Consider the following 47,161-nt stretch of genomic DNA (forward strand, 5'->3'; position numbering starts at 1 on the left):
AAATACCCTATAGAGTAGACTTTTTTAAAGTGTCTATTCTATAGGGTACATTTTATCCAATGCCTTGGCTTCTTTCACATATATAACGAGAAACGATAGGTCATTTATTCAATTCCATTTAATGAACAAATAGTCGCTGAGTAAATATTACCCTTTGACAGCGCCCGCTACCATTAATCATTTCACTTCCAAGAGCACAAACAAAATAACCTACCACACCCCAATAGGGATATGGTAGGTTATTAATTATAGCTTAATAAATTGACCTGTCGCCTGGGATTCGAATGCAGCCAGAATGACTTGTAATGATTTTAGACCTTCTTCTCCAGAGATCATAGGAGGCGTGTTCGTTACAATGGATTCTACAAATGCATCGATGACGCCGCTTGGTACTTGTTTCTCATTCGTTGACATAGCGCCAACTTTGTAAGTTTCAACTGTACCATTCGTAAGTTCCACGATCACTTCGTCACCTTCTACGGTACCAATCTTCATCACACCATGCTCACACCACAGCACAGTACTGTTGTCTCCACCTCTGTATTGTGTCCAGCTGGCAACTAATGTTCCGATTGCACCGCTTCTCATACGCAAGAGGCAAGTTGCATTATCATCTACTTCTGTACCTTCTTTGTGCAAAGTACCGATAAAGCCAGCTACTTCAGCTACTTCGTCATTCAACAAATAACGGATAAAGTCTGATTTGTGTACGCCAAGGTCGCCCATAGCACCCATGATTGCTTCTTCTTTGCGGAAGAACCAGCTACCTGCACCGTCTACACTCCAGCCTTCCGGACCTGGATGACCAAACGATGTACGGAAATTAAGTACTCTCCCCAACTTACCGGAGTCTAGAATTTCTTTGGCCTTCACGTGAGGAGGCATCAAACGCTGATTGTGTCCTACCATTAGGTACACGCCGTTCTTACGAGCAGCTTCAATCATTTGCTCCCCTTCTTCAGTTGTACAAGCCATTGGTTTCTCAACCAAGACATGTTTACCTGCATTCGCAGCCGCAATAGTCATTGAAGCATGGAGGTAGTTCGGTGTACATACACTAACTGCGTCTACTTCTTCATTAGCTAGTAATTCCTCGAAACTTGCATATCCTTTACCACCATAAGTTTCAGCCATTTTGTTCGCACGCTCGATAATAGGATCCGCAAAAGCAACTAATTCTACTTGTTCGTTCGCTGCGTACTCTGGAATATGTCTACGTTCGGCAATGGCGCCACAGCCGAATACGGCAACTTTAATCTTTGTCATGTTAGTAATCTCCTCTAAGTGAATATATTATAGTTTAAGCTAGTTTAAATAATTTTGTTTAAGCCAGTTGTAGCTATTGGTTATACTTTCAAGGGGCGGATTTTGGCATACGTCCTGCTCCACGATCAACCATTTCACTCCCGCTTTCGAAGAAGCCTCAATAACCGCAGGCAGATTCACTGAACCTTGTCCTAATTCCATCGTCTTCATCTGGCCCAGCTCGTCTGTGCTGAAATCTTTTAGATGAAGGAGTGGTAGACGGCCTGCATATTTGTTCATATACTCAATCGGATTTCTACCTGCGAATTGTACCCAACACACGTCCATCTCCACTTGAACCGCTGTCGATGTGGTTTGATTGAACATGGCATCAAATACGGTATGATCTCCAACTTGACTTTGAAATTCAAATTCATGATTGTGATAACCAAACGTCAATCCCTGTTTACTTACTTCAGTACCTATTTCCTGCAACTCGGAGAATAACTTGCACCATTCTGCACTGCTCCCAGGACGATCTTCGGGCATTAGATAAGGACATATCATAAACTCAGCACCGATAGTTTTCAGGTAATTGATCTCTTTCTGCAAATCCTCACGCATAGCTTGAAGTGAAACATGACTACTGAATCCTTTTAGACCCAACTCATCAAGAAGTGATTTCATCTCTTCAGCGGGAATATCTCCATAACCAGCAAATTCAACACCTTGATAACCAAGCGCCGCCACTTTACGAAGCGTCCCTTCAAAATCTACTGCTGTTTCATCACGGAGAGTGTACAGTTGCAACCCTATATTAATCTTGCTCATAATAACAAGCACCTCAATTCGATTAAATTTATCTTAATTTACTCTTATATCATTCTAAGGCAATTCAGGCTAAAATGAACATATACAATATCGGCAAAACATGAACTATTTGCTCAATATCAATTAGGAGGTTTAATCCTGTGGACACGTCTGTGCTTCTCTGTGATTACTCATATCACTATAAATCATTTAACCACAATCTGAAGAGTGGATTACAGAGCTACCTTTTTCGCCTGCAAACAGAAGGCTCTTGTGAAGTGATTTCAGGTGGTAAAGTATATACCCTAATTGGCGGTGATTTGCTACTACTTCAACCAGGTGATGATTACCAACTAACCGTGAAGGATCCGCCTACAAAAGCGCGCTTATCTAGCGGAGACTATTATTTGTTCTGCCAAGGTTCCTGGATTGATGCTTGGTGGAATAGGCAAGACCGTCCAGTGACTAACCGAATTGGCACCGATGCCCAGCTGATTAGCTTATGGCGCAACCTTCTGTTAGAGAAACGACGCGGTTCGCTAGAGGCAGATGAAGAACTAAAGGATGTACTGTTACGCAGCCTTTGCCTATATATTGATAGAGCCATTAACGAGAATATTCAGACGGACCGGAAAGGTTCAGCGACACTTAAGCTCAAGCGATTCATCGAAGAGCATGCCACAGTGACTTTCAAGCTCGAAGAAGCTGCCAGCTATGCAGGTCTTAGCCTGTCCCGTGCAGTAAGGCTGTTCAAGGAACATTACGGAAAAACAATGATTCAATATGCGATTGAAATCCGTCTCAAAGCTGCTGTAGAGCAAATAAGATACAGTGAATTGACTTTGGAGCATATTGCCGAGACTTGCGGCTTCGCCAGCTACTCTTATTTTCACCGGGTATTCCGACTACACTTCGGCATATCACCTTTAGAGTATCGCTCATTACATCCGCTGACCAAATTAGAATATTCCTGATTAGCTCAAAACCTTAACCAACCCTTTTACATCCAACCCATCGATGGCAAAAGCTCTGCGCACCAGTTCAGGCGGAATGAACTCATCATATTTCCCTAAGTATGGTGCCTCATCTGGGGCTAAGAGGGATATTGGATCCTCACACTGGGTTGTTTCCGCCATGATATGGTCTAGCAGAGATTGTGCGTTCGTTGTTCCCGCTACAACCATATAATAAGGTTCCATCGGAACAATGGATCGAAGACCTAGTTGATCTTTCAGATTATTTTTAAGCAACCGCTCCAAGGTCCGGAATGACTTACTGCCGATCCAAGGCATAATGAAGAAGGAATCTCCACCTGCAGGAATAACAGAACTTCGTAACATACCACTTTCTCGAACAAGACGTCTAGCACGTTCTAATCGATTCACGGCATTAGGAGCAAGATAGGCATATATAACATCCCCATCCAATATCTCACGCATCTTCTGCATGACACGGGTATGAATATCTCCTCCAGCTCCCAACCAAAGTGTATCCACTTTACCCCGTGAAGATTTTACATAGACCGCTTGGTGCTTCGTATCTACCTCTTCTACCTTCCACAGTCTCCCTGCCAGGGAGAAGCAATATCCAGGTGGGGGCACAGTTGTGATCGAGCCAATCTCTTCCGTACCGTGATATACGACATGTTCCTCATCATCTTTGAACACCGCATAGAACCGGAAGTTATTCACGATCCGCTCACCCATAAGACCAATAATAAGAGTACCCTCTTCGGTGCGCTGAATATGGTCTGTCTGCAATAAATAATTCAGTAGAATCTTATAATCCTCAGGTTGAATCTGTTTAAAAGACGGTAATGTAAGCACGGCTCTTGCTAGCTCGCCAGGTTCTGCTTCGCCAAGACTCTTCAGGGTACTCATCGTTTGATGATACAGCAGGCCCATAGGCATCTGACGAACATCTAATGGTTCCACCCATTTCTCCCGAACATACAACTCAATTACAGCAATCGCACGCAGTAACATCCATGGCATACGCGCAGGTAATTGCGCCTCTTCATCTTCCTCTTCTGGGCATACGAATAGCATTTCTGATGCGGCATTGCCACGACGTCCTGATCTTCCCAACCTTTGCACAAAGCTTGAAGCGCTATATGGTGCGCCTAGTTGAACAACTCGCTCTAATTGCCCGAGGTCAATCCCAAGCTCCAACGTTAACGTTGCCGCGGCAACCGCAGGGCCGTACCCTGTACGAAGTGCAGCTTCTGCTTCTTCACGTAACATAGCCGATATACTACCATGATGCACATAGAACACATCTTGTTCATGTCGCTTTGCTGCGATACGTCGAAGCTCGAGCGTCATTAATTCCGCATCAGAACGGCTATTGGTGAACACCAACGCTTTCTTATGATGCGTATGATCGTATATATAATCATGATAAGCTTGCTTCGCATTTTCTAACAATTTTGCCTCTTCTTGGTTCTTGGTATCTGGGAAGGAGAAGTGCTCGACGCTCAACTTCAGCCTACGCCCACCTTCTGGCGATACGATCTCGGTCACCTTATCTGTCCCTGCGCTGATCCACTGCATAGCCGTATCGTAATCGCTTAGCGTTGCCGACAGTCCAATTCTTCGAGGCGTACAATAAGCCATTCGTTGTATTCTAGCAAGCTGGCACAGCACTTGAATACCACGGTCTGAACCCATAAAGGCATGTACTTCATCAATGATGATATACCGCAGATCATGGAATAATGCGGGGATGGCATTCGGTCTGTTCATGAGTAGCCCTTCAAGCGATTCGGGTGTAATCTGTAATACGCCAGATGGATTCTTCATGAGCTTCGTCTTCTCGGATTGCGATACATCCCCATGCCAATGCCATACGGGTATGCTAGCTTCTTGAAGCAATTCATGTAATCGCTCGAACTGATCATTAATTAATGCCTTCAGTGGACTAATATAGAGAATACCAACCGACTTAGAAGGTCTTTCATGTAGTTCTGTTAATGCTGGGAAAAATACAGCTTCAGTCTTGCCAGAAGCCGTACCCGAAGCGATAAGCAGATGGTTCTGCGTGTCGAATAGAACTCGACAAGCTTCTACTTGTGCTTCACGTAGCTCATCCCATCTTTTCCGATATATAAATTCCTGAATAAACGGAGCCAATCGATAGAACGGATTATCGGTCATAACTCGAACTCCGCTAGGAAGTCATCCACTTCGTCCGGTTCATCCACAGCAGCCGCAATATGTCGATCGCCGATAAGTTCAGTAAAGGTCTGCTCCGGATTCTGATGAAGTGTATTCAATAAATCCATGAAGTCTCTTACAATTTCACGTGTTGTCAGTAATTCATCTGCACCTAATCGACCTACGGCAAGCTCCATGAACTGGACCAGTTGCGCATCACTCAAAGTAGATTCATAACTATAGTGCATCGCATGAATACTGCTTAACTTCTGTAATAGAATCAAGATCTCCTCATGTGACAACATGTTTAGGCGAAGCATAGGCCCTGTGTAATTCTTCAGTCCTTCGGCCCCATACCTTCCTTCAACTAAGCGTGATCTTAATGCTTCATAACTAAATAATCCTCGACGTGGGTCCTCGACGAATTGTGGTGTTCCGCCTAAGAATATACCTAAATGTTCTGCCTTACCCTGCATCGTATCATTGAACATCATCAGTAACTTCTCGTAGTTGCTTTGGCGAGAGATACTATTTGTTATTTTGTATAGATTAACGCCCTCATCAATGAACAGTAGCAAGCCTTTGTAGCCGATTCGAGCCACGAACTCTGACCATAACTTCATATAGTCATACCAGTTACTATCATCGATAATAACACCGACATCAATTGATCTTCGCGCTTCTGTCTTCGTCGCATATTCGCCACGTAACCAACGAAGCGCCGCTTGTTTACCTTCATCATCAGCTAGCTTATAACTATTCCAATAAGAGGCCAATACTTTGGCGAAATCGAAACCGTGTACCATGTTCTGCATTTCTTGCGTGATACCGAAGATTCGTAACTCTACTTCTTGATTGAATGCAAGATCATTCGGTCGAAGACCGAGCTCCTGCATGACCGATTGCTGAATGGAAGCTATCCATTTCTGTAAAATCACTTCAAGTGCACCGCCATCTGGACGGGTGCGTGTGGATAAGTTCGTCATCAGTTCACGATACGTCGCTAATCCCTGTCCTTTGGTGCCAACCAATCTTCGTTCGGGCGATAGATCAGCGTCTGCCACAACAAATTCTCGATCCATCGCATAATTACGTATCATCTGTAACAGAAAGCTCTTTCCGCTTCCGTATCGTCCAGTAATTAGCTTGAACATCGCTCCGCCCTCGGAGACATTATCCATATCTCGAAGTATCGCTTCAATCTCGTATTTACGTCCTACAGCAATATGCTCTAAGCCGATTCTAGGTACGACACCGGCTGTTAATGAATTAACTAGAGCTGTGGTCATTCTTTTGGGTATTCTTATTTCACTCATATTGCTCACCTCTTCAAGTTGCTTTCATTAGATTAGCCAGCATGGGTTCGTAGTCTTCTATCAACCCATCACCTTCTATGATAAGGTCACCAATGGTATCCATCGCGATCTCATTAATATCATCTAGTAGCAATTCTGGCATGGTTCCTGCTTGATCTGCAATATGTCCTAGTTCAATAAGGCCTAGCCCCTGCTTCAGAACATAGATAGCTTCTAATTGAGTTTGGCTTAATCCCTTCACAAATTGCATCCATTCTTCTGGTAATTCTGTGGTATCCCATGTTATGGGGGATTGTGCCACGACAGGTTCTTCTATAAAAGGGGCTACGAATACTACGATATCTTCCGTCGCATCCGCTTCATCTATATTTACAGTCAACATATCTCGAACGGACTCCGAATCTTCTTGAATTCGGGCAAGCTTCACTTCATCAATAACGACGCTTGGACGTTGTGCTTCGGGAGATGGTGACTTTAGCATGCGTTCTAGATAGCGGGACACTAACATTTCAATCTCTGGTTCGAGTTCGATCCCGCGCAGCTTTCCTTTCACATTCATATGCTCACGCAACTTATTCTCCGTCAGTCGAATCAAGTGTGTGATGTACTCTCTTAAAGGGACGTGCTCACTAATCTTTGACACAAAAATCGTTGTAAATCTACCGTACAGCGATTCATCATACGTTGCACTTTGGAACAGCTCTCTTTCCTTGCTTACGGGTGAACCTGGAGAGAATATCTCAATGAAACGTAAGCCTTGTTGTTTGCTGAAGTAAGCATCCACAAGAGCCAGTACCTTGGGCGCATATTCATGCAGAAGTGCATCTCCACCTTCGAGATAGAACTTACTCTTACGAACGTCAACATCTAACAACCGTACCAACAAGGTGAACGGGATATCTAATGTTTCCGCATGGAATCTATACATTAATTCTAATTCTAAGAGATCACCAGACAGCCCATGAGGTGCATAACCCAACACATCCTCATGAGGTACTGACAGCTGATGGACTAGAACGAAGTCCGTGATCCACTCTATCATATATGATGTAAGCTTCGGATGTCGTTCACGATAGGCCACCCATACATCAAGCATCAGATGATACCCTTCCATGCCATTCTTCCAACCTATGCCGTTAATTAACTCATATACATATAGAAAAACATAAGAAAGACTAGTATCGGGATAGCGTTGCCCCCGAACTTCACCCCTCCAATAGAAATACCACCTAGATTGTGAACTTGTCATACTGTCGTAAGTAGGCCAGTAATGAAAATAAGGTATATGTGTAGCGGATGAATCGATCTTGTCCTCTAATAATCTAGCTCTTGTCGTGAAAAAGTGTTCCATCCGATGGAGAACCGGAACTTGTCGAGGTACTTCATTCCTTATAACTTCCGCCATTTCTCTTCGTGGAATCGGCGTTCCCTTTTCCAAATGATCGCTCTCTAGTTGCATCTCCGTCATATGAAGGGGTGTAGACTCCTGTTGTTGAACAACCATTGGATGGCTCACCATCCTTCTGTAGGCACGTGGCAGTTCTTTTCTTACTTGATTAGGGTTATAGATGACGTATTTAGCTAAGGTGTAATCATTGATTTTCAATAAATTCATATGGGCGGTGGACACATACGATTGTGCTATGTAGTCCGCTTCAGAATACACAGCAAGCTTTAGTCGTGATTTCATCTTCTTCAATTGCTTAAAGATCTGAGTCGTGCTGCTCTTGGTCAGGTCATCCGGTTCAAGCATGATGATGATATCGAAGGATATCTTCTCTAACTGGTGTTGCTTAGCTACACTTGGTGTCGAAATGATCACGCCGTTGGTCCCTATTTGTTGCTTGATCTGATCTTTACCACTAACAGTAAGCCACATCGTATCCAGTTCTGCCCAACTCTCCCTTAGCTTGTCCAGCAAAGCCTTCTTACCGACCACTAGAATCTGTGTTTCTGGATATTCATACATGATGTCATTCATGAAAGATTGTAGCTCCTGCGCATGAGGTAAAGCTCCACCTCGAATACCACCGTTCAATCCCCATGTCCTAAGGAAATTCAAATGATCATAAATAGGAGAATCTCCCATGTATGGCCATTGTAAATCTGGAAATACGATAGCACTCCATGCCCCTTGCAACCTATCACTTCCACGAGCAATGATCTCCGAGGGCGTAAGTTGATAAGGTCTATCTAACAGGGCTCCTTGAATCGTTCTTCCCATAGGTCCTAGTCCCGCTTCTCTAAGCGTATTCACAGACACATAACCATCCAGAACGGGGACGAGGGGTTGATCGGGCTTGATGCATCGTGATACTTCAGCCGCAGACAATCTCGTCGCATTTATTGTGAGTACAGGTATGGCAAATGCTTGACCCACACCACGACTCACTTTCGTATAACCTTCCAGTACTAGTTCAGCTTCATGATACGTTGTAGGCATATCATCCACCTCCCCTCTTTATTTACATGCCGTTGTTCCATTTCTTTAGATTATATCATTATTTGGGTTCATATCCGATGGAAGACTTCGGATTGAAGTCACAAAACAGCGATTCCCCTAGTAGCTGAGAATCGCCGTTACATGATTATTTCGTTATCTTCCCTCTCCAAGCTCCGATACCACCCTGTAAATGAGCTAACTGTGTATATCCGTTCTTGCCCAGGATTCCGGCAGCTTTGCCACTGCGCATACCACTTCTACAGTACAATAGTAGTTCCCGGTTCTTAGGAATGTCCGATAGCCGTTGATTTAATTGTGATAAGGGTATGTTCTTGGCACTTCGAATATACCCTCCTGCGAATTCATTGGGCTCCCGCACATCAATTAACATGGGCGAGGGTGTCTTGCTCATTTCATTACGGAATTCTTCTTCTCTTAAACTTCTTACATTCTTTGTTGATGCCAATCTTGTATACATCAACCAGATGACCATCACAACCAGTAGAATATAAACTATGTTCAACTCATTTACCTCCCCTATTTACTTAGACTAATTCACCACGCCAGGCACTCAATCCACCTGAAATATTGATAGCGTTAAATCCTCTTTCATTTAATAACTCGCATGCTAGTCCACTACGACCTCCACTTGCGCACATTACGAACATTTCCTTTGTTGTATCGAATTCATCTAATCTCTCTAATAGTTGTCCGAGCGGAATATGTGTAGCACCTTCGACATGTGCTTGTAACCATTCTTGTGGTTCTCGAACATCAATAATCATAAGTGACTCTCCATTAGTTAGTCGTGTGGCGAGTTCCTCTGTTGTTATTTCCTTGCTAACGTTAAATGCCATTTCGTATTCTCCTTTATTGTTCTTGATATATGACAAGCTGAATTAACGACTTTTCACTAACAACTCAACCGCTTCTTGAACGATTCTTTGGGTATCCTTCCCCTCATGGTGTTCTTCCAATAAACAATGTTGAAGGTTCTCTGCTACGATATGAGCGATCGCTTTATCCGATCCATTACGAACGGCTGATAATTGGCTTACCACTTCTTTGCACGATTTCCCTTCTTCCATTAACCTCAGGACACCGCGTACTTGCCCTTCCATTCTTCTAAGGCGTTTCTTCAAATCTTCATTGTAGGTATAATCCATTGGTTACACACCCTTTATTAAAAGAACTCACTTATACACATACCCCTATGGGTATAACAATACTATAATACTATTTGTTTCTTTCGTCAACACTACTCTACACTCCGTAAATGACCTGCAACTTATTCATGCTATAAATCTTTCACCATGTTGATTGTTAATATACCTGTAAATTCAGCTATATGATTCATAATAACTACGTCTATTAGCCTATTAATAAAGGGTTCTCATTATCCGATATCAATGGAATACATGATACCCAACGTCACTTATGCATTATGTATTATTAACTATATATCAGGGGGTATATTATGCGGTCTGTTAGAAGTAAGCTAATCGGTTCATTCTCAGTAGTACTAATATTTGTAATTGTGTTATCCATCGTTGGATTGGGTGGAATCGGAAATATGAATAGATTAACAAATGAGGTTACTGGTCGATGGATGTACGGCATTCAAACGATTGATCAGGTTAACTTAAATATTGAACAATACGTAGGTGCATTTAATAAACAAGCAATGACCAAAGACCCACAAGAATTGGAGAAGGTGAACGCTTCAATCAATACCCTTTTTGGTCAAATTAATGAGGGTATACAGAAATACGAGAACATCGTTCAGACCGAAGAAGATAAGCAGATATATGCTGATCTCAAATCCGCTTGGTCTAACTTTACTACTGGAATGGAGAAGATCAGCTCCGGTTCACTTAACGCAACTGAGATGTCTACTACCTCACAAGAGATCACACAGGCCTTCGATAAGATAAGAGCAACGATTGCTTCGATTATCGAGAGCAACCAAGCTGGAGCCATACAGAGTGAACAGGCAAGCAAAGACTTGTTCATGAGCACTAGAACGACCTTCTTCTTCATTGGTATGGCCGTATTAGTTATTATCTTCCTTCTTGCATGGCTACTAACTCGCAATTTAACAACACCGTTGTTCGCTACAACAGCCACGATGAATCGTATTGCAACAGGTGACCTGACTGTACAACCTATGGTTATTAATCGTAAAGATGAATTCGGTACGATGATGGAAGCTGTCAATCGAACCGTTGCTAACCTTCAGTTATCGGTTAAACAGATGCAAGATGCCTCGAATTCCGTAGCAACTTCATCTTTGCAATTGTTCTCCAGTTCTGAGCAGAACTCAGAAGCGGCTCGTCATGTTGCAGAGTCCATTCAGCAAGTAGCTATCGGTTCTGAAGAGCAAGCGAGCATATCTTCGGAATGTGGTCGTGTTATACACGAAATGGCACAAGGCGTTGGTCGTATTGCTGAATCTGCGGGGGAAGTATCTGAATTATCACAGCATGCTGCTTCACAGGCAACGATGGGATCTGACAAAATGATTGATGTTTCGGATCGGATGAAGACTCTAAGTGAATCTGTAGCGCTTGCTAGTCAGACGATTCACAATTTGGAGCAACAAACGGAAGAAATCAGCAAGATGTCCACATTAATCAGAGAAATTGCAGCACAGACCAATCTTCTTGCACTGAATGCCAATATTGAAGCAGCTCGTGCGGGTGAGCATGGACGAGGATTCGCAATTGTGGCAGCTGAAGTACGTAAGCTAGCTACTCAGAGCGATCAATCCTCTCATGGTATAACGGACTTAATCGAAATGATCAAACGAGATACATTAGTAGCTGTTAACACAATGGAACGAAGTCTAGTAGATGTGCAAGAAGGTGTTCTATCCGTTTCCCATGCTGAAGAAGCATTTAAGGAAATTGTAACATCCACAACCGATGTATCGTTAAGAGTGCAGGAGACGGCTGCGGCTACACAAGAGCTTGCTGCAAGTTCAGAAGAAGTGGCGGCTTCGATTGCCAACATGGGACACATCGCACAACAGACGGCAGACATGTCTCAACAAGTTGCTGCATCGACTGAAGAACAATTGGCTTCAAGTGAGGAAATTACTTATTCATCCCAATCCTTATCTGATATTTCTAAAGCTTTGAAGGCATTAGTTAGTAAGTTCACGTTGTAAATAAATACAAGAGGGATATAGGAACTTTTCTACTATTAGAAACGTTCCTATATCCCTCTTTGTTCTATTTAGCCTGCCTAGCGATTCCCCGTGAAGAGTCTAAAATGAAATGTTTGACTTGATCGACTTCTGGTGAAGGCGGATAGGATTCCAATTCTCTTAGTGCGGAACTAACACTCAGACCCGAGCGAAACAATATGCGATGAATATTCTTGATTTGTTTAATTTTCTCGTTGGTAAATCCATTCCGACGAAGCCCAACTGCATTGATATTATAGATGACTAATGGATTTCCACTGCCCAGCATATATGGGATAATATCTTGCGTGACGCCTGACATTCCACCCACCATTGCATATTTACCAATACGGCAATTCTGATGAACGCCCGTCATTCCACCAATCACTACATAATCTTCTACTTGCACATGCCCCGCAAGCTGGACGGCATTCGCAATAACAATATAATTGGCAAGTGTCACATCATGTGCTATTTGCACATAAGGCATGATCAGATTATGATTGCCAACGGTAGTTATGCCTGTACCTGCCTGTGTGCCACGACTGATGATGGCATATTCTCTAATCGTATTATAATCACCGATATTCGTATAAGCTAGTTCTCCTTTATACTTCAGATCTGGTGGTATTTGCCCAAGAATCGCACCTTGGGAGACGATATTGTGTTGACCAAGATAGGTATGTTCTTCAATATTCACATGTGAACCTATCGTGCAGTGATCACCAATACGAACATCCTTTCCAATAAGTGTGTACGGACCAATAGTTACATCGTGACCAATGTGGGCGTCTTCATGAATAATTGCAGTAGGATGAATATACGAATGCAGAATTGCAGACATTAAGTTCCACTCCTTCATGAGTAAGTATTCAAATGACCATATGATGAGAATCAACTGTAAGCAATACATTATTACCCATTATTATCCTCAAATATTATATTCACCCTTATATTCCACTTTCCTCTTTTAGGTTTAAATATAATATACTTTATTATTCTTCATCGCCATCATCTATCCATAGCAAAGCTACCATGGAACATTTATACTTAAGTTAATTCAGAATTCTACGATAGTTTTCCATTTGAATGAGCTATCTAGAGCAGGAGGAAATACAAATGGAATTAAGGCTGATTAGAGAAAACGAACTAAAAGAAGCTGTACTTTTAGCAGATCGTATATTTTGTGCAGAGGGCGAGCATAATATGGGAATTTCCTTCCCGACCCTATTCCAACCTGGTATTAGTCATTCTTATGCTGCATTTAACGATGAAGGCAAGCTCATCGCTTTCATTGGAATGGTACCACTCCTGATACAGTCTGCGAAGGCACGTCTACAGGCCTATTCCATCGGTGCAGTCTGCACAGACCCTGCATATCAAGGTCAAAGAATAGCGGGACAATTGTTAACCTTGTGTCAACAACATGCCAAAGACGCTGGTGCATCCTTATTGTTCATTTCGGGTGATCGTTCTTTATATACGAGAGCTGGTAGCGTCAGCTTCGGACGATCAATCCATTATGTGATCGACGATAATACAATGCTAACATCTGATGTCCAATCATGTCAGTTGACTGTATCTGATATGAAGCCACAGGATATGTTTTATATTCATGACTTAATGATGCAGAAATCCGCTGCGATTCAATGGAGCATGGCCGAGCTTGCTCAATTTATTGGTGCAAGTCCCATGGCTAGCATTCATCATATGAATCAACATGTGCGAATAGCAAGAACAGCCGATCAAAGAATCGTTGCTGTTGCTATATTCGCAATACCAAAAGCTGATTCGATAGACAATGCTGGAACACTTGTTGAATATGCGGGAGAGCCGACAGCTGTCGCTGCAATGATCTCAGACGCCATGACTCATTATAGTCTACATAGCTTAAGCGTCACCTTGCCGTGGCAGGACGTAGAACTTGCGAATCAACTTCAAGGATCCGATGCCACTATGGAAAGACAAGAGAATGCAGGCTTGGTTCTTGTTGTTGATGCTGAGTCTTTAATTAACCAAGCTGGTTATGGTGAAGGTACCCATGATAGTACAACGATCACCACTTCGCCTGATGGAACTTATCAATTAAATACGCCTGATGGTTCGTCCAACATTGGCGGAAATCGCGAGCTATGTTCGCTCTTATTCGATCCTGATTCTACTGTAGAGCAACATTCGGATCATAGACTTGATACGATTGCTTTACCCTATATGTATGGATTATATTTCATTTAATGGTTCTTAATCATGAGGACACCACTTTTTCTTACATCAAAAGCCGAGATGGACTTTCCATCTCGGCTTTGTTTACTTCTTGAATTAAATAATTAATCACATTATAAATCTCATACTCGATCGATGGATGCAGACACATCCTTTACTCGTTCATCTGCCTGAACCTTGACTCGGTACTCATGAGGCGTAATTCCCTCTAATTCTTTAAATACACGTGAGAATTGCTTACTACTCTCGAAACCAACTGCTTCTCCTATCGCGGACAACTTCAATGAACTTTCCAGCAACAATTCCTTCGATTTCCGAATACGGACTTTTTTCAAATATAGAACAAAGCTTTCCCCTGTATATGCTTTAAAAGCCTCACTGAAATAGGAATAACTCAGAGACACATGATTGCTTACGCTCGCCATATTCAACGGACGCGAATAATACTCTTCTATAAAAGCGACAGCTTCTTTCATATCCCCATTCTCCGTATAGGCCAATCGAACTTGCGTCACATAATCATTCACACTAATGAGTAGATGTTCCAATTTACGATAATAGTCATGAAAACTTTGAAAGTTGAACATATTACCGACCTTTTTGTATAACTTGAGGACTTCTACAGAAGATTCGCCGTATACGAGGAACACTTCGTCTAATACCTTCTCATTGATCAATTTACTTATACGTTCCAAATAGGAAATGTCTATCCGTTGTAAATGTTCCGTTTGAAAAATAGAACCTAGTAGAACCAGCATCTCTTTCTCTCGTCCTGTACCTAGCATGTTAGCTAATTTATGAATATTCTCAAAAGGTAGTGGGAAACTACATCTGTCCCCTTTAACCATTTCATATTCAATGAAATTAGCCTGAGGATACACGAATGTGTACTGTAGTGCCCGAAGAGCTTCTACATATTGACGTCTAATATCCAATATTTGATATGCATCCGTACTACTGATACCCATACGCATTCCATGCCAACCTTTAATCTCAGCCTGTTGTGACAATTCATGAAAGAGACTCTTTGGACTCCCCATCAAGATTATCTTTCCTTCGTGGTCTGATGTCAGAACTTCTAGTTTGCCATCCAACGTTCCAGATAATCGTTCAATTACGTTCTGTGTCTCATTTGGGCTCATCCTAGATCCATCCCCATATTGAAAACTAACAACTGCTAATGTAAGTGGCTTCCCGTATTTCTGAAATTCAATATCACAACTATACTTCTCCAGTTCCTCTTGCGATATATTGCCCGCATGAATCAACAATTGCTGCATTCGACTTGAACGAAGACCCTTTTGGAACAACTCATTTTCCTTGGCACGTTGCTGATTAATCATTTCATGCTCGGTTAATTCCTTCTCAATACGCTTCAGTAGATCAAATAATTCTTCCCGACGAATCGGCTTTAGAAGATAATCCTTCACCTGATGTTTAATCGCAGTCTTCGCATATACGAAATCGTCATAACCACTCAATATGATAATAATCGGTCCGTCACCGACCTTTGATATAGCTAATTCCTCTAGAAGACGGACTCCATCCATTACAGGCATACGTATATCCGTAATTATAATTTCAACAGGTGTACTATTATAAGTATCCAATGCACTCTGTCCGTTAACCGCCAAAAGAATGTCATACATGTCGGGATACTCCCGTTCGATCATAGTCTTCAAGCCATATCGAATATTCTTCTCATCATCCACGATCATCAGAGTACGCTTCATTGGTGCTTCCCCCCGTCAACAATACTCTTGGTAATGTTATGACTACCTTCGTATATATACCTTCTACACTTGATATCTTCAAGCCATATTTCATACCATAGTAAAGTTTAATTCTTTGGTGGACGTTACACAATCCAATCCCAGCGATAGATCTTATTTCACTTCCCTTGTTTCTTTCTGAGCCATTCTGAATATCGAACTGTACGTCGCATATTTTTTCGTTTAGTTCTAAGAGTTGATCACTTCCCATACCTTGTCCATTGTCTGTAATGGAAATACAAATATCATCTTTAACGATCTCAACTACGATATCCAATCTCTTATCCTTTACCTCAGAATCTAATCCCGACCAACCATGTTTGACACTATTCTCTACAATGGGTTGAAGTGACATTTTTAATACTTCGAACTCCATATTGTGGGGTGTAATATCCATAATTAACGAAATTGGTTCCTCGTAACGTATATTCATGACATCAATGTAGTTCTCAATATGTCTAATCTCATCTTTTAATTTGACGTACTCCTCTGACCATTTGAAATTATAACGCATCATCCCACCTAGTGACGTTAACGCATCGGATATCTTAATATGATTGTCTATTTCTGCAAGCATTTTGATATTCTCTAACGTATTGTAGAGGAAGTGGGAATCAATCTGATTATGTAGCGATCTCAACTCCGCCTCTTTGGTTAGCGCCTGCTTACGAACAGCTACAGCAACAAGTTCATTGATTTTGTGCATTAATTTATTGAAATGGTGGGCAAGTTCCCCGATCTCTCCACCACCCCGAATCGTCACACCTGTGTAAAGTTCACCCCGACGGGCTTTTTTCATTGCTTCTGTAAGTTTTACTAAATCCTTTAGAATAATCGTGTTTAATACATAGGCTATTACCGTAAATAACACTACAAATATAATGTTGGTTCCTATCGTTTGGTTCCGGATCACAGATATATCCTTCAAGACATCCTCCATCGAGACAACGCTCAGCAAATAAGCACCTATACGTTCAATGGGAACTTGAATGAACAAGAATGATTTACCGTTCTCATGATACTGAGTATCCCACTCTACACCTAAGAGAAGAGACTCGAAACGATCTTGAATAGCCTGATTCATCTTCTTATTATCCTCGAGGAGAGACTGTTCCTGTCTTGTAAACATTTGCATATCGCCATCAATTAGGAACAGTTGTGATTGATCTTCCTGTATTTCCGAGAACGTCCTAGGTGAGAATTTAGATAGGAACATGTCCACTTGAATAATACCTGAATGTACACCTTTAGGCATATTAATCTCTCGAAGCAAAGAAACTTTCGGCTTCTTCTCTGCTAATACATCAATATCCCTCTTCGTAAAGTCTATATCATCATCTTGAAAATACCATATTTGTTGATCTCCTAGTCCAAGCGTCTGAGTATACCATGGCTCTTCTCGAATCCTGTCCTCTCGGAAAATAATAGGCCAAAACTCATGTATATTCTTACTGGCGGAGAACAATCTCAAATGTTCAATATTGGGATTGTTAAACTGAATTCGTACTAAATTACGAAATGTAGTCGTGTTAAAATCAATAAGTTCCTCGAGCGAAGCTTCATTCTCGCTCGATAAATAGTTCTCAACTTGATCTGATACCGCCAGTTGACCCGATAACTCCATTGACTCAATCTGATTCAGAATATGTAACTTCTCCATTTCAAGCAAATTAACATTCTTACTAATGGTATCTTTAATGTATGTTTCATTGATCGCATTGAAAGAAGAGATAGAAACAATCAGACTGGGCACCAAAATGATAAGGATATAGGCTGATATCAGACGATTCTGTAACGATCTACGATCCCACCAATATTTGATTGATTGTAAGTAATCAGGTGTCCACTTCATGATCTACAGCACTCTCCATTCTCTTTGAAACAGCCCCGATCCCACGGTTTCGCGGGTATCGGGGCTCTATTATCTATACGGTTATTTAAGGAATTCTGCAAGCTTCTTCACGTTATCTTCATATTTCTTTTGTTGGAATGCAGCTACTTGATCCAAACCATCTTTCTTACGTTTCTCTTGATACTCATTCCAAATTTTATCGAACTCAGCATCCGATGGTGCCATAAGAAGCTTAGGTAGCGTCTTACCAAATAACTGTCCAAGCTTCAAATTAATGATACCCTCTGGAGAATTCCCAGTCGGATTCAGTAGTTCGAATTCAGATGCACTCACCGTCTTACCTCTAGTCCAATCTTTGATAGATTTGAACGGTTCAGCTGATTCTGGTTCCCATTGATCTGTGATGTTCGTATTCATTAACATCCAGAATGTGAAGGCTCCACCATTCTCTTTGTCAAATGCAGACCGATCTTTCTTTAGTAAAGCTAATTGGTCAGGTAAGAACTGATCAACTCCATCAATTGTATCATAACTGAATCCTTTTTCTCCTAAGAATAAATCTTTATTTCCTTCTTCACTGTTCAAATAACTTAGGAAACGAATAGCACGTGCTTTGTCTTTAACATTCTTAGAAATCAAAGTTAATGTCCAGCCGGAAATACCAGGACCGTCTAGTGTAGGTGGGTCTAAATTAAGGTTAGCTGGTCCATCAACAGCGATATACACTGAATTCGGATCTGTATTATAGAGCGAATTCAATTGAGCTTCCATGTCCTTCCACTGATAGATCAAGGCGAAGTAACGACCTTGTGCAAGTTTCTCTTCCATTTGTGGACGTTTGTCTATGAAGATATCCTTCGCCAACAATCCATCTTGGTTGGCCTGACGCATTGTTTTCAACCAACTCACATATTCAGGGTCTGTAGAGCGATCATAGAGTTGACCATCCTTCGCTTTCGGGATAGCTAACAAGTTCTGAATATAGTGTTCTAGAGAAGCATTACCGGTATCTCCGAACTCATGTAAACCTAGTGGAATCAACGGTTGTCCGTTCACGGAAGGAAATTTTTCCTTAGCCATTTGTAGCGCTTTCAGGAATCCCTCTTGAGTACGCATATCCGGACTACCAATCGCTTCGTACATATCTTTACGCACTAGAAACGATTGGTTAGAGATATAGCTATCTCCATATTTCTCATAATCTTTCGGAGAAGACGATGCGTTTGGATAACCATACACATTACCATCAGGTTTTGTATACCATGATAACTTAGCTGCATCAGAAGCTGTGAAGAAGTACGGATCGTATTCATCAGCTAGTTCATTAAGTGGAAGTACCAATTCACCGTCAATCATCTTTTGAATGGCATCTTCTCCATTGCCTAACGTAATGAAATCAGGAAGATTGCCAGACGCGATGAGCGTATTCAACTTCTCATTCTCATTACCTGCTGGAATGATAAAGTTAATATCTACACCTGTCTTTTTCGTAATATATTGTGACGTCGGATCTACACCCCATTTATTCGCAAACCAAGAGAAGTTCAGATACCAATCAAATGTGATCGGTGAAGTATCTTGTTGCCAACCTGGTGTGTCTGCTGACAATTGTTGAACAACTGGCGTTTCCTCCGGCTTGTCGTTGGCAGCTTTATTGCCATTGTTGCTACTTACGTTGCTGTTCCCAGAAGAACAAGCCGCTGTAGACACGACTACAACCAATGCTACTAGCGATAATATGCTACGCTTCCAATAATTGATTTTCATTGTCTTACCCCTTTTCGTTAATAGTATCTTACTATGCTGTGTATATTACAACTCTTACCGCCCATAGACGGTAAGAGGAACTACCTAGAAGTGATAGACTAACCTTTGATTGAACCAATCATCATCCCTTTAACAAAGTACTTCTGTAGGAAAGGGTATACGAACACAATCGGGAGTGTCGTGACAACCATCGTCGCCAATTTGATGGATTGGGATGTCACTGTTTTGGTTCCCGCACTTCCTTGAACCGCAGACATCATTTGACTAGAACTCGATTGCGCAACGACTCGGTACAGGTACGTTTGAATAGGCTGTAGATCCGTGTTGTTGATATAGATCATTCCCGTGAAATAATCATTCCACTGAAATACACCATGGAATAACGCAATGGTCGCAATAACAGGCATAGATACCGGAAGAACGACTCTCAGAAAGATAGACCAATCGTTCGCTCCATCTATTCTAGCAGCTTCTTCTAACCCTTCAGGAATTTCCCGGAAGAATGTCATGAAGATGATAAGATCAAAGAAACTGAACATAAAAGGAATGATATATACAAGGAAATTATCCAGTAAGTGAAGATCCTTGATCAATAAGAATGTTGGGATCAATCCCCCCCCGAAGAACAGGGTCACAGTACCGATTAGAATATAGAGTTTGCCTCCAATGAGTCCTCTTCGCGAGAATGCATATGCAACCATCGCTGTAAAGAACACATGCACCACTGTTCCGATCGCCGTCTTAGCTACCGTGACACCCATAGCAATCATAATACCTGGACTTTCTAATACCGCTTTAAAATTCTCGATGCTAAACATTCTTGGCCACCAATAAATACCACCGCGTAAAGCATCTGTACCATTATTAAAGGCGTTGACCAAAACATACCATATTGGGTATAAGGTAACGAAACATATAAGGATCATACCGATCGTGTTGATTAGATCGAATAGGGCCTCACTTTTCGTTCTGCGTTGAAGAGTAAACATAGTGTATGAGCCTCCTTCTTCTAAAACAACGACGTATCGTTGAGTTTTTTAGTTACTTTATTCGCAACAAGTAGTAAAATCATTGCTATGACAGCCTTAAGCAATCCAATAGCAGTAGAATATGAATACCGACCTGACAGTAAACCAGTTTGATATACATAGTAATCAATAACGTTACTTGCACTGTCATTCAATGAGTTACGCAAGACTAGTACCTGATCGAAATTAGAGTTAAGTACACCGCTGACTGCTAGAATGAATAGAATGCTAATCGTACCTTTAATCGATGGTAATGTAATATACCACATTTTCTGAAATCGTCCTGCACCATCAATTGTTGCTGCCTCATACATTTCAGGGGATACACTTGATATCGCAGCTAGATAGATAATCGCTGACCAACCTAGCTCCTTCCATATATCTGAAGTAATAATGATGGTCCAGAAATAACTAGGTTCAGCTAGATAAGTGATTGGTTCTTTAATAAGATGTAGTGCGAGTAATACGTTATTAATAACTCCTATATCAGACAACCATGTTGTGAGAATGCCTCCCAATACAACCCATGAGAGAAAGTGCGGCAAATAGGATATCGTCTGTACAAATTTCTTGAACCTGATAGACCGTAGTTCATTCAAAAAGAGCGCAAATATAATAGGTAATGGGAATCCAATTAATAATTTGAAGAAACTCATACCCAACGTATTTCTAATTACATTAGGTAAATTATCATCATCTAGAAACTCTCTAAAGTGCTCTAGCCCCACCCAAGGCGCCTCAGATATCGTCCGTATGATGTCATAATCTTTAAAAGCAATAACGAGACTAGTCATTGGGAGGTAGTTGAATATAATCATCCATACGACGCCAAGTAGAGCCATGGTCTGCAAATGCCTTTGATTGTAAAATCTCTTCAACCAATTACGTGTTGATATTGGCTTCGTTGACTGAATTTGCTGTGAAGAATGTTCTTTATTTATTGTAGGTTCCATTTCCATCATTCCTTACCTCCATGCTGTTTAATTTTCTCTGTCTCTATAGGAGCGCTTACACTCTAATACTGATTCTGCTTATATTTCTATAGTACGTTTATTCCATCACCGACATAAGGCTTCATATTTCGTATTTAGGGTCTCATTTTTCGGATATAGGATAGTGCAACAAAAAACCTGACGGAAATTGCACCGTCAGGTCATTAAGTCTGTTATTAATGCAATTCTAATCCATGAAGACCTCTATTTCTTTTACTTCCCGGTTACGTACCGCCAGTGCCTCTGCTCCTTGAATAACAGCTTTACTATATTCAACTACAGTACCGTCATGTTTAAGCAACTTCATCCTACTTATCTTGGCAGCGTTAATACCAAATGTATCTGCTCGGCGGGAATTATAGTAAGTCACTTGTGTGCTTCCTAGGAATGTAAAGGAGATTTTCCCTGATTCATCGAATAACCAGCTTGGTAATGCTGGAGTAAGGGTAAGTGTTAACTCTCCATCAATCACGGAATAGACATTCTTACCTACCATCATCATTCTCCACATGCTTAGAAATTCCGCTGTTGACCCACTCAATCTAGCAACGAAACCTCTTCCATGCACATTAGGATCTGGATTACCTCCTGTTGCAATAAATGACGAGTTTTCTAATGTACTACGTCCATATATAGCCGGATCCAAGAAAGGAACAAGGGATGTCTTCAGTTCCTCGAAATACTGCTCATATAGACCTGCCTTCAATAACCCCAAAAGGTATTTATAAGTCATGTGTAGAAAATTAGATTCTCGTTCTAACCAACCTGATGTAAATGCACGAATACGTCCAATATCATGTCCTTCTGCATCCAAATGAACAGATGTTTGATACATTTGTGTCTTGTGATCATACATCTCCGTCTTCTTAATTCGGTCATACATATCTTCGATCTGTTGCGGATCATTCAGGGTCTTCATCCAGCGTGTTGGGCCTTCAAGGAAATGGGGCAGCGCATACACTTGGAAACTCTTCACTTTCGCTCTTGGAAGCTCACTCTTACCTACATTCAATTCTCCGTTCACATCTACTAATCTTTCAAACTCCGTAGCTTCAAACCGGAAATACGTAGGTGTGATTCCATTACCTAGTTCTATGGCTTTCACAATTCCTTGATCTACTTTAACTAAGAATGCGCTGAATCCTTCCTCGATCAACTTCATTGAAACCTCACGTTCTACTCCTGTAATTCCGAAACGTATGCGCTCCCGATAAGCTTCACGTTCAGAAGACGTCTGGTCCCAATAAGTGAATGCATCGAGCTTTCCTTCTTGATAGCGTACTACATTACGGTGAACAGCGCTGAACAGTTCAGCCATTTCCTCGGGTAAACAGATAGACTTCTCGCTGAATTCCTTCGCACTTTCTAACAAAAACAACATCATACGCTTCAATTCAAATGTCTCACTCATACCTGAACCAAATAACCCCGGTAGTCCATTCATTGCGTCATTCCAGCCTGGCTTGTTCGCTTCCATCTCCACACCCATACCATATGGATCTAATGTAGAGAACTTAATTAAAGCTAACGATGCGATTTTGCTAAAGAGATTTGTATGATATACCTTACCCATACCGTTCTCTGTCTGCAACCAGTTCGTATCGTTCATTCTACGTCCAAGACGTTTTAACTTCTCCTCGTCCTCCACTAACGCATCATACTGCCTAACTTGGTCATTGATCACAACATACTTCTTAGACCGAGGCTGAACATAAGCAGCACTATCGTAAAAGCCATAGGTATTATCCGCAAAAAGGAGATCTTCCTTCTTGTCTGGGAAAATATCCAGATAACCATCAACCAAGTCCATATTGTAAGTCCAATGATCAGACCAGAACCCTTCACTGAAACCGGCTTCGATATGCTGCTGCGAAAGAGCCAGTACTCCGCTTAGCAGTCGTTCTTCACTTACTTGAAGTTGTACGTTGTGAACTGCTATGAAATTAATAATGGCACCTGGTGTAAACTTCTCACTACATAATGCTATCAGTTCCTCATGTTGATCTGCTACAGCATCGTTAACCCATTCCTTAAGCTTACTTTCATTCTCTGAAAGAACTTTAAAGCTACATCCCTGTACACTAAGTGGATTATAACCATCTGCCTGTATTAGACTAAAGAACATTTTGATATTAAACGTGCCTACTTTAGGATTGAAAAATACATCATTGCGGCGGTTCTGATTCATGTCGCGGAAATTCCCATTTCCCTGAGAGTAATATTCCGGAGCCAATGAGAAGAAATTGTAATCCCGTTCTAGATCTCCATGCTTACGAGAGTATAGATGTACAACAAACCCTTCTCCCTCATTGTCAAAAATAAACGGATACCCTCCACGCAGGAAATTATCCATATATGACTGCTTCGCATAAGCATCAAATAGTTCGGATGACGTATGCGTGGCAATATCTGCTGTCAAATCTTCAACTAAATGACTCGCTTCTTCCTTCTTACGAGAAATATATTCTACAGAACATAGGGTATCTACCCTAGCGTTAATTCTCTCAATGTCATTCACGTGGCCGATGATTGTATTCAGTGATAGACTTTCGCCAGGATTAAGAGACTTCGCTAATCCACTAAAACCACATGGCACTTTATTAACTGGATATTGTGGTTGCTTAGCAAGTTCAGCAAGTGAAGCACTGGCAAAATTATCGGGATACAGCAGTGATGTATTAAGACCAAACACAACTTCGAAATCTACAATTGGGGATATTTGCTCTCCTTCCCCATTAAATGATAAGTAGAAATGTCCACTCGTCACTTCACTGACGCGCGCCTCATCTGCAGTACTGGAACGTACGTGATAGAATGGAATATCATGCTCTAGATTATATACTTCCATCCAACTGCGCAGAAGGTTGCCTACCTCTTTGAATCCACCATTCTCTACGCCATACGGAAGAATCTCAGGCATCCCATCTAACAGTTCTAATTGAATAGGTTGATTACTAATGTTAATGATCTCAACCTGACGGACCAAAGCGGCATAATCATCATTCGGTAAATTGAAATAATTCACAATCGTCTTTAGTCCATATGCTTCATGTGTCTCTTCGATTGTGAGTCCGTTCGGAGATATTCTCATCACACGAGAAGCGGAGCCATCTGGACGAGCAGTTTGAAAAGGTTCATAGACACTTTCTTGTCCTTGTATTTTAATAAATGTCCGAAATCCATTCGCTGCAACGTTTTTGTAAGTGATACTAGCTGGTGAGAACTCCATGATAGCTGAATTTTTATCTCGTATTCCAAAACTACATACGCCTTGACCCCGATTAACATAAAATGTCCACATCGGAATACCCTTTAAACCGGCCATTCCAGGTAGGAAACTTGAAAATGGCTTAGCTTGGTCAAATTGCTCAATAACAAACGTATTTTTCTCATAATAATATTTTGACATAGTGATTCACTCCAATTCAGAAATAATGATTATTAATTATTTGTTGTAATGCAGGGATCGAAACCGGTTTCGAAAATGGACAAAAAATAAAATAGTATGTTTCTACGTTGTATCTTACGTCTTTTTCGCAACAAAGGTACAAGAATCCCTAACGATCAACCTTACAGGTAACATCCTTGATTCTAGCACATGTAGTGGGTCGTCAATCGAACGTATCAACATTTCAGCGGCCTCACACCCCATAAGTGAAGTATCTTGCGCAATAGTTGTTAACGCAGGTGTAATGTATTGAGAAAGCTCAATATTATCAAACCCTATTATGGACAAATCTTGTGGAATACTGAGCCCTCGCTCTTTAGCAGCCCTCATTGCCCCTAGTGCTAAATGGTCCCCAGCAACAAACACAGCAGTCGGTGGATCTTGTAAGTCCAAGAGCTCCATCATTGCAACGTAACCACTCTCAATGGAATAGTAACTGCTATGTACGATGTAAGACTCTTGTATCTTCATACCCAGATGCTTCATTGCCATCTCAAATCCATACGCACGACTCGAGCCAGCAAATGTATTCATCCCCCCTGAAATATGAGCAATTCTACGATGTCCCAGTGAATGTAAATACTCGACTGCCAAAAGGCTTCCTTCTTGGTTATCAGAATACAAAGTATGAGCTTGCGAGGTCTCATGATCTAAGATAACGCACGGAATATCACTATCCAGAAGTTCCTGGAAATAAGGATCTCCATAATCTGATAAAATAACAACAACGCCGTCCACACCTCTGATCTTGCAATTCTCCAGATACCCGCTCTCTTTTCCTCCCACATCCTTAGAAATAAACATCAGCGCATACCCCTTGGATACCGCTACTTGCTTAAAACTATTGATGACTGCACTAAAGAAAGGATGCTGTATTCCGATCCCGGAAGATTCAACAAATAGCACACCAATCGTCCAAGACTTCTTCGTTGTCAAAGTACGTGCATGAGCATTAGGCAAATAACCAAGATCTTTGGCTGCTTGCAGAATAGTCTTGCGAGTCTGTTCTCTCACATCTGTGTAGTTATTGAATACTTTTGAGACTGTCGTAGGTGAATATCCTGTCTTCTTAGCAATATCATAAATCGTGGTCATTCTTGGAATTCACTCCTGTTGCAATTAGCCTATGGCTCATTCTTAATTTGCATTCTAATCGTTTATATTAAAGACGTCAATTCATTTATCAAAATCGCATTGTTTTTATATTTCATACATTCCATACAATTACCAATTCACAATATGAGTGCCACCGTTGTTATTCATTGCATCTTTTAACCTATCAGGACTCGTTATGATGACTATTCGATCCTTCTTGTTCAAGAAAGAAAGGCTGGCTTCAATCTTAGGTAGCATACTTCCTCTAGGGAAATGACCTTCTTGTATATAACGTTTCATCGTTTCCGTCGTAACTATTTCTAATGCCATTTGATTGGTTTGCCCGAAGTTAGTATACACGTTAGGTACCGCTGTCGTAATAATTAAGCCATCTGCATCAATCTGGTCGGCCAATAGACTGCTAGCTAGATCTTTATCTATAACCGCATCGATTCCCTGATATGTCTTTTTCTCGTTCCTAACGACCGGGATACCCCCGCCACCCACAGCAATTACAACATAACCGGACTCAATAAGTGATTTGATCACATCTTTCTCTACGATATGAATTGGCTTCGGTGAAGGAACGACTCTGCGATAGCCACGTCCAGAATCTTCGATCATCACCCAATCCGGGTGTTCTAGCCGTATTTCGTCCGCTTGTTCAAGTGTATAGAAGGAACCTACAGGTTTCGTAGGATGGAGTAGATTCGAATCATCCTTACTTACTTCTACTTGGGTAATAATCGTAACTACTTTCTTATCTAATCCTCGGGTGATGAATTCATTGGTTAATGCTTGCTGGATGAGATATCCAATGCCTCCTTGTGTATCTGCCACGCAATGAACTAAGGGGACGGCATGCAGCCCTATGATCTCATGTGCTACTTCGCTTCTTCTTAGTGCAAAGCCAACCTGGGGTCCATTACCATGTGTTACAACTAGCTCATGACCGTCTTGCACCATATCTGCTATATGAATAGCTATCTCACATACCGCTTCATATTGATCTTCAACGGATTCACGTCCATTGGATTTCACTAAAGAGTTGCCACCAATTGCCATAATATATGTACCCACTGGATGCCTCCTATATGTATGTCATATTTCTAAGCTTGATCCAACTTATCTTGATAATACGAAACCCAGCCGAAGGGAATCCTTGGCTAGGTTTCATCGTTTATTGTGAAATTATATATATTACGCTCTTTTTTATTTCTTCTGATGGTTGTGATAACCTTTGTCTTAGAGATTATTGCAATTGATCTCTATTCTACTACATAACCCATATGCTGGATATGGGTAGTGGAATTATGCATCTGAAGACTGAATTATCCATCTGTTTTTTCGATGACACAAAAATGGTACTTTATATCCGCTTCAACATAGGAAACATCATTCTCATAGATAATTTGTATCGTGTTACCATAATCATTGATGATTTTCAGAAACTCAGATTCCTTATCTTTTATAATACAATTAATAAACTGATTACCTGAAGACATTTCATCTAATATTTTTATGACTAAGCCTTTTTCCTTCGCACAATCATTCTTGTAGAAATGAAGCATACTGTTCATAAAAATGGTATCGTACGGAATGGTATTAAATGTGTAAATATCGTGTAAAACAGTTTTTACCTCAGGACATTTATCATGTATATCATTCAGCCCAACTACAGACACATCTACCGCAGTAACATCAAATCTCATATGAAAAAACGGAATACTATCCCTACCTTGACCTGCCCCTAAATCACACAGCGTTCCTCTTTTTTTAGATTTCAGAAAGTATTCCACCATTTCAGGATAAGGGTTCCCAAAATAATTCATCTCTTGGTAATAATTATCATAATCGTAGATGCTCATATAAACCACTCCATTTCTATATACGCTTGGAACATAGAAGCTATTGTTCCAATGTAACTCATTTCGTTGGTTTGGAATCATCGTGAAAGCTGACTGATTGTGATGTCTTTATTATACGAAAAAGACGACTTGTTACCTCAATCTATATTCCCTTCGATGTTCTGACACTTGGCAGATAGTTACCAGACGTTCTCTCTACAAATATTCTGTCTCCAGATTCATGTAGAGCAACACCTTCAAATACAATCTGATCGGTGTCTTCAGAAATTGGCGCAGATACAGCAAATGGTGCTGCCTCATCGAGTGAACGGTATAGGGAGATGACATCACCCTTATTCACATTACTAATGGTGATATGCCCATTCTTCTCGATGTGAATCTCAGAAGTGAGCACTTTGCGTGATTGATCAGGATAACGCTCGTCAAATAACTCAAAAGCATAGATGCGCGTATGTCCACTTCCTTCTATACTAATCTGGGCCGGCTCGACAATTTGCAATCGAATATATCTCGCGGTTACTTCATTCAGAAGTACACGATTCATGACATCCCCTTTATTGTCAGCTACTTCATCAATGAGTTTAAAATGTTCCCCATCTAGGCTTGCGAGAATTTGTGCATGCTTGGTATTTAGAATTTTTGCTTCTTTGGCCAATGGATGCCCACAATTGATAATGCGATATTGTTTGATGGTTGTAGGTTGTTGTAAATCGACGGTGAGATGAGGTCTGAATTCTGTTGAACACCATTTCCCGCTATTGATCGTACCATCAATCGTTTTATCTGCACTTTCATTGTCATTCACACTGCTTGAGGCGGTGACGGTAACCCCAAGGGATTGTAGAGCAATATTGTTCATATCATACTTAAGCGTTAGTGCCTTTTGTTCTGTTCGTGCCGTAATGGCTGTTAACGTAATCATGTCTATGATAAAAGGTTGGATAACGAATGTACCTACATCGACTGTGAAATCTTGCGGCACTTCTTCTTTTAACCTATGGACTTTACACTGTTCCATCGAATGATATAGGCTCAGAGCCACTTCATTCTTATGTTCCATTTCTAGCAAGTCACCCGTCTGCAAGGCTATCACTGCATCCATCACACTTTGTGCCGATTGTGCCATGATTCTGAATGCATCCACAAAAGGATCGAGTTCTTTGACCAATTGTACATTCAGACATTGCTCTTGGATACGGTCTGCAGCTGTTTCCATTCTTGTGAATTGTGCCCGCAAGGTATTCACTAATTCGGATACATCCCGCCCTTGTTCCAAGCCAGATTTCAACTTGGTGATATCATCTCTCAAATACCAAGACTCATCGAACACAAAGTCTCCACTCACACCACCATCATCTTTTAAATAACAGCAGTTGGATGCAAAGATCTCTAAGTCTTCCGCCACTTCAGGCGCTAGCGCCTTGAATGATGCTGTAAAGCTAGTATCACAGTTAAAGGCATCTGTATTCCAGTTATGGTCGGCAATGCAGAATAATGCCTGTTTGGACGCTTGGGGTTGGTTCATTGGATTCGAAAAGAAACCATTCACATTGTTCAGATCGGAGCTTAAATTCTCAATTTTGCCCATGAGTATTTTGGAATCACAGTAATCATTCACGGGGTAGTTCCACCATACGGATAAATTCCGATCCGAGCCAATCTCTCTTGTGGGAGAATCATATTGCTCTTTGGAGATATTAGACATCGTCGCAGCGCCCGTCCACATCACTTCCACATCTTCATGCAAGGTTTCTAAAAAGGGTTTGAAGTATTCGGTCATCGATGGACCCCATGCTTCACAATATCGTGTACCCACGGTGAGTAGCGGTCTAATATCCCCTTTGGCCTTGATAAATTCAGTATCAATACTGTTAATAAACGTCGCCTGCTCTATGCCATTGGGAACCCCAACAAGGTCATCGAACAATATACCAAATTGACGGACACCCAGCGTATACAGCTGTTCTAGCTTGTGGATCGCCGCTTGATAGTCTTCTTCTGAAGAAAGGTCAATGGTATCCCCAGGGTGAATCGTCCACACGAAATTCAGATTGTTGGCATGTCCAGCTACTGCAAGTTCAGCAATTTCCTGTGCTTTCTCTGCAGGATATACATTTCTCCAATGTTTTCTGTGGTAAGGGTCATCCTTGGGCGCATAAATGAATGTATTTAACTTCTGTTTACCACCGAATGTCATCAGATCCATGCGATCTTCATGACTCCAAGGGAATCCGTAGAACCCCTCAATGTAACCACGATAGAGAATTTCAGGGTAATCGGTAATCACACATTTCTGTACGATATGATCTGTTAATTGACTCAATATATGATTCAAAGTCACCACACCATAATGAATCCCGTCGCTGTCATGACCAATAATGGCAATATTACAAAAGGCATCCCCGTTAATTACAAGTGTATATCCTTCTGTATGCGTCATCTCAGAGATAGGGTCTGGATGAATGTTCGCTAACGAATCTGCGTTCATCTGTTCTTGGTTGGAAAGATAGATATTCGTCTTGCCCTCTACGAATGCATCTGACACGTCATATGTATAGCCATTCATGGCTAAAGCTTCTTTCAGTTTAGGCAGTGTGGCCACTTTCAAATCCGATGGAGCCACGATATGAACACAGTCAGTGATCTGTACCTCGCCTTCATATCGAATCACATGCTGTGGAACTGGATTAATATCATATAGGTTGTTTGTACTTCCGCTTACTTTGTTGTTCATCGTAACTGTCCTCTCTTCTTGGAGTTAACGTATATCGGCTTATGAATCAGCTACTGTATACAGTAGGATGATCATCTCATATAAGGAGGGTGTGTTTCCAGTATTGTGGTTAACTGTGTAAATCTGCGTTTAATTCAACCTTTTCTTGTATTACGATTTCTAATCCACCGAACTTTTTCGTGAACTTGTTATACACTACAGCTATTAACATACTAAATACCCCATATATACCAAGTAAGAAAACTGGAATAATAATATAAGGAATACCTATATACAGTAATTCTGTCTGTCCAAGGACTATACCTAGGATTGTCATCAATATACCGATTAAAGACATGATTGCCAGTGGAATACATGCAATGTAGAGTGTAGCCTTAAATGCGCTTATAGCTCCAATTTCTTTGATTTCAATTCTTTTCATTTATATCTCTCCTTTTGTATCCTTTGAATAAATCAAGATATCATTTCTTCTTTTCCATTCTGAATTATTCCAATACTGATTGCCCATTACATTATTTTCATAGACCATTAAATGACACTTCATAATCCCTGCCTTCTTTAATGAATGCAATACACTTTCAACTAATCCCTTTCCAATTCCGCTTTTCCTGTACTCTTTCAAAACTGCCACATGATAGAGAAAACCTCTTCTTCCATCGTGACCGCATAGAACAGTTCCTATAATCTTTTCTCCATCTATACATACATAACTATGTCCATCATTTCTTGTTAAGAAGCTTTCAATTGATTCCTCAGAATCAGCCTCGCTCAGTCCCATTCCATCTGTATTCGACCAAAGATCAAAAACTTCCCAATAATCGTTCATGTTCATCTCACGAATTTGAACCATATCAACAAATCACATCCAGTTTGAAAGGTTTTGGTGTTTACTTTTTTCGAGGTTCCTGTATTACTGACGTTTAATCAGCATGAACATCCTGTTATCCGAACTTGCTAAATTCTTAGATCTGCTATCTAGATCCATTCATTATTTCTTCAATGATTTCGATCTTTTCAGCATCCTTCTTATTTCTTGAATTCATTCTATATCCATCTTGCACTGATCTAGTGTAAACCATATGATATTGCTTAAGATTTAATAGCCTATATTTGATGCCCTTGTAATCTCGATGTTCAATTTCATTCATATGAATTGCAGCATATTCTTCTAGATCTTCGATAAAAGAAAATCCTATCTTATGTTGTCCATTACTAAATTCGTGTTCATTCAAATCTATTAATGTGTATCCCTGATCTTCTAGTTCGTTCTTAAATTCTTCCCATCTTTCTTGAATAAATGCTAGAGGAATTAATAAATCAATATCTTTAGGATCAATAGATATTCTTGTTAACACTTCTAATCCGAGTGATCCATAGAGTAATGGGCTTATTCCGAACTTATCATTTAATTCTTTGGCAACAACTAAGAAACTCTTGAATAAGGGTTGAGTCAAATGATCTTCTCCTATGTTATATGATGGGGGTGGAGCATCTTATTTCTATCTGCGTACAACGTTTTGGTACGCTCTTGATTCTCTTGTACTAACAGGTACTTATGTATTCCACTTATAATAGAGGCAATACATTTAAATCCTTACTATATATTTTGGTGAGATCGCCATTTGGCTTGGATGCTGTCTCTATAAAATTCCATCCAAATCTTTCATAGTAATTGTCATGCGTCGTAATTAAGTACAGATTGTTATATCCTAATTTCTTCGCTTCTTCTATTACATGATTCTGTAGTTCTCTCGCTATGCCTTTACTTCTCTCATCTTCAGCAACATATAAGCATGCCAACCAAGGATAAAGATCCTGTCTACAAGATAGATCATTCATCCAAAAGGATACTGTCCCTACCGCCTTTTGTCCTTCTAGAGCTACAAATGTCATGGGCACACGGTCTGTCTGAGAATTATGTAATACGGCATATCTAACATATTCGATTGGCTTATCACTGGCCCATTGTTTCCAAAGCCACTGACATACCGTTTCATAATATTCCATCTGATCTGCAAGATTAACCATTTGAATGCCCATCATTATCCTCCCTATACGAGTAAAAAGATAATTCACCTTTGTAAAGGAAATCCATCTTTTCATATTTTCTTATGTTCTATTGTTCAAAAGATCCAAAAGGAATTCTTACAAACACTCTTCCTTTTTAGATCCACTAGCTCATTCACTCCGGACTGTTCTAACTTTTCAGCGAGAGCGTCAGCTCCCTTTTTCAATTTAAAATCCATCTCTTTCGTATATATCGGAATTAGACTAAAGAAATGTATGCTCTTGTCGTTAGATATCTCTAAAGTAAAGAAATCATTGACGTTATCCACTGTTGCAGGAATACCAAGGATCATTCCAGACAACGCTGTGTTCGTAGCGAACGGTTCTGCCGGATCACCATTGGGTATCGTATGTGCGTGATATAACCATGTTCCATACTCATGTGGAAATCTCGCTAATTTCTTCAACCAAAGTATTGGCCAATAATTCTCATCTTGCTTCAGTGCTTCATCAGACATCTTCCAGTCACTAGGAAGACAGATGACCAGTTCAGCAAATTTGAAGTTCTCTGCTCCCTCTGGAACGGTCATCGGTAAATTACTCATTCCACAGGTAACTAATGTATAATAGTTCTTTTCTTTCGTTGGTTTCACTATAATGATATCTACATGCACCAGATCAGATAAAATCTCATGATATACACCATCAATTTTCCCTATGTATTGCTCCACATGATCTGAAATAACCTTGATAGCCTCATCGACTTCAGAGGCGACAGTGAAATCTTCCTTTCTTTCCTCATAACGAAAAATAGCTTCTCCTGATGGAGCTAGTTCCTTATTCATAGTTCCTCCTATTAATATTTATTTTCTCATCACCTCTACTTTCATTCGCCCTCCATAACCTAAAATCCTCCAAAAAAATACAAGAATAAACAATATTTAGAGACAAAAAGAACGGGCTTTTATTCCCACTCAGATATGCTCCAATAAAGTTCAACTTCCCAACTAGGAATTCTCCTTATTGAAAATACTTATCAAACTCTTGTAAAGAAGATGGATGATTTAGGTTAATAAAATATGGTGATTGCCAACTTTGTGTTGCTATAGCTTGTTTACTGCTAAGTGTATCCCAGCTAGGATAAACTCTTAGAGCCATTTTCCCTTTTGAAGTATCTGTTTTAAGAATATTATGTTTAAGCAATATTTCTTTGGGGAAAATGAATTGCCCAACGTCATGATTACTTCCAAAGGTATTAACAACTAGTAAATCAGTAGTGTTTTCATATGAATATGCTTGATTATTGTTGTCACTGTCTTTTTCCCAACAGGCGATAAATTGCCCTTTCTTCTTAGGTGTTATTCTTGCGACCCTAAATCTAACCGTTTTCGAATTTATTCGAAATATGCCTGCTCCATATTTTTCATTTTGAATTTCTTCTTGGATATTCTCGATCTTTAAGTTACTTGGCTTATAAAAATTCTCATTTACATAAGTTAATGCCTTATAAAATTCATTCATTCGTGCACTTCCTTTTCTACACTTGCCAAGAATTTTACACATTTAATTTCTCGGATTTCACTAGTGAATACTCAGTATCATCAGTAGATATCGCAAAATGCTTATTTTGTGCTTGGGGTTACATATAATGTATAGAAGTTCATGACGGGAACTCACCTTCTATTTGCTCATAATTTCAATAGGTAGGTTTCTGTGATGGTAAGTTCGCTTCTTCTGATTGCTTCTCTTCCAACCAAGGATGAATGTCCGATGCGTGAAAGTTGGTTATCCGAAGTTAGTGCTCTTTTTGAATCACTTACCTATTGTCCTTCATTGACATTATAGTTCACGGTTTATAGCCCTTAATTCTTCAAAATGTTCAACACTAGGAAATGGATCATAAAAGTGGTGTAATAATTTTCTCCATTCCTGATATTGTTCCGATCCTCGAAACCCGATGGTATGATCTTCAAGAGTTTCCCAGCGAACTAATAAAATATATTTATTCTTATCTTCTATGCACTTCTGCAATTCATGATGGATATACCCTTTCATACTGGAGATAATTCTTGAGGCTTTATTAAAGCTGTGTTCAAAATCGCTTGTTAATCCCGGTTTGACTTGCAATATAGCAACTTCAAGTATCATATTCATTGTCCTTTACGCATTTATATTTTTTGTATGTTTCTAAATATTGCAGGAATTGCAGATAACGTTGTGCATTACCGACGCGCAAGCAGCTTAAGTGACCTAGGGGAATGGGTCGTCACAGTATTTGATGTAATCATACTTCTCTTGAAAATTCTTTACGATACTGTTATTAGACAAATAATCTAACGACCAATTGATATTACCTTTTCCATTCAAGATCGTATGTCGATCACATGAAATTGGTGTTATATGATGACCTCTGCCTCTTCAAATTATTTATTTAAGATTTGTTATACTCTCTGAATCGCCAATAATGACATTTTTCACTATACCATCACTCACAAAATCAATAATATACAAGTTCTCTTTATTTTCCTGATACCAGAACAAATCATCTTTTTTTTCTGTTTCAATATTTTTTCCTTTCTTCTTAATTACATATGTTATTTCATTTGCCCCGTATAATTCACTTAATTTCGCATGATCTCGTCCATAAATATCCAAGACCCTTTCTTCTTTATCGCCCAAACCAACCATTCTATATGTTTTATAACGACTGGTTATGTTATCAGAGGTTGAAAAACTAAACTTTACAGCAACCTGGTTACGATAGAAAACTTTCAACCCACTATATATGTGAGACCCAAACATATCTATTTCTTCAGGATTTCCATATATTTTATTTATTTCTTTTCTATTCATACCTAAATGTAAATAAAGCTCCTTTTCTGAATCAAATATTTTGAGATCATCCATTGTAAATTCATTTGGAACATATTTCGGTTTAAATGTGTCATTATTTATTGTTGCATTACTCACGAATATAGTAACTATTATCACAAATATAGTACCCATAATTTTAGCATTCAACTGCATTATATTTCCCATTTTCCCACTCCTCTTTTAGACGGTTAGGCATTGTTGGTAAGGATATAAATGTTGCTTCGAGTCTTCTTCCAGTAATTATGTTCCTATGTCACTTCATTCCCCATTGATTTCCACCTAAAGATTGATACACATAATATTTTACGCTTTCGCTATTTTTTTGTTTGTTGGTCTTAATTAATTTTATTTTAAGGGTTTATTTAACTACAATTACAGATGTTATGGATACCGTTTCCTCATTACCGACGTTCAAGCAGCTTAAGGAACGAGTCGTCAGACTTAGCTGGTTGAATGTATCGTCTTGACCATCTTACTAGGCGATCAAGGGCCGACGCGCGTAGTAGGAATGTGTTGTTATCTGTTTTACCAACTTCATTGATTTATCTTAAATACATCTCAATCATTCAATTTGTTTTTAGTGTTCATTATAAGATCTATTAACTTCGTTCTACTACCAACAACAAACCTATATTCTTGTCCGTTATCTAAAATTACTTTCATTCCGTTGGGAACTAATAATAAAGTATTTGTCTTTTTAATATTTTTGATTTCTTTAATATTTATTTCAAGTGGTTTTGTCTGAACATTGATACGATGAGGCTTAAATATTAACCTTTCATTGGTAATATGTAATCTACCACCCACCGCTTCAATTCCTCTGAATAAGTTGGCTGCTACTTTTTCCTTAATATAAAATTCTGCTGGCCTTAGCTCCATTATTAATAACCCCCATAATATCTTTGGAATTTCCCTGATTTTTGAATTTAAGAAGCCCCACAGACTTATGCGACCATATTGTTAGGCGATGCCACCCATTCGTGAGTTGACTATCATTAATAGTTTATAGATTCCATATCCAATTATAAACCCAATAGAATTTAATATAAAATCATCGATATCAAAACTTCCTCTTCTCGACAAAAGCTGCAATGACTCCAAAATAAACAATCCCATAAAAAACATTAAAAAGGACCTTTTCAATTTCCCTCCAAAGATTATTGGAAGCAAGATTCCAAAGGGTAAGAACGCACCAATATTTCCAAATAAATTAATAACCCAGACATCCGTAGTAAATCTATCAATATGTAGAAAATGTTTGATTGTTTGGAAAGGTTTTAGATTATACCTAAAATCAGAGTTAGTATGTCTTCTTCCAAACCCTAAGATCATCCAATATGTTAATAATGTCGTATAACTAATTAAACTAATCATTGAAAGCTTTTGTATAATATTCTTCATTGGAACACCTCTTATAATTAGTGCTGGTGGATTTAGCTAACGTTTGGCATTCCTGACGTTCAAGTAGCTTAAGTGACCAGAGGGAACGGGTCGTCAGACTTAGCTGGTCGAATGTATCGCCTGAATAATCCTCTTGGAATTCCCCTTAAGTGATCAATGACGTATGCCTGCAGTAGGAATCCTGTATTATCTGAAGTGCCATGCTCCCTAAAATACAATCATTTTTCAAAATCACTTTTACAAATTAATAAATGTTTTTAATATTCCTATTGCCTTGATTTTGGTTTCTCTTCCTTCACGATCTTCATAATAATCTTCATAGATTGAATAAATTCCTATGTGTTGAATATGCCTTGATTTCCATTTTAATTCTATCACGTTATTATTATCACTTTTTCTACATTTCCATTCCTGTTCATCATTGGAACAATTAATTTCGTGTTCTCTTTCTAACCATTTAGAGTAATCTAATTCACGTGGGTTTGTAAGTACTAAACTAAAAATAATGATTATAAAAGTTCCTAAAATGATTGTTTTTTTTCGCTTCATGTACCCTCCGATTATTTATTATCTATGCCATTTCAGATAACGTTTCCGCATTTCTGACGTCCGAACGGCTTAAGGACCAAAGGTCCGGGTAGCTCTGCCACTTAGCCGGTTGAATGTATCGCCTGATTCCACTTCTCTGAAATCCATCTAGGCCACCTAGGAGCGTTAGTGACGAAACAGAAATGTAATGTTATCGGATGTTAATGCCTTCTTCGAATCAACTATCGTGTCCCGTTAGTTTAACTTTCACTTGAATTACACTGCTTTAGTTATACACTCTTTTGACATCTTTATTAAACCAATGGACATAACCACAACGGTGACAAGTCAATATATTTGCTGACCGATTGGCAAAATCCAGGTTTAATAGACTTAAAAAAGCTGTATTTAATTGTGCATATCCGTGTTCCAATTTATCATATTGACAATGAACACAGGAGATATTTATTCCAATCGCCTGATATTGACCTGCTCCCATCCATTCTTTAATTTTCTTGGCAAATATCTTAAAGAACCTTTTCGGCCCATTTGACATAACTTTAATCCTCCAGTAGTTGAATAAATAAAGAACAGCGACGTTGTAAACTGCTCCACTATCTTACTTCGTTAGTAGTATCATTATTTTTCTTGAAAAGACATTTCTGATCCTGTCACATGATAACCATCCTTGTCATGCGTAATAACCCTTATGTAGTTACTATTTGCATCAATCACCCAAACAGTATCTTTGTCAATTTGTATTGTTGAAATTTGTTCAGGGTGTGATTGAACAGGAATACCTTGAACATTAACTGACTGTAGATTATTAAGTGAAGTTGTAAGATTGTTTATTGTCCAAAAAGTTAGCATTGTAATCCAAATCATTATAACCAGAGCAAAAGTATTATTTCGTGACATATAAGTCACCCCTTCTAGTAACTATTTTTATCAATTTTAATTTAAGCAACCGTTCCACAAATTTGGTATTATCGTATTAAACGTATTTCTGATAAAAAAGTTACGGGGCATTGGTTACGCAATACTGCCCGTTAGTTCAAAAGTGATTTTGCATTGATTTCCGATAACGTTCTCGTCTTCGCGACGTCTGAACGGCTTAAGGACCGTAGGTCCGGGTGGCTCTGCCACTTAGCCGGTTGGATATATCGCCTGATTCCATTACTCAGAAAATTCCTCTAGGCGACCAAGGAGCGTCAGCGACGAAGCAAAAATGTATTGTTATACGCTGCCCCTTCTTCTTCGATTCTACATCCATAGATGTCTTGCGTGTCTTATGTATTTCACATATCTTTATATGTGTTGTATCTTTTGATACTAGCAAATCCATTTCCGTATAGGAAAGGTATCCCTTCTACTATTCCATGTGTCTTGGTTCTCAACTACTTCTTCGTAAATGCATCCTTATTCATTTCTTTCATAGTTAATAATTTCGAAGGGGTTACGTATAACGGAACGCGAACCAACGAAGTTAACTTCTCCGATTGGAGGGACCTTTGTACGTTTCTTCACAAATAGCCGTGACCATTGGCAAAGTTAAGTGACGGATGGTGTACTTTAACTTCACTTCAAAATATTTTTGTAGTTACTTGGTTCTTCTGATGCTTCATAAATCATCTTATTTATTATCAACCTCCCTTGTATAAATTCAATTTTATACCTTTGAAGATTTTGATCCGTAGCCTTTAATTCGACCATATACTTAGGAACTTCGATCTCCATTTCCTGATTACTTTTTATCTTAACTTCAGATTTATAGTGGCCAATTACAGGAAGACCACTCCCATACAACATGAACAGACAGTATTTTTTATTGTTTTCTTCAAAAAAATACATACCGGTACCAACAAATTTCTCATCATTCTCCCATTCACGATTTTCAATGGACACCCATATATCAGATTCGTATTTGATCAGATTATTTATACCAATAAGTATAAATATAGCCGAAATTATAGTTAAGATAAGTATCAATCATTTTTTCATACCTTTGCCATCTCCTTTATATAATTCATTCTCTCAGTATTATTAGTTATTAGTCTTTCGTTTGATTTCATAGTTTAATATTTTCTATGGGGTTGCGTATAACGTTCGCGCATTACCGACGTTCAAACAGCTTAAGGACCATAGGGAACGGGTCGTTAGACTTAGCTGGTTGAATGCCTTCTCTTGGCGATCAAGGGCGAATGCCCGCAGTAGGAATGTGGTGTTAAATGAAGTGACGGTCTTCATTGAATTCACAAATCTCATCATTACATAAAGAAAACATCAAGCCTCACTACACTTGATGTTCAATAATCCATTGTTCTATGTCCTCTTCGTTATATATTCCTTCAGCGCTCCTTAGTCCTAAATCAACTAGCTCAGATTGTTCGTAACGAACTTCAATATTATTTAAGCGCAACAATAATAATAATAAAGTTGCTACACCTATCCGCTTATTTCCATCAATAAATCCATGATTCTTTATTAGTGCATATCCCGTTACTGCAATTTTTCTATATAAACCTTCGTATAGATCACGGCCATCAAAGGTTGCCTCTGATTTATTTAATGCACTTTCAAGTAATCCTCTATCTCTGACTCCATCAGCACCACCAGTTGATTTTACGATCTTGCCATGAAAAATAACAAGCTGCTCACTGGTTATATTCTTCACTCGGCTAATTCCTTTAATGCCTTATGATTTTCAATAATAATGCCATCCATTAATGATTCTATTTCATTGTTAGTACGGCTTTTTAAAAACTCAACAAAATCAATAACTTCCATTTTCTTCTCATCTGGTAACCTCATGAAGTCCTGAATAAGCTTTTCCTCGATACTCATAAGATGACACCTCCTGATTCTTCTTTTACCCTATATTATACACCAAACATATAAAAGAATTAACACTTGCTCCCTTCTTTTGTCGGCATTTCATTTAACGTTATATATTCCCGACGTTCAACCGGCTTAAGTGACCAAAGGGAACGGGTCGTCAGACTTAGCCGGTTGAATGTGTCGCCTGAGCCCACTCCCCTGCCAAAACATCGTGCGACCGAGGGCGTAGTCCGAAGTGGGAATATTGTGTTAGCAGATGTTAACGACTTCTTGAGTATCCTTATGGGTTTAACCAATCTCTGTCTGGAGCGGTTATTAGTCTAGCATCTATATAGGCCATATCCATTGTTAGAATTGTTTTGGCTCTATATATTTTTCTTTCCTTGTCTTTAGAAATAACAAGAGCTATATCTGCCCTTGTATCACTTAATAGATTTAGAGGTAACAATAATTGAATTTCTCCCTCATACCAATGTGGAATGGCTACTTTGTAATTTCGACGAATTCTATCTTTTAAAGATTCTATTGCTCCCTTTAAGGCAGTTAGTGCAAGCCTGTCATTGCTTTTTAATGCATCGGGAAGGCGCTCCGAGTTTTCATCAATTATATGTTTATAATTCACTTCAATTTGCCCGTCTCCATAATTAAGATCAAATATTAATTCTGTTGGATCTGAAATATAAGTAGCAATATCAGGTAATGGTCCGAATGGTTTTAATTTATTTGAGTATGATTCAGCGAATGTATAGAACGTCCAATCAGCGGCATTATATTTTTTTGCTTCTTTATTTCTAAAAAAAGTAGCGAAAATATCCTGATCATCTCTATTCTGAAGTCCTGTATTAAAACAAGCTTTATCTCCGTCATCTGAAAAGGCAATTAAATTAAGTTCTTGCACTCGAATAAAGGTATAACTTAAATAGTTTGTTAAAATGGGGTATTCTTGGTTATTATAATCTCTTTTCAAATCATCTGAAGAAAAATCCCAATTTTCACTCTTAGCCATTACTGCAAGTTGCTCGAAAGGTTTCTCCCAAGTCTCACCGTTTTTCCCATTGAAGGGAAATGAAGCAAAAACCTCATCAACAGGCTGTTCTTTAAATCTCTTGAATAGCGATTTATATACTTTCATTCTAATTTTCCTTTCATTTTATGATCTCGTTAATTTCATCTAACGTTTCCGTGTTCACGACGTCCATTCACCCTAAGATGCACAAGTCGTGCGACTAGCACGTTCTCGGCCGGCCGCGATGCGGTTGGGGGAATGGATGTGTCCTGGCAATCACTTCTCCCACTTTTCTCCCGGGACTGAGGTAGCTTGTCTTCTGATACGTAAACACATTGTTATCTGATGTCAGTGCATACTTTGAATAGCCTACACTATCATTTTATCTACTAAACGCCGAACTGTTTTAAGTGATGGTCAAGATGTTTATATATGCCCTTGCCCCATTCTTCAGGAGAAAGTTTTCCGAAAAAAGGGTGTGGTTTTTTTGTGCATTTCGCAGGTCCATTACTTTGAAACATAATTATTTTTTTTATCAAAATTTCTTTTTCCGTATCAAATTCTCTTTTATCTACAATCATGATAGTTGAAATCGTAGACATATTTTGTGGAAGTGGTTTATCGTTATAGAACATATGTTTCACAAACTTTCCTATTAGTATCCCTAGCAAACTTCGTGAGGAAGAAAGGTTCCCCAGCGCGATTTCCTGAAACGATGAGCAATGAGCTAACATTTGCGCGACATTCATTTTGCCCCATTTTGGTTGTGAATCAGGACTTAATTGTTTGATACGACCTGTGATTTCACTTAAATAATATTGATCAAAAATGTTATTCATTAGAACGACTCCCTCGCTAAAAAGAGATTTTTATTTCATGCGCTGATTTCCGATAACGTTGCGCATTTCTGACGTCCAAACGGCTTAAGGACCGTAGGTCCGGGTGGCTCTGCCACTTAGCCGGTTGAATGTGTCGCCTGAATGTACCTCTCGGATATCCCTCTTGGCGACCAAGGAGCGTCAGCGACGATGTAGGAATGTTATGTTAGCTGAAGTTATTGTCTTCTTCGAAATACTTACTATTTAAATATGTTTCAAACAGAAAAGCACAGAGTGAACCGCTTAAGTTTACCATTAAAACCGAATGACTTGGTTTTGGAGCAACATATTTTTCGTCCTTACCATGAGAATCGCCATATTTATTTCTAAGTTCAGCCATAGCCGTAACTATACTAGACATTGATCCAGTTATTTGTTTAACAATTCTTTCTCCATCTTTATCTGCGAAAAACTCTAGTTTATTTGCAACTTTCTTATATAATTGCGGTAAATCATCTCTTTCTGTAAAAGAAATATTCAATCTATTTAGCAACCATTTACAAGTACTTTCCAGCATAGATCGTGCAGCTGTGATTGCATCTTCTGGATCAGTGTTATTTTGATTTATAGCTCTATCCCAATCTTTCTTTACATGTTCTAAACTATATGTATCAAAAATAGATTCAGGTCGACTAACCATAATCCCATTAACAGAAATTATCTTCCCATTTAAATAATCAAATCCATCGTTATTCAATAGTTTAATAAGCTGGATGAATTTAATATCATCTCTTATATTGAAATATTCATTATCGTTCTTTACCAAATATGTTTCTATTACCCTGATTAGTTTATTTGCATCATTCTGATCTGACAAAGCTAGACTACTCACGAAAGCGTCTGCAGTAGCTTTTCTCACCCCTGAATATAATGATTTATAATTTGGCTTTTGGAATATACCTTCACTTTCGAATAATTCACATATTTCATTAAAGCTTGAATTTGAGGACAGCATATCAAAAAAAACATCTATAGTACGTTTGCTAACAATAATTTCTGCCATGTTAACCCCCTGATTTATGTTGCAATAATTTCTGCTAACGTTCTTGTATTCACGACGTCCCACCGACTTAAGGCGACGAAGTCGCCGGGCGCGATGCGCTTTGTCGGTGCGGATGTGTCCGGCTGAATCTACTTCCTCGCTACTGAAAATTGCTTCCCCGAATCCACTTCAAACACCTGCCGGACCGATGGCGTATGCCCGATGCGTGAATATGGTGTTAGACGAGGTTCTCTCTCCTTGATTTACTTCCAAATCTCTGATCTTGAACATCCTCATATTCTGTTTATGATCTTCCAATATACAAGAGTAGATTCTCCATTGAAACTTTATTTGTTCTGTCTCCTTATATAGAAATTATAATCCAAGTGTATCTCTCTCTGCACTTAAAATATGCGAAAAGAAAAAGCCGCGATTCAGGAGTAACTTTTAACTCCCGTCTAACTCGCGACTACTTATTTCGAACTTATCCCATTAAAGATGTTCGTATGCCATTGAATATAAACTGAAGCAGCTTGAGAACCGTATTATTAGACTATCGTTCACCGTTAGTGTAATGAACGTAAAATAAAAAACAGGACTAGGGTCTCACGAAAAGCCAAGTATTGTTAAATATTATTGCTAGGTGGTCGGCTCATACAACTTTTTATTTAGCAATACAGGCGATTCTTCAGACAATATCATCTGATATAAAGTGATTTCCTTAGCCATTGAGATTTCAAGAAGTTTTTGAATATTTTCTTCACTTGCCCTTGCTCCTGCATAAATCGCTTTAGGTTTTGGGGTATAAATCATGCGTTTATCATTAGTTGCACCAGGGCCAAATGGAAAAACAAGTCGCCATTCTTGCTCATAAGCCCATTCCGGGGATTTAGTAATAGCCGGGTACAACCCAAACAAATTATTGTATTGTCCAGACGTATTTATAATAGCTTGTTTAATATACTCAGTCGCATCAAACATTTTATCCGTATAGATGCAAGGAAGAATAATCGTACACTGCGGGTTGTTTGGTCCAAGTTCCTTATAGTTATATTCAACGCAAAAACCGGTATGGTTTGCTGAATAGTGACTCCACATAAGATTATTATCTTTCTTCTCACTAAGACACATTACAAGGTAACCCATCTGAAAGGTGGTTCGGAATTTTTGAAACATGTCTTTGATCTGTTCTTTATTAAAATCAGCCATTATTGTTGCAAATTCTTGTTCCCGCCCCACAGTGTTATCATCAAATTGAGCTATGTATTTCGTAAATGCATAGAAAGGCTCAGAGCTATTACGAATTTCAGCAATTTGCTGTTTACTAAATGTAACCCCAGCTTCTTGCAATGTAATAATCATTTTCTCCATATTTCGTTGTAAAAACATATCCTTGCTTAATTTATCGTAATTGATCTTTAATATAGCATCAAAGGGATCGTTGAATTCAATCGGGTAGGATAACCGTTCTTGTTGATTGATTAAGTTCTTAACGCTATATTCCGTAAAACTACGGTAACGAAAAAAAGCGTTGGGCATATGTTGGTGCTTCAAGGTAACGGCCTTATCAATATTCATATCATCGGGATTAACAGGAAATTGCAATTTAATATAGTCTTCTATCCACATCAAATGATCACATCCTTATTGCACTTTGGTATTAGGTAAATAAATTCCATTCTATCATTCAATCAAAAAACTTCCCAGCATTGGACTGCTAGATCTCCGGTTAACTCCAAAATTGAAACCATAAAAAAAATGAACTTAGATTCTTCATCACTTCATTCTTCAATTTGCCAAAACTAATCGGCTCGTTAGTTCAAATACTCAGGTAATGGAATTTACTGCACTTTTATCATTTAATTCACAAATGGTCTTACAGAGAATTTCGTCTAACGTTTCCGTGTTCACGACATCCCACCGACTTAAGCCCGTAGGGCGGCTGCGCTTTCGCAATTAGTCGGTGCGGATGTGTCCCGGCAATCACTTCTTCGATTTATCTTCCGGGACCGAGGGGGGCTCGTCGCCCCCCCCCGATGCGTGAACATATTGTTAGGAGAAGCTTCCTTCTGCTTTGAAATCACTACTTAATTACTTGTGTTTCCCAACCATCATACCTTGCATTAAATTTATTTGCTAAATCAACAAACATATCTGTAAGCTCATTTATTGATTGTGGATCTACTCTATCTACTCGATAAATTTGAAGTGTAATTTCATCTGTAGACTGATGTTCTTGTTCAATATTGAAATTTAGTGATTTTACTTTTTTGATAAAATCTAGTTTGTCAATATCACTTCTAAATTCTATCCAGTGATCTACACGTCTTGATACTTCTAAAGAATCACCAGAAGTACGAAGAGAATCTAATACATTGCTATTTCCCATATGTTGAATTTCATACTCATTGGGATATAAGAAGTTAAAATAAAATCCCCAGGGCTCTTCTTCATTAATAGAAAAAGTTTCAATATCATATCCATGTTCTAAAAATATTGGACCTGTCAGTGAAGACAAATCATAATCTTTGCTAAAATAAAAAAATAAATCTCTTATTCCGTTAGTTGTTACTCGTCCAACATTATATCCAGTACCATTGATTTCATTAATTATTCTATCTTCTAAAGCATTTATTATTTCTGCCTCTAGATCTATAGGAATACCGCTCTCATTTGGATTTTTAATTTCAAATCTCAAAGCTATGGGAAAAGAAAATTGGCTTTGATCTACTTCTTTCCAAATATCCATATCTAAAACAATGGATGCAAAATGCTCTTCTATCTTAGAGAAATAAATATCCCAATGATCTGACATTTTTGATTCTCCTTTAAGGAAATTTCACCTAACGTTCCCGCATTACTGACGTTCAAGCGGCTTAAGGCACATAGTTCCGGGTCGTCAGACTTAGCCGATTGGATGTGTTTCTTGAATCTGATTCAACGATCCCCCTCTTAGCAACCAAGGAGCGTTAGCGATGATGCAGTAAAGTAATGTTAGGTGATTTATGAGCCTTCTTCGATTCTTCTATAATTTTACTTCTAGTTTTTTCGTTATGTTAGTTATTGTTGTAAAGTCAGTCTGATAAAGAGAAACGCTTCTCTTAATCGAAAAATCATTTTCCTTCTTTGGGGTGGGATAACGACCATCCCAAAGAAGGTAGTTCGTTAATCGATTTATTATTTCTTCTTCATTTATTGTTAGATCGATCTGTAAGTATCTTGTAAGTTCTAATAAATTATGACCTAATTTAAACATCTTCTTAATGCTCTCTTGATTATGGGGTTCTCTAGATATAAAAATTCCTTTTAATAAATTCTCAAATGCAAATCCGACTAATAAAAAGTATGATGATGGAAGATTTGTAGAATTTATAATGATACGTAATTCACTAGAATTTTGATCTATTATTTCTTCAAACTCTTGTTGAATCCTTTCTTTTAATATATTCGCAGCACCAAATAAATCATTTGCTTTCAAATGCCAGGAATCTTTATTATAAAAAGTTTCAGAGAAATCAGAGTTCATTGTTGATATTCTTTTATTAATGAAGTCTATGTCCCCTAAAAGTTTTATGTTATTTTCATCCATGTTTTATCCCTCATTCTAACTTTGCTCGTATTTCACCTAACTTTGTTGTATTCACGAACCCGAGAGGCCCCCCTGTGTCACAATAGTTGTCGTACCTCTCAATAGAATATACAGTAGTTAAAA

44 protein-coding genes are annotated in these 47,161 nt (G+C 39.1%); 3 read left to right on the forward strand and 41 right to left on the reverse strand.

Annotated features, from left to right (window positions below; genetic code table 11):
• Positions 1-246: 246 nt before the first annotated feature.
• The gene (locus ACH8E3_RS14300) at positions 247-1,266 is read right to left on the reverse strand and encodes a Gfo/Idh/MocA family protein (RefSeq protein ID WP_458633322.1); all 1,020 of its coding nucleotides are present in this window, start codon (positions 1,264-1,266) and stop codon (positions 247-249) included.
• A gap of 39 nt (positions 1,267-1,305) precedes the next feature.
• Positions 1,306-2,076, reverse strand: coding sequence for a sugar phosphate isomerase/epimerase family protein (locus ACH8E3_RS14305; RefSeq protein ID WP_458633323.1), 771 nt, complete (start codon positions 2,074-2,076; stop codon positions 1,306-1,308).
• Positions 2,077-2,216: 140 nt separating this feature from the next.
• Here ACH8E3_RS14305 and ACH8E3_RS14310 point away from each other — a divergent pair, with 140 nt between their 5' ends.
• A complete protein-coding gene (locus ACH8E3_RS14310) occupies positions 2,217-3,029 on the forward strand; it encodes an AraC family transcriptional regulator (RefSeq protein WP_458633324.1) in 813 nt (270 codons plus the stop codon).
• Here the strand turns inward: ACH8E3_RS14310 and ACH8E3_RS14315 are convergent, their stop codons facing one another.
• From ACH8E3_RS14315 to ACH8E3_RS14340, 6 genes are all read right to left on the reverse strand, one after another.
• On the reverse strand, positions 3,030-5,210 hold the full coding sequence (locus ACH8E3_RS14315) for a DEAD/DEAH box helicase (protein WP_458633325.1): 2,181 nt from the start codon (positions 5,208-5,210) through the stop codon (positions 3,030-3,032). It abuts the gene before it with no gap.
• Positions 5,207-6,526: an ATP-binding protein gene (locus tag ACH8E3_RS14320; protein ID WP_458633326.1), complete on the reverse strand. Its 1,320-nt coding sequence runs from the start codon at positions 6,524-6,526 to the stop codon at positions 5,207-5,209. Before ACH8E3_RS14320 ends, ACH8E3_RS14315 begins: the two co-directional genes overlap by 4 nt.
• Positions 6,527-6,539: 13 nt before the next feature.
• Positions 6,540-8,969: a TerB N-terminal domain-containing protein gene (locus ACH8E3_RS14325; RefSeq protein ID WP_458633327.1), complete on the reverse strand. Its 2,430-nt coding sequence runs from the start codon at positions 8,967-8,969 to the stop codon at positions 6,540-6,542.
• Between the two features lie 145 nt (positions 8,970-9,114).
• Entirely contained in the window at positions 9,115-9,492 is a 378-nt protein-coding gene (locus tag ACH8E3_RS14330; protein WP_458633328.1) for a rhodanese-like domain-containing protein, read from the reverse strand.
• A 22-nt stretch (positions 9,493-9,514) separates the two neighbouring features.
• The gene (locus ACH8E3_RS14335) at positions 9,515-9,826 is read right to left on the reverse strand and encodes a rhodanese-like domain-containing protein (RefSeq protein ID WP_458633329.1); all 312 of its coding nucleotides are present in this window, start codon (positions 9,824-9,826) and stop codon (positions 9,515-9,517) included.
• Between the two features lie 42 nt (positions 9,827-9,868).
• On the reverse strand, positions 9,869-10,135 hold the full coding sequence (locus ACH8E3_RS14340; protein ID WP_458633330.1) for a metal-sensitive transcriptional regulator: 267 nt from the start codon (positions 10,133-10,135) through the stop codon (positions 9,869-9,871).
• Between the two features lie 311 nt (positions 10,136-10,446).
• Between ACH8E3_RS14340 and ACH8E3_RS14345 the strand changes: the two genes are divergently transcribed.
• Positions 10,447-12,138 (forward strand): methyl-accepting chemotaxis protein, encoded by a 1,692-nt coding sequence (locus ACH8E3_RS14345; RefSeq protein ID WP_458633331.1) that lies wholly within the window; start codon positions 10,447-10,449, stop codon positions 12,136-12,138.
• A gap of 64 nt (positions 12,139-12,202) precedes the next feature.
• On the opposite strand, the gene lpxA is transcribed toward ACH8E3_RS14345, so the two are convergent.
• The gene (gene lpxA / locus ACH8E3_RS14350; RefSeq protein ID WP_458633332.1) at positions 12,203-13,000 is read right to left on the reverse strand and encodes an acyl-ACP--UDP-N-acetylglucosamine O-acyltransferase; all 798 of its coding nucleotides are present in this window, start codon (positions 12,998-13,000) and stop codon (positions 12,203-12,205) included.
• A 275-nt stretch (positions 13,001-13,275) separates the two neighbouring features.
• Between lpxA and ACH8E3_RS14355 the strand changes: the two genes are divergently transcribed.
• On the forward strand, positions 13,276-14,391 hold the full coding sequence (locus ACH8E3_RS14355) for a GNAT family N-acetyltransferase (protein ID WP_458633333.1): 1,116 nt from the start codon (positions 13,276-13,278) through the stop codon (positions 14,389-14,391).
• A 110-nt stretch (positions 14,392-14,501) separates the two neighbouring features.
• On the opposite strand, the gene ACH8E3_RS14360 is transcribed toward ACH8E3_RS14355, so the two are convergent.
• The 32 genes from ACH8E3_RS14360 to ACH8E3_RS14515 form a co-directional block, all read right to left on the reverse strand.
• Positions 14,502-16,112, reverse strand: a complete 1,611-nt coding sequence (locus tag ACH8E3_RS14360) for a response regulator transcription factor (RefSeq protein ID WP_458633334.1) — start codon at positions 16,110-16,112, stop codon at positions 14,502-14,504.
• Positions 16,084-18,003 (reverse strand): cache domain-containing sensor histidine kinase, encoded by a 1,920-nt coding sequence (locus ACH8E3_RS14365; RefSeq protein ID WP_458633335.1) that lies wholly within the window; start codon positions 18,001-18,003, stop codon positions 16,084-16,086. The genes ACH8E3_RS14360 and ACH8E3_RS14365 overlap by 29 nt, the downstream gene beginning before the upstream one ends.
• Positions 18,004-18,084: 81 nt before the next feature.
• On the reverse strand, positions 18,085-19,770 hold the full coding sequence (locus tag ACH8E3_RS14370) for a type 2 periplasmic-binding domain-containing protein (protein WP_458633336.1): 1,686 nt from the start codon (positions 19,768-19,770) through the stop codon (positions 18,085-18,087).
• 98 nt (positions 19,771-19,868) lie between these two features.
• The gene (locus ACH8E3_RS14375; protein WP_458633337.1) at positions 19,869-20,759 is read right to left on the reverse strand and encodes a carbohydrate ABC transporter permease; all 891 of its coding nucleotides are present in this window, start codon (positions 20,757-20,759) and stop codon (positions 19,869-19,871) included.
• A gap of 20 nt (positions 20,760-20,779) precedes the next feature.
• On the reverse strand, positions 20,780-21,757 hold the full coding sequence (locus tag ACH8E3_RS14380) for an ABC transporter permease (RefSeq protein WP_458633363.1): 978 nt from the start codon (positions 21,755-21,757) through the stop codon (positions 20,780-20,782).
• Between the two features lie 220 nt (positions 21,758-21,977).
• Entirely contained in the window at positions 21,978-25,199 is a 3,222-nt protein-coding gene (locus ACH8E3_RS14385; protein ID WP_458633338.1) for a cellobiose phosphorylase, read from the reverse strand.
• Between the two features lie 114 nt (positions 25,200-25,313).
• Entirely contained in the window at positions 25,314-26,333 is a 1,020-nt protein-coding gene (locus ACH8E3_RS14390; RefSeq protein WP_458633339.1) for a LacI family DNA-binding transcriptional regulator, read from the reverse strand.
• 129 nt (positions 26,334-26,462) lie between these two features.
• Entirely contained in the window at positions 26,463-27,398 is a 936-nt protein-coding gene (locus tag ACH8E3_RS14395) for a carbamate kinase family protein (protein ID WP_458633364.1), read from the reverse strand.
• Positions 27,399-27,664: 266 nt separating this feature from the next.
• Complete coding sequence (locus ACH8E3_RS14400) at positions 27,665-28,201, reverse strand: methyltransferase domain-containing protein (RefSeq protein ID WP_458633340.1); 537 nt, start codon at positions 28,199-28,201, stop codon at positions 27,665-27,667.
• A gap of 142 nt (positions 28,202-28,343) precedes the next feature.
• Positions 28,344-30,935: a beta-N-acetylglucosaminidase domain-containing protein gene (locus tag ACH8E3_RS14405; RefSeq protein WP_458633341.1), complete on the reverse strand. Its 2,592-nt coding sequence runs from the start codon at positions 30,933-30,935 to the stop codon at positions 28,344-28,346.
• A 109-nt stretch (positions 30,936-31,044) separates the two neighbouring features.
• Positions 31,045-31,356, reverse strand: coding sequence for a hypothetical protein (locus tag ACH8E3_RS14410; protein WP_458633342.1), 312 nt, complete (start codon positions 31,354-31,356; stop codon positions 31,045-31,047).
• Entirely contained in the window at positions 31,357-31,785 is a 429-nt protein-coding gene (locus ACH8E3_RS14415) for a GNAT family N-acetyltransferase (protein WP_458633343.1), read from the reverse strand.
• A 121-nt stretch (positions 31,786-31,906) separates the two neighbouring features.
• On the reverse strand, positions 31,907-32,389 hold the full coding sequence (locus ACH8E3_RS14420) for a hypothetical protein (RefSeq protein WP_458633344.1): 483 nt from the start codon (positions 32,387-32,389) through the stop codon (positions 31,907-31,909).
• A gap of 112 nt (positions 32,390-32,501) precedes the next feature.
• Entirely contained in the window at positions 32,502-32,978 is a 477-nt protein-coding gene (locus ACH8E3_RS14425; protein WP_458633345.1) for a GNAT family N-acetyltransferase, read from the reverse strand.
• Positions 32,979-33,058: 80 nt separating this feature from the next.
• Positions 33,059-33,787 (reverse strand): suppressor of fused domain protein, encoded by a 729-nt coding sequence (locus ACH8E3_RS14430; RefSeq protein ID WP_458633346.1) that lies wholly within the window; start codon positions 33,785-33,787, stop codon positions 33,059-33,061.
• Positions 33,788-33,962: 175 nt separating this feature from the next.
• Positions 33,963-34,463: a MepB family protein gene (locus tag ACH8E3_RS14435; RefSeq protein ID WP_458633347.1), complete on the reverse strand. Its 501-nt coding sequence runs from the start codon at positions 34,461-34,463 to the stop codon at positions 33,963-33,965.
• Between the two features lie 318 nt (positions 34,464-34,781).
• Complete coding sequence (locus ACH8E3_RS14440) at positions 34,782-35,090, reverse strand: antibiotic biosynthesis monooxygenase family protein (protein WP_458633348.1); 309 nt, start codon at positions 35,088-35,090, stop codon at positions 34,782-34,784.
• Between the two features lie 279 nt (positions 35,091-35,369).
• The gene (locus ACH8E3_RS14445) at positions 35,370-35,981 is read right to left on the reverse strand and encodes a hypothetical protein (RefSeq protein WP_458633349.1); all 612 of its coding nucleotides are present in this window, start codon (positions 35,979-35,981) and stop codon (positions 35,370-35,372) included.
• A 393-nt stretch (positions 35,982-36,374) separates the two neighbouring features.
• Positions 36,375-36,695, reverse strand: coding sequence for a GRAM domain-containing protein (locus tag ACH8E3_RS14450; protein WP_458633350.1), 321 nt, complete (start codon positions 36,693-36,695; stop codon positions 36,375-36,377).
• 81 nt (positions 36,696-36,776) lie between these two features.
• On the reverse strand, positions 36,777-37,217 hold the full coding sequence (locus tag ACH8E3_RS14455) for a VanZ family protein (protein ID WP_458633351.1): 441 nt from the start codon (positions 37,215-37,217) through the stop codon (positions 36,777-36,779).
• A 237-nt stretch (positions 37,218-37,454) separates the two neighbouring features.
• On the reverse strand, positions 37,455-37,766 hold the full coding sequence (locus ACH8E3_RS14460) for a hypothetical protein (protein ID WP_458633352.1): 312 nt from the start codon (positions 37,764-37,766) through the stop codon (positions 37,455-37,457).
• 265 nt (positions 37,767-38,031) lie between these two features.
• The gene (locus ACH8E3_RS14465) at positions 38,032-38,301 is read right to left on the reverse strand and encodes a hypothetical protein (RefSeq protein WP_458633353.1); all 270 of its coding nucleotides are present in this window, start codon (positions 38,299-38,301) and stop codon (positions 38,032-38,034) included.
• Between the two features lie 83 nt (positions 38,302-38,384).
• Complete coding sequence (locus tag ACH8E3_RS14470) at positions 38,385-38,663, reverse strand: hypothetical protein (RefSeq protein WP_458633354.1); 279 nt, start codon at positions 38,661-38,663, stop codon at positions 38,385-38,387.
• 660 nt (positions 38,664-39,323) lie between these two features.
• Positions 39,324-39,734: a hypothetical protein gene (locus ACH8E3_RS14475; RefSeq protein WP_458633355.1), complete on the reverse strand. Its 411-nt coding sequence runs from the start codon at positions 39,732-39,734 to the stop codon at positions 39,324-39,326.
• Positions 39,735-40,038: 304 nt separating this feature from the next.
• The gene (locus ACH8E3_RS14480; protein ID WP_458633356.1) at positions 40,039-40,419 is read right to left on the reverse strand and encodes a type II toxin-antitoxin system death-on-curing family toxin; all 381 of its coding nucleotides are present in this window, start codon (positions 40,417-40,419) and stop codon (positions 40,039-40,041) included.
• Positions 40,416-40,589 carry a hypothetical protein gene (locus ACH8E3_RS14485; protein ID WP_458633357.1) on the reverse strand — a complete coding sequence of 58 codons (174 nt, stop codon included), beginning with the start codon at positions 40,587-40,589 and terminating at the stop codon, positions 40,416-40,418. Before ACH8E3_RS14485 ends, ACH8E3_RS14480 begins: the two co-directional genes overlap by 4 nt.
• A 274-nt stretch (positions 40,590-40,863) precedes the next feature.
• Positions 40,864-41,715: a DUF3825 domain-containing protein gene (locus ACH8E3_RS14490; protein ID WP_458633358.1), complete on the reverse strand. Its 852-nt coding sequence runs from the start codon at positions 41,713-41,715 to the stop codon at positions 40,864-40,866.
• A gap of 263 nt (positions 41,716-41,978) precedes the next feature.
• Positions 41,979-42,428, reverse strand: a complete 450-nt coding sequence (locus ACH8E3_RS14495; RefSeq protein WP_458633359.1) for a DUF1569 domain-containing protein — start codon at positions 42,426-42,428, stop codon at positions 41,979-41,981.
• A gap of 205 nt (positions 42,429-42,633) precedes the next feature.
• Entirely contained in the window at positions 42,634-43,470 is an 837-nt protein-coding gene (locus ACH8E3_RS14500) for an abortive infection family protein (RefSeq protein ID WP_458633360.1), read from the reverse strand.
• Between the two features lie 618 nt (positions 43,471-44,088).
• Positions 44,089-45,078 (reverse strand): DUF2971 domain-containing protein, encoded by a 990-nt coding sequence (locus ACH8E3_RS14505; RefSeq protein ID WP_458633365.1) that lies wholly within the window; start codon positions 45,076-45,078, stop codon positions 44,089-44,091.
• Positions 45,079-45,532: 454 nt separating this feature from the next.
• Positions 45,533-46,264 (reverse strand): DUF695 domain-containing protein, encoded by a 732-nt coding sequence (locus ACH8E3_RS14510; protein WP_458633361.1) that lies wholly within the window; start codon positions 46,262-46,264, stop codon positions 45,533-45,535.
• A 210-nt stretch (positions 46,265-46,474) separates the two neighbouring features.
• Positions 46,475-47,038, reverse strand: coding sequence for a hypothetical protein (locus ACH8E3_RS14515; RefSeq protein WP_458633362.1), 564 nt, complete (start codon positions 47,036-47,038; stop codon positions 46,475-46,477).
• Positions 47,039-47,161 lie beyond the last annotated feature (123 nt).

It is taken from the genome of Paenibacillus sp. CMAA1364, from assembly GCF_054373195.1.

Excerpts from the sequence above, each read along its gene's own strand:
- ACH8E3_RS14300 (WP_458633322.1), bottom strand. The coding sequence starts at position 1,266 with ATGACAAAGATTAAAGTTGCCGTATTCGGCTGTGGCGCCATTGCCGAA.
- ACH8E3_RS14305 (WP_458633323.1), bottom strand. The coding sequence starts at position 2,076 with ATGAGCAAGATTAATATAGGGTTGCAACTGTACACTCTCCGTGATGAA.
- ACH8E3_RS14315 (WP_458633325.1), bottom strand. The coding sequence starts at position 5,210 with ATGACCGATAATCCGTTCTATCGATTGGCTCCGTTTATTCAGGAATTT.
- ACH8E3_RS14320 (WP_458633326.1), bottom strand. The coding sequence starts at position 6,526 with ATGAGTGAAATAAGAATACCCAAAAGAATGACCACAGCTCTAGTTAAT.
- ACH8E3_RS14325 (WP_458633327.1), bottom strand. The coding sequence starts at position 8,969 with ATGCCTACAACGTATCATGAAGCTGAACTAGTACTGGAAGGTTATACG.
- ACH8E3_RS14335 (WP_458633329.1), bottom strand. The coding sequence starts at position 9,826 with ATGGCATTTAACGTTAGCAAGGAAATAACAACAGAGGAACTCGCCACA.
- ACH8E3_RS14340 (WP_458633330.1), bottom strand. The coding sequence starts at position 10,135 with ATGGATTATACCTACAATGAAGATTTGAAGAAACGCCTTAGAAGAATG.
- ACH8E3_RS14345 (WP_458633331.1), top strand. The coding sequence starts at position 10,447 with ATGCGGTCTGTTAGAAGTAAGCTAATCGGTTCATTCTCAGTAGTACTA.
- lpxA (WP_458633332.1), bottom strand. The coding sequence starts at position 13,000 with ATGTCTGCAATTCTGCATTCGTATATTCATCCTACTGCAATTATTCAT.
- ACH8E3_RS14355 (WP_458633333.1), top strand. The coding sequence starts at position 13,276 with ATGGAATTAAGGCTGATTAGAGAAAACGAACTAAAAGAAGCTGTACTT.
- ACH8E3_RS14360 (WP_458633334.1), bottom strand. The coding sequence starts at position 16,112 with ATGAAGCGTACTCTGATGATCGTGGATGATGAGAAGAATATTCGATAT.
- ACH8E3_RS14365 (WP_458633335.1), bottom strand. The coding sequence starts at position 18,003 with ATGAAGTGGACACCTGATTACTTACAATCAATCAAATATTGGTGGGAT.
- ACH8E3_RS14370 (WP_458633336.1), bottom strand. The coding sequence starts at position 19,770 with ATGAAAATCAATTATTGGAAGCGTAGCATATTATCGCTAGTAGCATTG.
- ACH8E3_RS14375 (WP_458633337.1), bottom strand. The coding sequence starts at position 20,759 with ATGTTTACTCTTCAACGCAGAACGAAAAGTGAGGCCCTATTCGATCTA.
- ACH8E3_RS14380 (WP_458633363.1), bottom strand. The coding sequence starts at position 21,757 with ATGGAAATGGAACCTACAATAAATAAAGAACATTCTTCACAGCAAATT.
- ACH8E3_RS14385 (WP_458633338.1), bottom strand. The coding sequence starts at position 25,199 with ATGTCAAAATATTATTATGAGAAAAATACGTTTGTTATTGAGCAATTT.
- ACH8E3_RS14390 (WP_458633339.1), bottom strand. The coding sequence starts at position 26,333 with ATGACCACGATTTATGATATTGCTAAGAAGACAGGATATTCACCTACG.
- ACH8E3_RS14395 (WP_458633364.1), bottom strand. The coding sequence starts at position 27,398 with ATGGCAATTGGTGGCAACTCTTTAGTGAAATCCAATGGACGTGAATCC.
- ACH8E3_RS14400 (WP_458633340.1), bottom strand. The coding sequence starts at position 28,201 with ATGAGCATCTACGATTATGATAATTATTACCAAGAGATGAATTATTTT.
- ACH8E3_RS14405 (WP_458633341.1), bottom strand. The coding sequence starts at position 30,935 with ATGAACAACAAAGTAAGCGGAAGTACAAACAACCTATATGATATTAAT.
- ACH8E3_RS14410 (WP_458633342.1), bottom strand. The coding sequence starts at position 31,356 with ATGAAAAGAATTGAAATCAAAGAAATTGGAGCTATAAGCGCATTTAAG.
- ACH8E3_RS14415 (WP_458633343.1), bottom strand. The coding sequence starts at position 31,785 with ATGGTTCAAATTCGTGAGATGAACATGAACGATTATTGGGAAGTTTTT.
- ACH8E3_RS14425 (WP_458633345.1), bottom strand. The coding sequence starts at position 32,978 with ATGATGGGCATTCAAATGGTTAATCTTGCAGATCAGATGGAATATTAT.
- ACH8E3_RS14430 (WP_458633346.1), bottom strand. The coding sequence starts at position 33,787 with ATGAATAAGGAACTAGCTCCATCAGGAGAAGCTATTTTTCGTTATGAG.
- ACH8E3_RS14435 (WP_458633347.1), bottom strand. The coding sequence starts at position 34,463 with ATGAATGAATTTTATAAGGCATTAACTTATGTAAATGAGAATTTTTAT.
- ACH8E3_RS14440 (WP_458633348.1), bottom strand. The coding sequence starts at position 35,090 with ATGATACTTGAAGTTGCTATATTGCAAGTCAAACCGGGATTAACAAGC.
- ACH8E3_RS14445 (WP_458633349.1), bottom strand. The coding sequence starts at position 35,981 with ATGGGAAATATAATGCAGTTGAATGCTAAAATTATGGGTACTATATTT.
- ACH8E3_RS14450 (WP_458633350.1), bottom strand. The coding sequence starts at position 36,695 with ATGGAGCTAAGGCCAGCAGAATTTTATATTAAGGAAAAAGTAGCAGCC.
- ACH8E3_RS14455 (WP_458633351.1), bottom strand. The coding sequence starts at position 37,217 with ATGAAGAATATTATACAAAAGCTTTCAATGATTAGTTTAATTAGTTAT.
- ACH8E3_RS14460 (WP_458633352.1), bottom strand. The coding sequence starts at position 37,766 with ATGAAGCGAAAAAAAACAATCATTTTAGGAACTTTTATAATCATTATT.
- ACH8E3_RS14465 (WP_458633353.1), bottom strand. The coding sequence starts at position 38,301 with ATGTCAAATGGGCCGAAAAGGTTCTTTAAGATATTTGCCAAGAAAATT.
- ACH8E3_RS14470 (WP_458633354.1), bottom strand. The coding sequence starts at position 38,663 with ATGTCACGAAATAATACTTTTGCTCTGGTTATAATGATTTGGATTACA.
- ACH8E3_RS14485 (WP_458633357.1), bottom strand. The coding sequence starts at position 40,589 with ATGAGTATCGAGGAAAAGCTTATTCAGGACTTCATGAGGTTACCAGAT.
- ACH8E3_RS14490 (WP_458633358.1), bottom strand. The coding sequence starts at position 41,715 with ATGAAAGTATATAAATCGCTATTCAAGAGATTTAAAGAACAGCCTGTT.
- ACH8E3_RS14495 (WP_458633359.1), bottom strand. The coding sequence starts at position 42,428 with ATGAATAACATTTTTGATCAATATTATTTAAGTGAAATCACAGGTCGT.
- ACH8E3_RS14500 (WP_458633360.1), bottom strand. The coding sequence starts at position 43,470 with ATGGCAGAAATTATTGTTAGCAAACGTACTATAGATGTTTTTTTTGAT.
- ACH8E3_RS14505 (WP_458633365.1), bottom strand. The coding sequence starts at position 45,078 with ATGTGGATAGAAGACTATATTAAATTGCAATTTCCTGTTAATCCCGAT.
- ACH8E3_RS14510 (WP_458633361.1), bottom strand. The coding sequence starts at position 46,264 with ATGTCAGATCATTGGGATATTTATTTCTCTAAGATAGAAGAGCATTTT.
- ACH8E3_RS14515 (WP_458633362.1), bottom strand. The coding sequence starts at position 47,038 with ATGGATGAAAATAACATAAAACTTTTAGGGGACATAGACTTCATTAAT.